This is a genomic window from Paenibacillus sp. J53TS2 (assembly GCF_018403305.1).
Taxonomy (GTDB): domain Bacteria; phylum Bacillota; class Bacilli; order Paenibacillales; family Paenibacillaceae; genus Fontibacillus; species Fontibacillus rhizolycopersici.
Genome location: NZ_BOSK01000014.1, coordinates 1 through 57,069 on the forward strand (window position 1 = coordinate 1; position 57,069 = coordinate 57,069).

The 57,069-nt window shown below is 49.3% G+C and carries 59 protein-coding genes, 1 riboswitch and 1 other annotated feature (1 of these 61 only partly in view); of the genes, 38 read left to right on the top strand and 21 right to left on the bottom strand.

The window, feature by feature from the left end; genetic code table 11:
• Positions 1–281: 281 nt before the first annotated feature.
• Positions 282–450: riboswitch (cyclic di-AMP (ydaO/yuaA leader) on the top strand.
• Positions 451–457: 7 nt separating this feature from the next.
• Entirely contained in the window at positions 458–1,159 is a 702-nt protein-coding gene (locus tag KJS42_RS20920) for a 3D domain-containing protein (protein WP_193416205.1), read from the top strand.
• Between the two features lie 50 nt (positions 1,160–1,209).
• Here the strand turns inward: KJS42_RS20920 and KJS42_RS20925 are convergent, their stop codons facing one another.
• Entirely contained in the window at positions 1,210–2,037 is an 828-nt protein-coding gene (locus KJS42_RS20925) for a polysaccharide deacetylase family protein (RefSeq protein ID WP_244868565.1), read from the bottom strand.
• 191 nt (positions 2,038–2,228) lie between these two features.
• On the opposite strand from KJS42_RS20925, the gene KJS42_RS20930 reads away from it, so the two are divergent.
• From KJS42_RS20930 to mobB, 5 genes are read left to right on the top strand one after another with little or no spacing between them, the layout of a single operon-like run.
• Positions 2,229–2,924: a dihydroorotate dehydrogenase electron transfer subunit gene (locus KJS42_RS20930; protein WP_213624023.1), complete on the top strand. Its 696-nt coding sequence runs from the start codon at positions 2,229–2,231 to the stop codon at positions 2,922–2,924.
• On the top strand, positions 2,921–3,853 hold the full coding sequence (locus KJS42_RS20935) for a dihydroorotate dehydrogenase (RefSeq protein ID WP_213624024.1): 933 nt from the start codon (positions 2,921–2,923) through the stop codon (positions 3,851–3,853). Before KJS42_RS20930 ends, KJS42_RS20935 begins: the two co-directional genes overlap by 4 nt.
• Before the next feature lie 37 nt (positions 3,854–3,890).
• Positions 3,891–4,235 (top strand): prenylated flavin chaperone LpdD, encoded by a 345-nt coding sequence (gene lpdD, locus KJS42_RS20940; RefSeq protein ID WP_213624025.1) that lies wholly within the window; start codon positions 3,891–3,893, stop codon positions 4,233–4,235.
• Positions 4,232–5,500, top strand: coding sequence for a molybdopterin molybdotransferase MoeA (locus KJS42_RS20945; protein ID WP_213624026.1), 1,269 nt, complete (start codon positions 4,232–4,234; stop codon positions 5,498–5,500). The genes lpdD and KJS42_RS20945 overlap by 4 nt, the downstream gene beginning before the upstream one ends.
• 44 nt (positions 5,501–5,544) lie before the next feature.
• The gene (mobB, locus tag KJS42_RS20950) at positions 5,545–6,033 is read left to right on the top strand and encodes a molybdopterin-guanine dinucleotide biosynthesis protein B (protein ID WP_213624027.1); all 489 of its coding nucleotides are present in this window, start codon (positions 5,545–5,547) and stop codon (positions 6,031–6,033) included.
• Between the two features lie 82 nt (positions 6,034–6,115).
• Here the strand turns inward: mobB and xerS (KJS42_RS20955) are convergent, their stop codons facing one another.
• The 3 genes from xerS (KJS42_RS20955) to KJS42_RS20965 are packed head-to-tail and all read right to left on the bottom strand — an operon-like array spanning position 6,116 to position 8,380.
• A complete protein-coding gene (gene xerS, locus KJS42_RS20955) occupies positions 6,116–7,198 on the bottom strand; it encodes a tyrosine recombinase XerS (protein ID WP_213624028.1) in 1,083 nt (360 codons plus the stop codon).
• Positions 7,199–7,228: 30 nt separating this feature from the next.
• A complete protein-coding gene (locus KJS42_RS20960; protein ID WP_213624029.1) occupies positions 7,229–7,885 on the bottom strand; it encodes a spermidine synthase in 657 nt (218 codons plus the stop codon).
• Positions 7,886–7,942: 57 nt separating this feature from the next.
• Positions 7,943–8,380, bottom strand: a complete 438-nt coding sequence (locus KJS42_RS20965; RefSeq protein WP_155605923.1) for a MarR family winged helix-turn-helix transcriptional regulator — start codon at positions 8,378–8,380, stop codon at positions 7,943–7,945.
• 164 nt (positions 8,381–8,544) lie between these two features.
• On the opposite strand from KJS42_RS20965, the gene KJS42_RS20970 reads away from it, so the two are divergent.
• Together KJS42_RS20970 and KJS42_RS20975 are read left to right on the top strand one after the other, a co-directional pair.
• A complete protein-coding gene (locus KJS42_RS20970) occupies positions 8,545–9,000 on the top strand; it encodes a CBS domain-containing protein (RefSeq protein WP_155605924.1) in 456 nt (151 codons plus the stop codon).
• Between the two features lie 18 nt (positions 9,001–9,018).
• A complete protein-coding gene (locus tag KJS42_RS20975) occupies positions 9,019–10,263 on the top strand; it encodes an MFS transporter (protein WP_213624030.1) in 1,245 nt (414 codons plus the stop codon).
• A 152-nt stretch (positions 10,264–10,415) separates the two neighbouring features.
• Here the strand turns inward: KJS42_RS20975 and KJS42_RS20980 are convergent, their stop codons facing one another.
• Positions 10,416–11,342 carry an L-lactate dehydrogenase gene (locus tag KJS42_RS20980; RefSeq protein WP_155605926.1) on the bottom strand — a complete coding sequence of 309 codons (927 nt, stop codon included), beginning with the start codon at positions 11,340–11,342 and terminating at the stop codon, positions 10,416–10,418.
• Positions 11,343–11,772: 430 nt separating this feature from the next.
• Between KJS42_RS20980 and KJS42_RS20985 the strand changes: the two genes are divergently transcribed.
• The 4 genes from KJS42_RS20985 (at position 11,773) to KJS42_RS21000 (ending at position 15,071) form a co-directional block, all read left to right on the top strand.
• Positions 11,773–12,687 carry a polysaccharide deacetylase family protein gene (locus tag KJS42_RS20985; protein WP_244868566.1) on the top strand — a complete coding sequence of 305 codons (915 nt, stop codon included), beginning with the start codon at positions 11,773–11,775 and terminating at the stop codon, positions 12,685–12,687.
• Between the two features lie 42 nt (positions 12,688–12,729).
• Positions 12,730–14,040 carry a WD40/YVTN/BNR-like repeat-containing protein gene (locus KJS42_RS20990; RefSeq protein ID WP_155605927.1) on the top strand — a complete coding sequence of 437 codons (1,311 nt, stop codon included), beginning with the start codon at positions 12,730–12,732 and terminating at the stop codon, positions 14,038–14,040.
• 206 nt (positions 14,041–14,246) lie between these two features.
• Positions 14,247–14,444: a hypothetical protein gene (locus KJS42_RS20995; protein WP_155605928.1), complete on the top strand. Its 198-nt coding sequence runs from the start codon at positions 14,247–14,249 to the stop codon at positions 14,442–14,444.
• A 207-nt stretch (positions 14,445–14,651) separates the two neighbouring features.
• Positions 14,652–15,071 (top strand): DUF2500 domain-containing protein, encoded by a 420-nt coding sequence (locus tag KJS42_RS21000; protein WP_155605929.1) that lies wholly within the window; start codon positions 14,652–14,654, stop codon positions 15,069–15,071.
• Positions 15,072–15,222: 151 nt separating this feature from the next.
• Here KJS42_RS21000 and KJS42_RS21005 read toward each other — a convergent pair whose 3' ends face one another.
• Positions 15,223–16,542: an FAD-dependent oxidoreductase gene (locus KJS42_RS21005; protein ID WP_213624031.1), complete on the bottom strand. Its 1,320-nt coding sequence runs from the start codon at positions 16,540–16,542 to the stop codon at positions 15,223–15,225.
• Positions 16,543–16,808: 266 nt separating this feature from the next.
• On the opposite strand from KJS42_RS21005, the gene KJS42_RS21010 reads away from it, so the two are divergent.
• The 3 genes from KJS42_RS21010 (at position 16,809) to KJS42_RS21020 (ending at position 19,315) form a co-directional block, all read left to right on the top strand.
• Positions 16,809–17,231 carry a cell wall hydrolase gene (locus KJS42_RS21010; protein WP_155605931.1) on the top strand — a complete coding sequence of 141 codons (423 nt, stop codon included), beginning with the start codon at positions 16,809–16,811 and terminating at the stop codon, positions 17,229–17,231.
• A gap of 43 nt (positions 17,232–17,274) precedes the next feature.
• Positions 17,275–17,721: a spore coat protein GerQ gene (gene gerQ, locus KJS42_RS21015; protein WP_155605932.1), complete on the top strand. Its 447-nt coding sequence runs from the start codon at positions 17,275–17,277 to the stop codon at positions 17,719–17,721.
• Between the two features lie 313 nt (positions 17,722–18,034).
• Positions 18,035–19,315, top strand: coding sequence for a hemolysin family protein (locus KJS42_RS21020; RefSeq protein WP_193416216.1), 1,281 nt, complete (start codon positions 18,035–18,037; stop codon positions 19,313–19,315).
• Between the two features lie 25 nt (positions 19,316–19,340).
• On the opposite strand, the gene KJS42_RS21025 is transcribed toward KJS42_RS21020, so the two are convergent.
• Positions 19,341–19,928, bottom strand: coding sequence for an RNA polymerase sigma factor (locus tag KJS42_RS21025; RefSeq protein ID WP_213624032.1), 588 nt, complete (start codon positions 19,926–19,928; stop codon positions 19,341–19,343).
• Between the two features lie 214 nt (positions 19,929–20,142).
• On the opposite strand from KJS42_RS21025, the gene KJS42_RS21030 reads away from it, so the two are divergent.
• Positions 20,143–21,351, top strand: a complete 1,209-nt coding sequence (locus KJS42_RS21030; RefSeq protein ID WP_213624033.1) for an MFS transporter — start codon at positions 20,143–20,145, stop codon at positions 21,349–21,351.
• A gap of 72 nt (positions 21,352–21,423) precedes the next feature.
• Here KJS42_RS21030 and KJS42_RS21035 read toward each other — a convergent pair whose 3' ends face one another.
• Together KJS42_RS21035 and KJS42_RS21040 are read right to left on the bottom strand one after the other, a co-directional pair.
• Positions 21,424–22,656, bottom strand: coding sequence for an aminopeptidase (locus KJS42_RS21035; protein ID WP_155605935.1), 1,233 nt, complete (start codon positions 22,654–22,656; stop codon positions 21,424–21,426).
• An 85-nt stretch (positions 22,657–22,741) separates the two neighbouring features.
• The gene (locus KJS42_RS21040; protein WP_213624074.1) at positions 22,742–24,031 is read right to left on the bottom strand and encodes a TrkH family potassium uptake protein; all 1,290 of its coding nucleotides are present in this window, start codon (positions 24,029–24,031) and stop codon (positions 22,742–22,744) included.
• 178 nt (positions 24,032–24,209) lie between these two features.
• Between KJS42_RS21040 and KJS42_RS21045 the strand changes: the two genes are divergently transcribed.
• From KJS42_RS21045 to KJS42_RS21065, 4 genes are all read left to right on the top strand, one after another.
• The gene (locus tag KJS42_RS21045) at positions 24,210–24,482 is read left to right on the top strand and encodes a hypothetical protein (RefSeq protein WP_193416220.1); all 273 of its coding nucleotides are present in this window, start codon (positions 24,210–24,212) and stop codon (positions 24,480–24,482) included.
• Between the two features lie 49 nt (positions 24,483–24,531).
• Entirely contained in the window at positions 24,532–25,617 is a 1,086-nt protein-coding gene (locus tag KJS42_RS21050; protein ID WP_213624034.1) for an AI-2E family transporter, read from the top strand.
• Between the two features lie 167 nt (positions 25,618–25,784).
• The gene (locus KJS42_RS21055) at positions 25,785–26,252 is read left to right on the top strand and encodes a hypothetical protein (protein WP_193416222.1); all 468 of its coding nucleotides are present in this window, start codon (positions 25,785–25,787) and stop codon (positions 26,250–26,252) included.
• 246 nt (positions 26,253–26,498) lie between these two features.
• A complete protein-coding gene (locus KJS42_RS21065; RefSeq protein ID WP_155605939.1) occupies positions 26,499–26,882 on the top strand; it encodes a MerR family transcriptional regulator in 384 nt (127 codons plus the stop codon).
• Positions 26,883–26,959: 77 nt separating this feature from the next.
• Here the strand turns inward: KJS42_RS21065 and KJS42_RS21070 are convergent, their stop codons facing one another.
• Together KJS42_RS21070 and KJS42_RS21075 are read right to left on the bottom strand one after the other, a co-directional pair.
• Entirely contained in the window at positions 26,960–27,277 is a 318-nt protein-coding gene (locus KJS42_RS21070; protein ID WP_213624036.1) for a thioredoxin family protein, read from the bottom strand.
• A complete protein-coding gene (locus KJS42_RS21075; RefSeq protein WP_213624037.1) occupies positions 27,258–27,647 on the bottom strand; it encodes a MerR family transcriptional regulator in 390 nt (129 codons plus the stop codon). The genes KJS42_RS21070 and KJS42_RS21075 overlap by 20 nt, the downstream gene beginning before the upstream one ends.
• Before the next feature lie 179 nt (positions 27,648–27,826).
• On the opposite strand from KJS42_RS21075, the gene KJS42_RS21080 reads away from it, so the two are divergent.
• The 5 genes from KJS42_RS21080 (at position 27,827) to KJS42_RS21100 (ending at position 31,409) form a co-directional block, all read left to right on the top strand.
• Positions 27,827–28,315, top strand: coding sequence for an isochorismatase family protein (locus KJS42_RS21080; RefSeq protein WP_213624038.1), 489 nt, complete (start codon positions 27,827–27,829; stop codon positions 28,313–28,315).
• 49 nt (positions 28,316–28,364) lie between these two features.
• Positions 28,365–29,153 (top strand): TIGR00266 family protein, encoded by a 789-nt coding sequence (locus KJS42_RS21085; protein WP_155605943.1) that lies wholly within the window; start codon positions 28,365–28,367, stop codon positions 29,151–29,153.
• Positions 29,154–29,260: 107 nt separating this feature from the next.
• On the top strand, positions 29,261–29,695 hold the full coding sequence (locus KJS42_RS21090; RefSeq protein ID WP_193416226.1) for an Rrf2 family transcriptional regulator: 435 nt from the start codon (positions 29,261–29,263) through the stop codon (positions 29,693–29,695).
• A gap of 179 nt (positions 29,696–29,874) precedes the next feature.
• The gene (locus tag KJS42_RS21095) at positions 29,875–30,741 is read left to right on the top strand and encodes a VOC family protein (protein WP_193416227.1); all 867 of its coding nucleotides are present in this window, start codon (positions 29,875–29,877) and stop codon (positions 30,739–30,741) included.
• Positions 30,742–30,839: 98 nt separating this feature from the next.
• Positions 30,840–31,409: a GNAT family N-acetyltransferase gene (locus tag KJS42_RS21100; RefSeq protein ID WP_155605946.1), complete on the top strand. Its 570-nt coding sequence runs from the start codon at positions 30,840–30,842 to the stop codon at positions 31,407–31,409.
• Positions 31,410–31,467: 58 nt separating this feature from the next.
• Here the strand turns inward: KJS42_RS21100 and KJS42_RS21105 are convergent, their stop codons facing one another.
• On the bottom strand, positions 31,468–32,319 hold the full coding sequence (locus tag KJS42_RS21105) for an SDR family NAD(P)-dependent oxidoreductase (protein ID WP_213624039.1): 852 nt from the start codon (positions 32,317–32,319) through the stop codon (positions 31,468–31,470).
• Positions 32,320–32,496: 177 nt separating this feature from the next.
• On the opposite strand from KJS42_RS21105, the gene KJS42_RS21110 reads away from it, so the two are divergent.
• From KJS42_RS21110 to KJS42_RS21130, 5 genes are all read left to right on the top strand, one after another.
• Positions 32,497–33,006, top strand: coding sequence for a MerR family transcriptional regulator (locus KJS42_RS21110; protein ID WP_213624040.1), 510 nt, complete (start codon positions 32,497–32,499; stop codon positions 33,004–33,006).
• A gap of 88 nt (positions 33,007–33,094) precedes the next feature.
• Positions 33,095–33,364, top strand: coding sequence for an ACT domain-containing protein (locus KJS42_RS21115; RefSeq protein ID WP_155605949.1), 270 nt, complete (start codon positions 33,095–33,097; stop codon positions 33,362–33,364).
• 19 nt (positions 33,365–33,383) lie between these two features.
• Positions 33,384–34,742 carry a PFL family protein gene (locus KJS42_RS21120; RefSeq protein ID WP_213624041.1) on the top strand — a complete coding sequence of 453 codons (1,359 nt, stop codon included), beginning with the start codon at positions 33,384–33,386 and terminating at the stop codon, positions 34,740–34,742.
• 18 nt (positions 34,743–34,760) lie between these two features.
• Positions 34,761–36,722: an elongation factor G gene (locus KJS42_RS21125; RefSeq protein WP_213624042.1), complete on the top strand. Its 1,962-nt coding sequence runs from the start codon at positions 34,761–34,763 to the stop codon at positions 36,720–36,722.
• Between the two features lie 73 nt (positions 36,723–36,795).
• Positions 36,796–37,027: a binding site (T-box leader), on the top strand.
• Positions 37,028–37,141: 114 nt separating this feature from the next.
• Positions 37,142–38,701 carry a 2-isopropylmalate synthase gene (locus KJS42_RS21130; protein WP_213624043.1) on the top strand — a complete coding sequence of 520 codons (1,560 nt, stop codon included), beginning with the start codon at positions 37,142–37,144 and terminating at the stop codon, positions 38,699–38,701.
• A gap of 65 nt (positions 38,702–38,766) precedes the next feature.
• Here the strand turns inward: KJS42_RS21130 and KJS42_RS21135 are convergent, their stop codons facing one another.
• Positions 38,767–38,946 carry a small acid-soluble spore protein H gene (locus tag KJS42_RS21135; protein ID WP_068785695.1) on the bottom strand — a complete coding sequence of 60 codons (180 nt, stop codon included), beginning with the start codon at positions 38,944–38,946 and terminating at the stop codon, positions 38,767–38,769.
• A 202-nt stretch (positions 38,947–39,148) separates the two neighbouring features.
• Between KJS42_RS21135 and KJS42_RS21140 the strand changes: the two genes are divergently transcribed.
• Positions 39,149–41,314: a 5'-nucleotidase C-terminal domain-containing protein gene (locus KJS42_RS21140; RefSeq protein ID WP_213624044.1), complete on the top strand. Its 2,166-nt coding sequence runs from the start codon at positions 39,149–39,151 to the stop codon at positions 41,312–41,314.
• A 126-nt stretch (positions 41,315–41,440) separates the two neighbouring features.
• On the opposite strand, the gene KJS42_RS23255 is transcribed toward KJS42_RS21140, so the two are convergent.
• A complete protein-coding gene (locus KJS42_RS23255; RefSeq protein ID WP_239483829.1) occupies positions 41,441–41,578 on the bottom strand; it encodes a DUF6254 family protein in 138 nt (45 codons plus the stop codon).
• Positions 41,579–41,757: 179 nt separating this feature from the next.
• On the opposite strand from KJS42_RS23255, the gene KJS42_RS21145 reads away from it, so the two are divergent.
• Entirely contained in the window at positions 41,758–42,411 is a 654-nt protein-coding gene (locus KJS42_RS21145; protein WP_213624045.1) for a hypothetical protein, read from the top strand.
• A gap of 184 nt (positions 42,412–42,595) precedes the next feature.
• The gene (locus KJS42_RS21150) at positions 42,596–44,791 is read left to right on the top strand and encodes a heavy metal translocating P-type ATPase (protein ID WP_213624046.1); all 2,196 of its coding nucleotides are present in this window, start codon (positions 42,596–42,598) and stop codon (positions 44,789–44,791) included.
• A gap of 59 nt (positions 44,792–44,850) precedes the next feature.
• Here the strand turns inward: KJS42_RS21150 and KJS42_RS21155 are convergent, their stop codons facing one another.
• Entirely contained in the window at positions 44,851–45,222 is a 372-nt protein-coding gene (locus tag KJS42_RS21155) for an ArsR/SmtB family transcription factor (RefSeq protein ID WP_193416235.1), read from the bottom strand.
• A gap of 378 nt (positions 45,223–45,600) precedes the next feature.
• Between KJS42_RS21155 and KJS42_RS21160 the strand changes: the two genes are divergently transcribed.
• From KJS42_RS21160 to xerS (KJS42_RS21180), 5 genes are all read left to right on the top strand, one after another.
• Positions 45,601–45,909: a rhodanese-like domain-containing protein gene (locus tag KJS42_RS21160; RefSeq protein ID WP_213624047.1), complete on the top strand. Its 309-nt coding sequence runs from the start codon at positions 45,601–45,603 to the stop codon at positions 45,907–45,909.
• Between the two features lie 21 nt (positions 45,910–45,930).
• The gene (locus tag KJS42_RS21165; protein WP_306433144.1) at positions 45,931–46,302 is read left to right on the top strand and encodes a rhodanese-like domain-containing protein; all 372 of its coding nucleotides are present in this window, start codon (positions 45,931–45,933) and stop codon (positions 46,300–46,302) included.
• Positions 46,303–46,588: 286 nt separating this feature from the next.
• The gene (locus tag KJS42_RS21170; RefSeq protein ID WP_213624048.1) at positions 46,589–47,110 is read left to right on the top strand and encodes a PadR family transcriptional regulator; all 522 of its coding nucleotides are present in this window, start codon (positions 46,589–46,591) and stop codon (positions 47,108–47,110) included.
• A gap of 42 nt (positions 47,111–47,152) precedes the next feature.
• Positions 47,153–48,550: a carotenoid oxygenase family protein gene (locus tag KJS42_RS21175; protein WP_213624049.1), complete on the top strand. Its 1,398-nt coding sequence runs from the start codon at positions 47,153–47,155 to the stop codon at positions 48,548–48,550.
• A 278-nt stretch (positions 48,551–48,828) separates the two neighbouring features.
• Entirely contained in the window at positions 48,829–49,899 is a 1,071-nt protein-coding gene (gene xerS, locus KJS42_RS21180; protein ID WP_193416248.1) for a tyrosine recombinase XerS, read from the top strand.
• A 608-nt stretch (positions 49,900–50,507) separates the two neighbouring features.
• Here the strand turns inward: xerS (KJS42_RS21180) and KJS42_RS21185 are convergent.
• The 6 genes from KJS42_RS21185 to KJS42_RS21210 form a co-directional block, all read right to left on the bottom strand.
• Positions 50,508–50,837, bottom strand: a complete 330-nt coding sequence (locus KJS42_RS21185) for an antibiotic biosynthesis monooxygenase family protein (protein WP_204801148.1) — start codon at positions 50,835–50,837, stop codon at positions 50,508–50,510.
• Positions 50,838–50,977: 140 nt separating this feature from the next.
• Positions 50,978–51,541 (bottom strand): TetR/AcrR family transcriptional regulator, encoded by a 564-nt coding sequence (locus tag KJS42_RS21190; RefSeq protein ID WP_213624050.1) that lies wholly within the window; start codon positions 51,539–51,541, stop codon positions 50,978–50,980.
• Between the two features lie 666 nt (positions 51,542–52,207).
• Positions 52,208–53,638, bottom strand: coding sequence for an aldehyde dehydrogenase family protein (locus KJS42_RS21195; protein WP_193416250.1), 1,431 nt, complete (start codon positions 53,636–53,638; stop codon positions 52,208–52,210).
• A gap of 29 nt (positions 53,639–53,667) precedes the next feature.
• Positions 53,668–54,834 (bottom strand): MFS transporter, encoded by a 1,167-nt coding sequence (locus KJS42_RS21200; RefSeq protein WP_213624051.1) that lies wholly within the window; start codon positions 54,832–54,834, stop codon positions 53,668–53,670.
• Between the two features lie 95 nt (positions 54,835–54,929).
• Complete coding sequence (locus KJS42_RS21205) at positions 54,930–55,754, bottom strand: oxidoreductase (protein WP_213624052.1); 825 nt, start codon at positions 55,752–55,754, stop codon at positions 54,930–54,932.
• A 297-nt stretch (positions 55,755–56,051) separates the two neighbouring features.
• Positions 56,052–57,069, bottom strand: partial view of an aldehyde dehydrogenase gene (locus tag KJS42_RS21210; RefSeq protein ID WP_213624053.1) — the 3' portion only. The gene runs 410 nt beyond the window's last position; the window shows 1,018 of its 1,428 coding nt (coding positions 411–1,428); its start codon lies beyond the right edge, outside the window — the gene reads right to left on this strand; its stop codon occupies positions 56,052–56,054.

Here is a 57,069-nt window from a genome sequence, read left to right on the forward strand (position 1 = left end):
CCTCGATTTCCTGTACAATGGCTAACTTCTCTACGTCGGTAAGCTTTTTATTTGGCATGAAAAATGCTCCCCCTCACGGTAAACAGGTTTTATTATTTCACCTGTCTACAGTAGGGGGAGCATATCAGATTCGGGCGGTCCTTTTTTTGCCTTTTTGCTGCCGAACATATGATCTTTTTTAACATTACGTTTACGATTGGACACAAAAATGTAACCCGTCCTATCAAGGTTTTGAGCCATTTGGTGAGAATTACCTGAGCTTCTGGTTACAAAATTGTGATATATTCAATAAGCCGAAACCTTACTTCAAGGTGCGGGGGACGAAAGCTGATAACGAACCAGGGTGAACCGAATTCGTTTCTTGGGGTGAAGCGCGTCAATGGATGCGCCGGGAACGTTCCTTTTTTCCGAATCCGACAACTAACTCCGCAGGCGTAGTAAAAAGGAGGGCAATTCATTGAAAAGTCGTATCTGGTCTAAAATAGCAGCATCGGCGTTGATCGCCGCAAGTTTGACGATTACCCTGCAGACGGCTTCCGTCCATGCAGACGCGGTACATAAAGCCGTGGAGGGAGACACCTTTTATCTTCTTGCCAAACAATACGGCGTGGAATTGAACAAGCTGATCGCTGCAAATCCAACCATTAATCCGCAGAATATATACGGTGGCTTGAACATCACCATTCCGGGGGGCGAAACCCGCGCATTGGCTTTGGCTTCCGCCGCACCGGCTAAACAGGAGGTTGCGCCGGCTGCAACTTCGACGACAGCTGTCGCATCCAAGCTGAAGGTGATGTCTAACGACAACGTCGTTGAGGCTTGGGGAAAAACGTTTACTTACTCGCAAACGATTAATGTGAAAGCCTCGGCATATACCGCGTCGGCAAGCGAAAATGGAAAATGGGGCGCGGTAGACTACTTTGGCAACCCGCTGAAGCTCGGCACCATCGCCGTCGACCCGAAGGTCATCCCGATGGGCACGAAAGTCCTGGTAACCGGACACAGCCATGATGGCTTGCCGGATCAAGCGTTTGTGGCTACAGCCAGCGATCAGGGCGGTGCGATTAAAGGGAACCGCATTGATATCTTTATTCCGGGGAGCACAACTGCCGCGAAAGCATTCGGCTATCAAGACGTTACCCTGTACGTATTGAAATAGGACACGATCACAAGCAAGAGAGCTCCCTCAGACGAGGGAGCTCTTTTGCGTTAGCGATATTTGGTTGTTTGCAGAAGCTCGGCCAGATCGACGAGATGATAACCTTGCGCCTGCAACGTGTCGATAATCTCCGGCAGAGCTTGAATCGTACCGTTCAGATTGGATCCGACACCGCCGCCCGAATGCTGAAGGATAATTGAGCCAGGACCCGCGGTATCAATCACGTTTGATTTAACCTTGTTTTTGTCGATACCTTTCCAATCTTGCGAATCTACATTCCAATTGACGAGGGTATAGCCGTTTTTCTTTGCCCACTGCACCTGTTCCTCCCTAATCTCCCCATAAGGCGGGCGGATGAGCTTGGGGCGGTAGCCTACGGAATTTTGGATAATTTTCTCCGTACGCAGGATTTCCGTTTGAAATTGTTTGACGGAGCGCTTGCGGAAATTCGGATGACTGAAGGAGTGATTGCCGATGAGATGCCCCTCTTGATGGATCCGTTGCATCAACTTGGGAAATTTCTTAGCCCGTACTCCGACCACGAAGAAGGTTGCCTTGATCCCTTTACGATGAAGCACATCGAGAATTTGCGGCGTAAATCGTGGATCAGGACCGTCATCGAAGGTCAGGGCGATCTGTTTCACTTCCGGACCTCGGAATTTGAAGGTCTCCGAATATTTGCGTCGCAGCTCGCTTAGATCTACTGGTTTGGCGTCCACAGGTGCCGCCTTGTTCTCTTTCAGATCTCCTTTATCCGACTGACTCCTTGTTTCATGAACAACTGAGGAGGCATGAACAGTCTGAAGCCCGGAGCCGCTGTACATAAACAGAGAAGCGGCCATGCACAAGAATAGTGCTCTCTTAAGCTGGATAAGCAAGGTTAGTCCTCCTTCATTCCCATACTGTACCTAAGATGTAGTATTCCCTAACTGTTGCAGAAAATGAATGAAAACGATAAAAAAACAGCGGTTATGGAAACCAATATGCGGTTGTGAGATAAATCACAGACGTTCTTGGCGAAAAATTGCATCCTTTGATGAAGCATAAATGAGAGGGATGTGATAGATTCGTGGCAACTGTAGTGGCCAACCAAGAAGTCGCGCATGGGGTGTTCAAGCTCACAGTGCAAGGGAAGTTCACGGGGAAAATGGGGCAATTTTATATGCTGCGCGCCGGGGATCAATATCCTTTGCTCTCCCGTCCGATTAGCATCTTTGATCTCAAAGAGGACCAAATCGAGTTCCTGGTTCTGGTTGCGGGGGAAGGAACCGCACGTTTATCCGGACTGAAGCCTGGGGATTCATTAAGACTGGACGGTCCGTTTGGCAACGGATTTCCGCCCTTGGAGGGAAAGACGGCTTTCGTAGGCGGCGGAATCGGCATCGCCCCATTTTATTACGCACTGCGTGAAGCGCCGGAGGCCGACGTATACCTCGGCTACAGCCGCGAGTCCTATATGGTCGAAGAGTTTCAAGCTGCATCCCGTGGCAGAGTGACGGTTGACGTGGGCGGCTCGATATTAGATCGGGTAGATTTTCGGAACTATGATACGGTGATCGCCTGCGGGCCTCATCCGATGCTGCATGCGGTCCAGCGCAAACAAGCACAAAGCGGTGGCCAAACCAAGGTCTACGTTTCCTTGGAGAATCGTATGGCCTGTGGCATCGGCGCTTGCCTTGTATGCAGCGTGCAATGCAAAGACGGACGGAAGAAGGCCTGTGCAGACGGGCCGGTATTTTTAGCGGAGGAGGTCGTGTTCGCATGACTCGATTAACGTGCAGCCTCGCGGGGGTTTCTTTTAAGAATCCGGTCGTCATGGCCTCCGGGACGTTTGGTTTTGGCAAAGAGTATGGGGCAATTTACGATATTAACAAGCTGGGCGGATTGTCTGGCAAAGGGCTAACGTTACATCCGAAGGCCGGGAATGACGGGATTCGCGTTGCGGAAACGGCGTCCGGGATGCTGAATAGCGTTGGCCTGGAGAATCCGGGAGTCGCCGCCTTCCTGCGCGAAGAATGCCCGCGGTGGGAGCAGCTTGATTTGGCACGAATCGTAAATTTGGGCGGGAATACGATTGAAGAGTACGTGGAAGGCGCCAGGCTGATTGATGAGGATGCGGCTAGGCGGAAGCAGGAAGGCAGAACCGCCGTCGACATGATCGAGCTAAACATTTCCTGCCCGAACGTTAAAGCCGGAGGGATGGCCTACGGGATCAAAACAGACATTGCCCGTCAGGTGGTCCGCGAGGTCCGGGCGGCAACGGCGCTGCCACTGGTCGTCAAGTTGTCCCCGAACGCTGAGGATATCGTCGGTATGGCCGTGATGTGCCAGGAAGAACAAGCGGACGGCGTATCGCTGATCAATACGTTCTCGGCGATGAAAATCGACATCTTCAAGCGGCGGAGCATCTTTGACAATTTATATGCCGGTCTGTCCGGTCCGGCTATCAAGCCGATCGCTTTGCGAATGGTACATCAAGTCAGTCATGCCGTGACAATCCCGGTGATGGGAATGGGCGGGATCAGCAGTGCAGAGGATATTGTCGAGTTTATCATGGCCGGCGCGACCGTCATTCAGGTGGGGACCCATAATTTCGTAAACCTGCGAGCGGGGGAGCGGTTGGTCAGCGATCTTGAGGCATGGATGAACCGGGAAGGCATCCAGGCCTTGGACGAAATCCGCGGAATCCTATAAAATAAAGGCATACTGTTTTGGAAGGGAGCTGCGGCAATTGTCATTCGAGGATATCAAGCTGGAAGCGATCCCGGTCGGACGTGATTTGCTGCTGCTAATCACGGGAGGCGTCTCGCACATTGGCGCGGCGTCAACCGCTTATCCGTCGGGTGAAGGCACTGAAGCGGTGACTTCCGCTGTGCCAGGGCACAAGGAGCATACCTTAAGCGAAGAGTATGCCCGCCGCGCCTCTGCGGCGCTAGGCCGAACCGTCACCGTCGTTATGGGCATTCATTACGACAATTTGAGCAAAGAAGAAATTAAAGAGATTTCAAAACGAACGACAGAGATGCTGGATCATTATTTGCTGGAACAGCAGGGGAATGGAGCGAATCCGCGATGAGAGAAGCCGATCAGGATAAATTTCGCCGTAAAGCGCTTCCGGTGGCCGAGGCACAGGCGAAAATCTTGCCTTATGCGAAGGCAACGGAAGCCGAGATGGTTTCGCTACCTGAGGCTTACGGTCGAATTCTTGCGAAGCAGGTCGTCGCACCGCACCCGTATCCGCATTTTCGCCGCTCGGGCATGGACGGGTTCGCGATCTTGAGCAGTGATACGTCAGATTGCCATGCAGGACATCCTGTCCTTCTGGAAGTGGTGGATGAGATACCTGCTGGATCGGTTCCCAAGGTGAAGTTAAAGCCGGGACAAGCGGCCCGAATTATGACCGGGGCCAAGGTTCCCGATGAAGCCGACGCCGTTGTCATGTTCGAAATGACCGAATCTGTGCTCCAAGAAGGTCAGACCTTTATCCGATTGATTCGCGAAATCGAATCGGGTAAGAATATTACACCGGTCGGGCTTGAGTTGTCCGAGGGAGATGTGATTCTGGAGGCTGGCCGCAAGCTGTCGGCTGGCGAGATTTCCGTGTTGGCCACATTCGGCATTCACCGTGTCCCGGTAATGAGACGCCCGAGAATCGCGGTTTTTTCCACGGGTTCGGAACTGCTGCGCATCGATGAACCTTTGCAAGACGGGCGAATCCGTAACAGTAATACGTATTTGCTGTATAGCCAAATTACCGAAGCAGGCGGCGAACCGTTCTTGTTCGAGGCGATCGAGGATGATTTAACCAAGGCGAAGGCGCAGGTTGAGGCGGCGTTCGCCAACTACGATGTTGTCGTCACTACCGGCGGCGTATCTGTCGGAGACTATGATATCATGGCTGATCTGGTGTCGGGCGGCAGCGTGGATATGCTGTTCAACAAAGTGACGATGCGACCGGGGAGCGTAACGACAGCCGCAGTGAAGGACGGAAAGCTGCTGTTTGCATTATCCGGTAACCCGGGGGCTTGCTTCGTTGGTTTCGAGCTGTTCGTCCGTCCGGCGATCGGAAAGATGATGGGAATCGTTCAGCCGTTTCTGCCTGAGTTGACGGCAGAGCTAGCCCGACCTTATCCCAAAATCAATAACTTTACCCGCTTCGTGCGCGGCCGGCTGGAGCTCCTCGAGGGCAAGCTTTACGCCATTCCGGCAGAGCTGGACGAATCAGGCGTAATGATCACGATCAAGGACAGCGATGCGTTGATCGTGATCCCTCCTTCCAGTACGGGGATGGAAGCGGGCGAGCGGGTAGCTGTACTGAAGCTGCCGGGAGGTAATCTCTGAATTTGATTCAATTATGGGTTTCGTAGGATGGAGGAGGGGCTGGCGTGGCACCGGTTTTACAAATCGTCGGTTATAAAAATAGCGGGAAAACGACGTTAATCACTCGATTGGCAAAGTTATTTAATGGCATGAATCTTCGCGTGGCCGTGATCAAGCATGACTTGCACGGGTTTGATGCCGATCGGGAAGGCACGGATTCATTTCGCCATCGGGAGGCTGGTGCTACAGCAGCAGCGATTACTTCGCCTTGGCGGACAGCGATTTTCGAAGAGCGAGAAACGCCGCTATCCGAGCTCATCGATCATTTCGCCGGCTATGATCTGATCTTGGTGGAAGGCTTCAAGCAGGAACCGTATCCGAAAATGGTGCTGCTGCGCTCCACGGAAGACGAGCCGTTAATCCATGAATTGAAACAGGTTTGCGCCATTGTTCAGAAAGAAGCGGACTTTCCCGTCAACGAGGCGGATCCACGCCGTTTCCAACGCGACGAGATCGCGCAAATCGCCGAATATATCCGGCAAAACTGGTTGTAGATGTTTGGACGCAAAGAGGACTTTCCCGCATAAACTGCAGGGAAGTCCTCTTTTCATAAAAGCGAAGGGTGTCCATGGACAATTAACTGCTGGCGCGACGCTCAATCGCCTCGGACATCGTTTTGTCAGTGAGGTGAGCATATACCTCTGTCGTCTCCGTTGAAGCGTGGCCGAGCTGCTCTTTGGTCTTGTAAATATCGTTCTGTAAATAATAGTCGGTGGCGAAGGAATGCCGTAGCTTATGGACCGTCAAATACGGCTTCCCGAACCGTTTAGCGTACTTGATGATCATCGCTTGAATGGCGCGCTTGGTCATTCGTTTCCCTTCTTTATGACCGTTCGGAATGGCCACGAATAACGCCTTTTCCCGTTTAGGGGTTTGATACCGTGTCTGGCGAAGCATCATATAGCCGGTCAAATCATCCTTGGATTGTTCCCGAAAATAAACGGGCGTTTTGAATGACTCGTCGTTATTGCCTTTTCGATAGACGTAAATGAGCTTATTTGTAAGATCCAAGTCATCCACGTTCAGGTTTACGACTTCGGAGACGCGTAATCCGGAGTTGAGAATCAGGCTCGCGATACAGGCGTCCCGTTCTTTATTCAGCCCATAGGCATACAATGCCTGCTTGTTATCCGCAACATCGTGGCCGTATCCCTCGGCAATGTAGGCGATGAATTCGGTCAGTTCGTCTTCTTCCAGAATTTTGCCCTTGAGCTTGGCTGCCGTATCCTTCGGTTTCTGAATGCGTTTGATTTCCACCTTGGCCATGATATTTCGTTTCAACAGCGGATAATAGTTTTCGTCCTCGGCGATTTGGCTTAGATAATGAAAAAGCGAGCGCAAGGACGACATTTTTCGCGACACAGTAATTTTGGAGTTCGTGCTCTCCGTTCGCGTAGTCAAGTGCAACCGGTAACCGACGATGCTCTCCATGTGCAGCGTCTCTAGATCCAGGAGCGTGATTTGGCCGTTCGCCGCCGCCGCCGATAATCCCTCCGCACGCAGCCATCCGAAAAACTGCTCATAGTCGCGCACATATTCGAGCAAGGTGGAGGGGGAGAGGTCCGGCAGCTTATAGTCGATAAACTGCTGCACGAACCAGGGCATCTGAACGACCTTCTCATCCAACCTTCGGCGATCGATGATTTTCTGAATATTCATGTTGGTCCCTCCTGAGATTTCTGGCTTCCGTTATCGTACGTAAAAAATGTAATCCGGCTCGCCGTGGGTTTGGGGGACTTCGCGGATCTCCACGTTCCCGAATACTTCCCTCAACCGCAGGACGAAATCTGGCGAGGGGGTCGCACTCCAAAACGACAAGCACCCGTTAGGCCGCAGCCGGTTTCGTAGGGCCGCAAGACCGGCCGCATCGTACAGGGAGGCGTTGCCGTCAAACACTTTCCAATCCGGTCCGTTGTCGATGTCAAGGCAGATCAAATCGAATGATTCCGCCGTTTCGCGAATCCAGGCAACCAAATCCGCATGGATCAACCGCGTTCTCGTTTGCTCGAGAGCATGACCATTGACATGAGCCAAGACAGAGCGGTTCCAATCGATCACTTTGGCTTCGATCTCCACAACGGTCGCTTCCTTCACGCGGGGGTCGAGAAGCGCTTCCTGCAGCGAAAAACCGACGCCTAAGCCGCCGATCAGCACCTTATCGGGCGAAGGGACCAACTCCAGCGCACGGCGGACTAGCAGGCGCTCCGACTCGCCGTTATACGTAGCCATCAGAAAGGTGCCGTTGCTGATGATTTCGAACGCCTCGCCGCGCCGTTGCAACTGGATTTCGCCTCTAGGCGTTACGGCATTTTCAATGATTTCAAGCGGCATATCGATATCATTCATCAGGATTACCTCCATTTGATTACCATAATATATATTATGTAAACTAATTGGACCATATCAGGATTTTGAATTCAGCAGAGCATGATTGAATTTTTGCAGCAAAGCGGCAAAGATTTCCGTTTCTTCCTCCGCCCAATCCGAGAGAAGCTCGCGAATACGCGTTAACCGACCTTCTTTATAAACGGCATACTCTTCAGCGCCCAGCTCTGTAATCTCCAAGAAAAAAGCGCGTCGATCCGCCGGATCCGGAATTCGCCGCACATAACCTTTTTGCTCGAGCGCAGCCGTTTGACGGCTGACGGTTGAAATGTCCAGCTGATACTCGTCGGCCAATGATTTGACACCCACCGCGCCGTGAGCACCAATACGATGCAGCAGCAGGTAGGCGGAACGGTCTAAATTACCGTATTTTCCGGAAGCCGTTGCTGTAGTTATCCGTCGGTATAATACAGCCATCTCTAATTCGATGGTTTCAAGCGATTTTTCATCGATCATTTCAAATACCTCACAGGCAAATAGGATAAGTTTATCGTATCATAGAATGGACATGAAATTAAATGAATGCAGGCCTCGAGTAGAGGGAAGCGCCTTTACGAAGGTCGAGCAATTGACAACAATTTGTGTAGTTGTATAATACAATTATATGAGGGGGATATTCCATGCAAGCGCATGAGATCATGATTAAGCAAGTTTACAAAGTCAAGGAGACCGATACGGTTCGCTCCGTCATCGAAAGATTCATGGAATATCGCATCAGCGGGCTTCCGGTGGTCAACGAACGGAATGAGATCGTCTCCTACATCAGTGACGGCGATATTATGCGGTACATCGGCAAACACCGCGACGTCGTGGTGGATTCGATTTATTATGTCGCTGTATTTAAAGGCGACCAGGAGGATTTTGAACAGCGCGCACAGCGGTTGCTTGACCTCAACGTCAAAGAAATCGGCAAGAAGAAAGTATATACCGTTTCATGGGATGAAGAAATTGAGAACATTGCGGCGATTCTAGGGAAGAAGCAGATTAAGAAGCTCCCAGTCGAACGCAACGGGGTGCTTGTCGGAATTATCAGCCGGGGAGATGTGATCAGGCATTCCTTTAAATCTTTCTTATAACCCGGGGAAGGAGTCTTTATGTCATCATCGTCAAAAACAGCAGTGTTATCTGAAACTACCGAACGTTTAGAACTCGAAAATAAGAGTCTATTAAAACAACCCAAAGCCGTTTGGGCTGTTTTTTTTGCCTCGATTATCGCCTTTATGGGCTTGGGGTTGGTAGACCCGATCCTGCCGGCCATCGCGGCCAGTCTGAACGCTTCGCCCAGCGAAGTGACCTTGCTGTTCACCAGCTATAATGCGGTGATGGCGGTTGCCATGTTGATTACCGGGGCGATCTCCTCCCGGATCGGCATCAAGTGGACGTTGCTTGCCGGCATCGTTGTGATCGCGGTGTTCTCCGCGCTGGGCGGAATGGCCGACGACGTGTGGACGATTATCGGTCTGCGCGGGGGTTGGGGCCTCGGCAACGCTTTGTTCGTCGCTACGGCCTTGTCGGCCATCGTTACGTTATCCGGCAGCGGGACCGCCAAAGCGGTTATTCTCTACGAAGCCGCGGTTGGCCTCGGCATCTCGGTCGGCCCGCTCGTCGGCGGCTGGCTGGGAGCTATCTCCTGGCGCGGGCCGTTTCTTGGTGTAGCCTCGCTTATGGTTATCGCATTCGTTGGTCTCAGCATCCTCATGCCTAAATCATCCGAGAAGGGCGGCTCAAAAGCTACGCGCACTTCCGTAATGGCCCCATTCCGGGCCATGCGCTACCGTTCCCTGGTTGTGTTGGGATTAACCGCCTGCTTCTATAACATCGGTTTCTTCACACTTATGGCTTATGCTCCGTTTGTGATGGGACTGGATGAACATGGTCTGGGTTACGTCTTCCTAGCGTGGGGCATTCTGTTGGCAATTACCTCTGTAGTGACAGCGCCTAAGCTGCAAGAAAAATTCGGTACGGTGAAATCGATGGGGGCCATGCTGTTTCTGTTTGCTCTCATGCTGCTGGCTATGGGAATTTGGACAGATACCCAATGGGTGATTATCGTCGCCGTCATTGCCGCAGGGGCACTGCTTGGAAACAACAATACACTGATTACTACGGCGGTGATGAACGCCGCGCCAGTCGAGCGCTCCACGGCTTCGGCCGCCTACAGCTTCCTGCGGTTTTTGGGCGGGGCGGTGGCTCCGTTTTTGGCCGGTAAACTAGCCGAGTGGTTTAACCCACATGTCCCGTTTCTCGTAGGCGCCGGTTTCGTACTGCTTGCCGTGCTGTTCATTGCCATCAATCATAAGCATGTCAAACATGTTGATGAGGTTCGCTCGGGGCATTAATTAAGGACGATAGCGGATGTAATTAATATCATTAATTAACGTTAGTTCATCACGTGAATTGATTGGGCAAAAAAACGTCCGGTGCCGCATACCCGCAGCAGACCGGACGCTTTTTTATTTTACGCTATCGATGAAAATAAGGGATGTTGTTATTACAAATCCAGGTTAGCGATCTCCGATTTGAGTTTATTCGCAGAGGCGTGGAATTGGGTCAACTCTTCATTGCTCAGCTTCAGGTCCAGCACTTCGCGAACGCCGGAGCGGTCCACAATACTCGGCACTCCGAGGTAAACGTCGGATACCCCGTTGTAATCGGTCAGCAGCGTCGAAACGTTCAGCACGGACGCTTCGTTTTGCAGGATGGAGACGATGATCCGGTCCAGCGCAAGCGCAATCGCGTACGACGTGGCGCCTTTGGCGTTAATGATCTCGTATGCGGCATTTTTCGTGCTGTTGAAAATCTCCTTACGATCTTCTTCGGAGAATTCCAAACCAATCCCCGCAACGTTGGCCAAGCTCCAAAGCGGAAGCTCCGAGTCCCCGTGTTCGCCGATAATATGCGCATGGATGCTGCGCGGGTTAATCTTCTTATTTTGACCGATCAAATAACGGAAACGTGCGCTGTCAAGCAGGGTCCCGGAACCGATCACGCGATTGGACGGGAATCCGCTCTTCTTCAAGGTGACATAAGATAAAATGTCAACCGGGTTCGTGGCCACAAGGATGATCCCGTGGTCATTATATTTAACGATATTCTGAATAATGTTATCGAAAATGCCGGCATTCCGTTTCAGCAAATCGATTCGGGTCTCCCCAGGACGTTGGGAAGCACCTGCAGCGATCACGATAACGTCGGCATCGGCGCAATCGCTGTAATCACCGGCCCAAAGCTTTACCCCGCCGGTAAAGGGAAGACCGTGATTCATGTCGAGCGCTTCGCCAAGTGCCTTTTCTTTATTGGCATCGATCAGCACCAACTCGGAAATCCGTTCTCTTAAGAGCAGCGTATAAGCGGTTGTTGCGCCAACCGCCCCCGTGCCGATGATAACAACCCGGCTGGAACGCAATTTGTTTTTCATTTTTTTCATCTCCTCGTCGTATTCTCCAAACCTTAGCTTGCGCCAAGGCTTGCATTCTTAACCTGTTGTTTTGCATGTGTTCAGGTCGCTTCGTCGCTTTCAAGGAGAAAGCGCGATATGTAGTTCGCCCAAATTCCATTGTACCTGAAATAAGCTCAAAATTTAAAGTAAAATGTGGAATATTCAGTTTTAATAGAATAATTACATAATAAATATTATGTAAACTAAATATCATTATCCAAAACATGTTATCACTTTGTAACCAACGATTAACGATTCTGTAAGGACGAAACTCTCGCTTTATATTATTCTAGTAATTAGAAAAAGAGAGAGGAAACCGGTGAACGATATGTCGCCTTACGGAAGACGAAGTGAAAAACATGGAGAGCGCACCGCACGTTCTGGTTCAACACGACCGGTGAAGCTCGTGATGACAGCAGCGATCGTCCTGGCAGCGTCATCTTTGGCACTGACTGCGATGGCGGTCGCCCCGCTGTTACATGAATCGCTCCCGTTTCAGAAGCCTACCCGCGTGGTTATACCGGCGAAATTGGCGGCTGTAGAAGAGGGGGAGCAAGAGCAGAGCATAGCGCCGTCTGGATCGGAGCCTTCTCAGCCTGCGGTAGAACCCGTTGTAACACCGGTAGAAGACAAGCCGACGCCTCCCGTTCAGCCAACGGTCGAGACGAAACCTCCGGCGGTACCCGATAAAAAACCTAAAACCACAGAGAAGCAGAAAGTCATCTATCTGACCTTTGATGACGGACCTAGCAAATACACGGAGCCGCTGCTTGATATTTTGGAGCGTTATCAGATCCACGGTACGTTCTTCATGATCGGAAATCAACTCAGCAGCCATAAAGAGGCCGTTAATCAGACGCTGGAGGCTGGTCATTATATTGGTTTACATAGCATGACGCACAACAAGAAGAAATTGTACGACGGGAATGGATCTGCTCATTTCGTGGAGGAATTTACGAAAGAACAGCAGTTGTTTGAGAAGCTGACCGGAACTACGCCGAAGCTGATTCGCGCTCCCTATGGCAGCAAGCCGGAAATCGGTGAGAAATTCCGCGGCGACATCGCCAAAGCCGGGTTTAAAATGTGGGATTGGACGGTTGATTCTAAGGATTGGAAATATCCGGATAGCCCCAGTTCGATCCTCAAAGAAGTGAAGCGTCAAACGCACCGCAACACAGAAGTGATTCTCCTGCATGAGAAAGCGCAAACCATAAAGGTTTTACCGCAAATTATCGAATACCTGCAAAGCAAGGGCTATGCCTTTGCCGTGTACAAACCTGATCAGCATGTCACGGTCAACTTCGGGAACGATCCGCGTCTATAACGGCGGAAAGCGCCTATGGTATAATGAGAGACGAACTAGATTATGCAGAAAGCGAGGTGGTTCGGGTTGAGCTTGTGGCACAAGTTGACCGGAACCGCCCTGGTGTTGGTCCTGCTTCTGACGGCTTGCACGTCTGAGATGCCTCCGGCTGCCGCTCCTGTTCAAGATGATCCTTCCGAGGAAGGGCAGACAATTACGGTGATCAATCCGGAATCTTCCGAAAACCAGGGAAATCCCGCCGCCACTTCGGCGGAGAACAAAAACAACCGCTACCAAATTCAGACCCGTCTAACCGACTTTCAGTTGCTCAGCGCTACGACGGGGTTAGCTTGGGGGAACACGCGAAACGAGCTTCGGCTCTACATTACGGAAGACAACGGCAAAACGTGGACCAATATTTCTCCCGCCGCATCCGTGCCGTTTTCAACCACGCCCGAGTATGGTAAAGATATCTTTTTTCTTGACCCGGATCATGGTTTTATCGTTCGTAATCCTGCGGGTTCCGGAGATACGATTGTCCTGCGTACGACGGACGGCGGAGTGACCTGGAAGGTCACTTCGTTCCCCGGAACCGGGGAGGTGAAGGCGATGGTATTCGCTGACTCGGCCAATGGATGGATCTTATCCGAAGGGTCCCCTAGGGAGGGAGGCCAAAAGTCACTCTATGCCACTGATGATGGAGCCCAATCCTTTGAAGCTTTGCTCGGGGGAACCGACCCCGTGAGCCTTCTGTCCTCAGATCACCCTGCAGGAACCTTAGGCACGGATCCATCCATGGCTTTTACGAGTCCACTCCGGGGGTTTGTTAGCGAGAAGATGGATGGGCTTCCGACGCTGTATATGACACAAAATGGCGGATTGACTTGGACGCAAAACAAACAGTTCTTCAGCTTGGACAAGTATAAAACCTGCGACAGCTTTACGATCGGAAATGTATCCTTCTTCTCGGGCAGTACCAAAGAGGGGTGGATTCCCGTTGGCTGCAGCCGTGGAAATTCTACGAAATTCAATGGTTATTTCACCGAAGATGCCGGTGACACATGGAAGTTAGCGCAGTTCAAATTGTCTTGGCAGACTGGATTAAACGAGAAGCTGACCCCAACCTTCTTGACCCGAAACGAAGGCTGGACGATACTCGATTCAACGGTCTATTATACGTCGGATCAAGGAACGAGCTGGGAGCCGCTGCCGGATAATGAGAAACTGATCGAGACGCTAAAAGGTTACCCCGTAATCGTGAAGCTTCAGTTCTTTACCTCCCGCGTGGGATGGCTGCTGGTTGCCAAAGAGGATCAACAACGCTCACTGCTTATGCAAACGAAAGACGGGGGACGAAGCTGGCAGGTGTTGTAGGTTCAACGATAATATCAAGCACGGCACGAGGTGTCGTGCTTTTTTACGCGCAGAAACAAAGAAAAATAGTGACGTTCATCATATTGTGAAATTTATCACGTGTGCAGCTTAGACTTTGTGATATATTTAACTTGTAAGAAAGATCAACAACAAAAGGGAAACAAAACGGAGCCAAAGCTCCCCAATACGATAGGAGTGGAACCCTAATGAAAACGATAGCTCAAGAGGAAACAGTAACTCGCAACTACCTTCAGTTTTGCTACAACTGCGACGACGCTCACCTGTGCACGACCGAAGAACAGTGTAAAGCTTGCTGGGCAGAGAAAGGGCTTGACGAGGCGTTCGAAATGGAAGCTGATGGCGCCGAAGAAACCCGTCAACTGTTGTTCGAGTACTATGCATAATTCTGATCCATCCGATTTGGTACCCAATTAACCTCCGGTTCGCAAGTGCGAATCGGGGGTTTTTGGTTTTTCTAGGGATATCTTGGACAAGAGTGGCATATTTTCTGGACACGTTGAATAACAAGTTTTATTTCGCGTCGGCATATACTTAGGGGGAAAGGGGAGAACAGCGGGTACGGAGCAACCTCTTGAAGGAGGGAAAACGTGATGCAGTCTTGGACGGAAATGTTTGGCGTAGTGGAAACGGCGTTGCCGATCCTGTTTGTGGTGATCATCGGGATTCTGGCAGCTATGGCAGCTAGAGGGCTTCTTCGCACCATTGGAAACAACCGGCAACCGGTGCTTAGCGTCCAGTCCGTCATCGTCAGCAAGCGGACCGAGGTTAGCCATCGCCATGACACCGACACCTCGGTGAATCGGTCCGACACGAAGTATTATGTGACCTTCGAGGTCGAAAGCGGCGACCGCTTGGAGTTTGCTGTATCCGGGACGGAATACGGGCAATGTGCGGAAGGAGACGAAGGAAAGCTGACGTTTCAGGGCCGCCGTTACCACGGCTTCGAGCGGGTTGGTCGAACCTACCGGACCGAGTTGCAGGAATACCGGAAGTCGCATAGCTCCGGGTAAGTCAAGGATCGAAGATCCGTCAAAATGACAAGAAAGGCAGGCAGGGTAAGGTTGAAACCGATCGAACAACAAAAAACAGAAGCGTAACGGATAGTCAGACCTCTTCGTCGACTCTTGCGAATACGCTTCTGTTTTTGTTTGTATAACCTCTTTAATAGGATAAGGCGTTGGTTTGCGCTTGCTCCAGAATCGACTGAGCGACAGCGCGGCCGCTGGAGAAGGCACGCTCGGCTAACTCGCCTTTGCCTTCGCAGCCGTCTCCACAGAAGAAGAAAGGTACGCCAGCTAAACGATTCGGCAGCAGCTTGTTGGTGTGAATATTCTTGACGCTGGCGACCATCGCTTTCTTGGACACCCGCTTCACTTCCACAAACTCGCGCCAGTTTGGATAGTACGTATCAAACAACGCTTCCATTTGTTGGGTCTTCTGCTCCAGGTATTGCTTCTTCTGCTCCTCGTCCGTGAAGTCATCGTTCAAGTAAGCAATCCCCTGCAGTAACTGTCCATGTACGGGGGCCACGGTATAGTCGGTGGCAGAGACATCGCTGATGAATATTTTATGATCCATATCGCTGATATAGTGGAATGGACGGGCTACAACTTTGGTAAATCCAACATCGTAAACGAGCACTTCGGTCGAAGTGTTATTCTTGTAGGGATCCAGAGTACTTGCCCAAGGTGTGTCTTCCAGCAGTTTGGTCACTTGTTGGACCGGCATTGCGAAGATCACTTGATCGTATACGAGTTGTTGCCGGGTCTTCGTATTTAACACGAATTTACCGTCTTCCATCGTAATCGATTCGACCGGTTCCTTGACGGCGATGTCCCAAGCGTCGTTGGCGCCAATTTTATCGATCAGTTGATCGGTAATCGTCGCCCAACTGCCAAGAATGTAGCTAACCGGTCGGCCGGAGAGGAATAGGTTGTGATAGTATTCGGCGATAACCTCGCCGGACACTTTGCGCGCTTCCTCCGGGGTAATGAAGAAGTTGGAACATACGAGATGTTCCCACAATTCTTTGACGTCCGCCGAAGCGTGCGAGTGGTCCAAGTAATCGCCGAGAGTCCGATGCTGTTTCAAATGATGGATGTTACCGATCACAGCGGCGATTTCGGCGACGAAGCGGACTTTCTCCCTTGGCGTTAGTACATCCGTTTTCATAATGTTGACGAAATCGAGCGGGGCAGGGGTTAAATGCCCGTGTTTGGCGTACACCACTTTACGCTTATCCACCTGTTTGCTCTGGAATTTCAAATGCAGCTCTTCTTCCATGGAATGGAGCGTATGTCTGTCGATGCCGTATACTGCGTGTGCTCCGTAGTTCAGAGTAAATCCCGATTTTTCATAAGTGAAGGCCCGTCCGCCGAGCTGCGGGCTCCGTTCAAACACTGTTCCGGACGTGTCACTGTCCGACAGGTATGCAGCAGCCGTAAGCCCGGCCAGACCGCCGCCAATAATCGCGATTCTCATGAGGTAACCTCCTAAAAGGTAAAATGAAGCAACCGTTTTATAACGAAACCAGCAAAAACGTATAAATAAACGTTATTCATCTACAGTATATGCTATTCGTGTAAGCGCGTCCATAGAAATAGTCACGAAATGTTCAATATTGTAACCGTATTCACATGCAAGCGGTTAGTCGGGTACTTGACACCGAATTTTTTCCAGTGCTAAGCACCAAGATAGGCGGATGCACATAGGATATATCGTTCAGCAGAGAGGGAGGGGGAGCCAAATTGGCCGTCATTAAAGCAAACTCCGAAGATGTTAGACTGCTGGCGCGCCTGATGCGCGCGGAAGCGGAAGGGGAAGGCGAGCAGGGCATGCTGATGGTCGGCAATGTCGGCGTGAACCGGATCTTGGGCAACTGCCTTGATTTTCAGGATATCCGTGACATGAACCGAATGGTGTTTCAAAATCCTGGCGGCTTCGAAGCTACGGTGAAGGGCTATTTCTACCAAAGGGCTCGCGACCGCGATATTCGATTGGCACAGCGCGTCATCAATGGTGAACGGATTTGGCCAGCATCCAACGCCTTGTGGTTTTTTCGGCCTGCGGGAGATTGCCCGGCTACCTGGTATAATCAGCAGAACACCGGCCGGTTTAAAGCGCACTGTTTCTTTTCTCCATCCGTGGAAGACTGCCCTTCCGTTTATTAACTTCAACCTTTCGTTTGACCAATCATGAGGAGGAATGGATTGCATGTTTACTCAGCAATTTCGGCCGGCAGCTTATCCCGCAGGCCATGGTACTTATCCGACAATGCCTGGATTAGGCGGATATCCGCAGCAAACGGGAGGGGCAATGCCGCCGCAAGTGCCTAGCGGAAGCCCGATGACGCCCGGGGGCACTGTTATGCCCATGCCGATTCAGAACTATGAGCAATCGTACATCGAGAACATTTTCCGTCTGAATTTAGGCAAAATCGGCACATTCTACATGACATACGAGAACAACAGCGAGTGGAACGCGAAGGTTTTCAAAGGCGTGCTGGAAGCCGCCGGTCGCGATCATATCATCATCAGTGATCCGGTTACCGGCGTGCGGACGGTCATGCTGATGGTTAATTTTGACTATGCGACGTTCGACGAGCCGCTCGTCTATCAATATCCCGGCGTAATCGGTTCGCCGCCGCCGACCAGACGATAAAATTCTTAAGCCCCTTCCAAGAGGGGCCTTTTTTTATTTTTCAAGCCTGCCACGCCTGTTCGTCAGGAATACCGCAGCGTTTGACTGTGTAGTGTATAATAATATAATTAAGAAGAATTCATCATACAGGATGCAATTGCATGGCAAAAGGAGATGGATCCCTTGGGAAATTAACGCTGCAGTTCTCATATGAAAAGCAATGGAAGTTCGATGATTTTAATCCACGAAGGAGGTGCACCTATTCGTCGCCAAACCGGCGGGAATAGGAAACGTATTGGGTGACCCTTTACCGAGTCTTTATTCTGTAGGATTTATGGTGTTATTGGTGTTGCTAAACGGATTTTTCGTATCGGCCGAATTTGCCATCGTGAAAGTGAAGAGCTCCCGGATCGAGGCTTTAGCCGATGAGGGGCGAAGGAATGCAAGGATCGCTAAAGAACAGTTAGGCCGATTAGAGGGGTACTTATCGGCTTGCCAGGTAGGGATTACCCTCAGTTCGCTTGGGCTCGGCTGGCTAGGAGAACCGGTGGTATCCCGTATGCTTGGGCCGCTGTTTGAAATGATGGGTTTGGGTGATAGGCCAGGGTTTATCGTTTCGTTAGCGGTTTCGTTTATTCTTATCGCTATTCTTCATATCGTGTTGGGGGAGCTAGCCCCAAAAACGATCGCCGTCCGCAAGGCTGAGGCCATCACGTTATGGTTCGCCTGGCCGATGCGAATATTTTACCGTCTGATGTACCCGTTCATCTGGCTGTTAAACGGATTGTCCGCCGGTCTCTTGCGATTGTTCGGCATCGCGCCGGTGTCGGAGCAGGACTCGTTGCATACAGAGGAAGAAATTCGAGTGATGATGAAAGAGAGCAGCGAAAGCGGATTGATCGACAGCACGGAAATGTCGTTAGTGGATAACATTTTTGAGTTTGCGGATACCACCGCCCGGGAAATCATGATTCCTCGGACCGAAATGATTTGTTTATATACTCAGCATTCGCTGGAAGAAAACCTGGAAATCGCCCTGGAAGGCACAAGAACCCGTTATCCCGTATGCAATCAGGACAAAGACCATATCATCGGATTTATTCATATTAAGGATTTGATTCGCTCTCAAACCCGCAATCTTCGCGATTTGATTCGTCCGATCATGGCTGTGCCGGAATCCATCCCGATCAGCGATTTGATGAAACGGATGCAGCGGGGGAGAACGCAAATCGCCATTTTAATCGACGAATACGGCGGAACCTCCGGTATGGTCACGTTGGAGGACATCGTCGAGGAAATCGTCGGCGAAATTCAGGATGAGTTCGACGAGGAACGTCCTGGCATCGAACAGTCGGATACCCATGAGTATTCGATCGATGGGTTGATGTTGATTGAGTCGATTAATGACCGATTCGGTCTGGAGCTGGATTCCGACGATTATGATACCATAGGCGGCTGGCTGTATTCACGGATCGATATCCTGCCACCGCAGGTGGGGCAAACGGTGGAATACGGCGAATATACGTACGTGGTGGAGGAAACCGACAACAAGCGAATCTCTCGCGTGAAGCTCATACGCCAACAGCTGTTGCCGTTGGAAGAAGCCGGCGCATAAAAGCAAATAGAACCGGATGTCTCTATTAGATCGAGGCATCCGGTTTTTGTTCTTCCCATTCCGTATTCAGCATTTTTCTAATCCCTTCCCGGGTACGAAATAACCGTTGACGGACGAGATTCTCGCATAACCCCATTCGATCGGCAATTTCTTTATAACTAAGGCCTTGCTTCCAGCGATATTCGAGCAGCATGCGGTATTCTGGTTTAATATGATGTAAATACGAACTGATGGCTTCTTCCAGCAGCTTGGTTTCCACGCACCCCTCGACAGAGTCCTCCGGCCATGCCGTGGCGGCGATCTCCTGTAGTGCACAATCTGTGTCAACAGTATTGTCGTGTTTCCGATTTTTACGCAAGTAGGTGATGGCCATATTCCGTGAGACCGTCCTTAACCATGCGCGTAAGCTGATTTCATTATCGAAAGTCGGTTTCTTGAGGACAACCATCAGGAACGCTTCCTGGATAATATCCTCGGTTGCTTGATGATCCTTGACCCTATAATAAACAGTACCGTATACCAAATCGAAATAGGCGTAGTAGACTTCTTCCTGGACATGTTCGGGGAGCTCCAAATAATTTGCGGTAAGTAAGCACTGTAACTGACTGGACATAAAGTTACCTCTCTATCTCGTATCCTTAATCCCATTCTAGCAATCCACTATCCCAATTTTACTCTACATTCACAATAAAAGGAATGTTTTACCATGAATATTACAAAATGCCGATCTATTTCGCCAGGTTTCTACAGATGACGTAACTGTAGTGATCTATTACAATAAAGGAAGTGTGTGTTCTGCAGCTGTGTAAGGCGAGAGGAGAGAATTCGTGAAGCGTTTGTTTTGGATGGGATGTTGGTCTTATCTACTGATCGGATTGGCGCATGTTGTGGTCGGTTCGTTGATGCCTAGTTTGCTGGAGCATTACGGTAGAACCTACGGTGACGGGGGGATGTTGATCTTCGCCCAGTTTTCCGGCTTCCTTGTGGGAGTATTGGTATCCCCCTTGTTGATAGCAAGACTCGGGAAGTTGAATGGTTTGCTTATCGCTACCGGAATGTTGTGTGCGGGGGAGTTCGTTTATACGCTGCTTCCGCCTTGGGAATGGATGTATGCTGTTGGAGCCGTAGCCGGCTTTGGATTTGGGATGATAGAAGCGGTGATCGGAACCATCATTATTGCTTCCTTCACGGAGAGAACTGCCGTAGCGATGAGCAGGTTAGAAGTCTTCTTCGGACTCGGGGCACTCCTGATGCCGCTGGCTGCAGGTGCCTTTATTCGATTGGAGTCTTGGCGGTATACCTTCCTGTTAGTCTCGGTTCTGGCATTCGTCCTCTTGTTCGCCTGGGGAAAAGGCCGCTTCGGTGATTTTAAAGAGACCCTTCAAGCTAGAGGTGTGAAGACGGCAGAGAAGGGGGATTGGCTGAAACCGTACCAGGGAACCCGAGGGCTGCTGCTCGTTGTCTTTATTGTTTTCTTCTTTGTGTACGTCGGCACGGAAATGAGCTTCGTTAATTTCTTGCCGTCTCTATTGATCGAGAAGCTCGGAATCACTAAGCCAACCGCTGCGTTCAGTGTGACTCTTTTCTGGGTGGCCATGACGATCGGTCGTTTATTTGCTGGTGTCATCGCGGAGCGAATTTCCTATAGCCGTTACGTGACCTTGGGCTGCCTGATCAGTTTCATCGTCATTGCTCTGTTTGCTTGGAGCGGAGGGATGGCTTTGCTGTTCACCTTCATCGTTCTGTTTGGTTTATTTATGTCGGGACTTTTCTCCATCGCGCTCGTCTTTGCCAACAAGCTGTTGCCGGGCTCTGAGGAAACGACCCCCAGCTTATTGATCGCTTCAGGCGGCGTGGGGGGCGCATTGTTGCCCCTGTTGGTGGGAGAGACGATGGACATTGGCGGCGCGGACACGACGGCATGGGTATTGGCCGGGTTCCTAGCGTTGCTGGTTCTCTTAAGTGTGGCCGCTGTGATGATCCAGCGCAGCCGGGCCCATGCGTCATTCATGATATCAGCGAATGTCGAATCCTAAATTAGGATTACATCCTAAAAAGCGCCCCTTGGCAGAATGGATCTGCCAGGGGCGCTTTTTGAATTTCTCAGGTTAGAATGCCCAGTTTCCTTTCGCGAAGATCTGTTCCTCTGTACCGTCCGCGGTAACGCCATAAATATCCATCTCGGCGGATCCGACCATAAAGTCTTCGTGCGCCAGGCTGGAATTTAATCCACGCTGCGACAGTTCGTCCTGGGACATCGATTTCCCGCCGTCTAGGTTAAAGGCGTAGGCATTGCCGATCGCCAGGTGGTTGGATGCATTCTCGTCAAATAACGTATTGTAGAACAGAATGCCTGATTGCGAGATCGGGGAGTTGTGCGGTACAAGCGCCACTTCGCCCAGGTAATGCGAGCCTTCGTCCAACTCGACAAGCTGCTTCAGAACGTCGGCGCCAACTTCAGCTTGATAATCGACGATACGCCCGTTTTCGAAAGTCAACGAGAAGCGGTCAATAATGGTGCCCCGGTAGCTAAGTGGCTTCGTAGCAGCTACTGTACCGTTAACCCCCGTTTTGTGCGGAGCGGTAAAGACTTCCTCTGTCGGCAGATTTGCCAGGAACGTATTTCCCTGCGCGTTGAGGCTTTCGGCTGCAACCCACAGGTGGCCTTCCGGCAACTCGATCGTGAGGTCAGTTCCTGGAGCTTTATAATGCAGCTTCTTATAGCGCTTTGCGTTCAAGTAGTCGGATTTCTGCGTTAAATTGTCGATGTGCTGCTGCCAAGCGGCGATCGGATCCGGCTGGTCCAGGCGAACCGTGCGGAAAATGGCTTCCCACAAGGCCTGAACACGTTGTTCTTCCGGAAGGTTAGGGAACACTTTATCCGCCCATACCTTGGATGGAACCGCAACGATCGACCAGCTGAATTTATCGGACATTTGCATCTCACGGTATTTGCTCATTGCTTTACCGTAAGTTTTCTGATGGTTGGTGAGACGTTCGGTGGAAACGCCTTTCAACAAGTCGGGATCGGATGAAATCACGTGCAGCACAGCCGCACCGTTCTCCACGAATTCCAGCATTTCGCCGGCATACCATTTGGGTTCATCCAGGAAGGAATCCTCCGCAGCCATATCATAGCGAAGACGAGTAACCACATCGTCGCTCCAGTTGACTTTGACGAATCTAGCACCGGCTTCATAAGCTTGCTTGACGATGAGACGGACGAGTTCCGCGCAATCAATGGTCGCGTTGATGATCAGGTTTTGGCCGGGCTGTACGTTCACGCCTATTTTGACGGCCAGTTCTGCATATTTTTCCAGTTTCGTTTGAAAATCGGACATTTACGGTCTCCTCCATACTTTGGAAATAGGTTATTGTCTTATCATACACCATCTCAAAACGAATTTGTAATGCGGGTCGAAGGGGTCAGCCAATAATAATTTTGCCTTCCGGGTACTTCAGCAATTCCTTCTTGGACCTCGAGGTAAATGCATAAGCCAACGTCAACGGTCCGATCCGTCCGAGGAACATGACCGCGCAGAGCAGCACCTTACTGATCTCAGTCAGCTTTGGCGTCACATCGAGGCTCAAACCGGCGGTGGCAAACGCGGAGGTCGTCTCAAAGAGCAGGTTCAGAAACGTAACGTCCTCGAGCGCGGATAATGCCATGGCGACGGAAATGACCAAGAACATCGCCAGCCATGTTTGCGTAATTGCATTTATGATCGAAGCCTTGGGTAGACGTTGGCGGAAGAAGACAATATCCTGCTTACCGCGCATCATCGCATAGATCGCCCCGAGCAAAATGGCGAACACCGTGACTTTGATTCCGCCGCCGGTCGATCCGGGGGCCGCACCGATGAACATGAGCAGAATCAATAAAAACTGGCTCGATTGCTCCATATCCGCTACCGATACGGTGCTGACTCCGCCGGACCGGGAGCTGACGGAATGAAACAAACTGGCGAAGATGCGGTCCATCCAATTCATTGGACCCAGGGTATGCGGATTATTCGCTTCGATCAACAATAAGATCACTGCGCCGACGACCGTCAGAATGCCGGACATCGTCAGGACAACCTTGGTATGTAGGGACAATCGCCGGTTTTGCTTATAACCAAGCAGGTCGGCAATAACGATGAAGCCGATCCCGCCAAGGAAAATCAAAAGCATGAAGACAAGGTTGACGAACGGGTCGCCAGCGTACTCGGCCAACCCGCTAAAAGGCCCGTGAATTCGGCCGAATAAATCGAAGCCGCCGTTATTGAAAATCGAAATGCTGTGAAAGATGCCAAAATACAACGCTTGTCCCAGCGGCATGTCGCGGGTGAACCGGGCGAACAACAGCAGTGCGCCGGCCGCTTCGATCGTTAAGGAATACGCCATGACACGCAGGATCAACGGCATCAAGCCGCCGATCTGATGATGGTTCAGCGATTCCTGCAGTACCAGCCGTTCACGCAGCGAAATCCGGCGGTTGAACGCCAGCGAGATCAAGGTGCCTACCGTCGTAAAACCGAGCCCCCCGATCTGTACTAGCAGCAGGACGACGATCTGTCCGAACACGGTGAAATGCGTGCCGGTATCCACGACAGCCAGTCCGGTTACGCAAGCGGCCGAAGTAGCGGTAAAAAACGCATCAATGAGATCAAGCCGATGGCCCTCCGCCGTTGCGGGAGCAAGCGATAGCAAAAATGCACCCAGCGTGATTACCATCGCAAAGCCGAAGGTTAATATTTTTGCGGGCGAAAGCGCCGTTTTTTTTCGTTTCGGCAAGGGAAGTCACCTCCGTACATGTTCTGCATATTGCTATTGACTTAAAACATGGTACGATATTGCAAGAAGACTGTCCAATATGAATATAAGTAATTGCCGGATAAAGGAGTTGTGATGCATGACCGAGTTGAGTATTGTTCACGCAGAAATGAAGCGAGAGGAGGACGGGTCTTACATAGGCAAAACCGTCTTTGATGTCAGTTCGCACAAAGCAAGCTACGAAATTACGTTTTTTAGCCAAAAGGGGAAGGATTGGGATTACAGCCTTCACTATGCGAACGAGCCCGGAGTGGAAGAACAATTCCTTGCGGTTGATGCGCGGCTCGAGGAGGACGACGATTGGTTTGATATCTTATTGGACGCCGCGCTGGATACACTTCCAGAGGTTTAATCCGTAACTCTTCCGGCGTACCGGGAGAGAGGGAGAGGAGGAACAAACCGTGTGGCAACACCCGTTTTACCGAACATCGCTGGGGATCATTTTGGTATTGACGATCATCTATTTGTTGTCCAAGGTCAGCTTTATCTTTAACCCGCTGGTAACGCTCGTGTCTATTTTGATTGTCCCGCTGACGATTTCCGGATTTCTCTATTACCTGCTTCGACCGATCGTTCAGTTTCTAGAGCGCAAGAAGCTGAACCGGATGCTTTCGATTCTGCTGATTTATCTGATGTTCGCGGGAGTGATCACGATTTTCCTGATCGTTGTTTGGCCGCCGCTGCAGAAGCAGATCATCGAATTCATGAACAACGTACCAAAGTTGATCGACGGCGTACAATCGCAGATGAACGACTTCCGCAATAACCGTTATCTCTCAATGGTGACGGACGAAACGAGTCCGGAGCTGATGAACAAAGTGACGGAATATCTGAACTCAGCCATGGAAGCCATCTCCGGTTATTTATCGCACGTGGTGACTTTTCTAAATGATTTCGTCATTGTGGTTGGTACGGTGCCCATCCTGCTTTATTACATGTTGAAAGAAGACGAGCGGGTCACGCCGTCACTGGTACGGATGCTTCCGGTTCGATATCGCCGGGACGGGGCAGGCGTCATTCATGAGATTGACAATATGCTGAAGGGGTTTATCGCCGGACGGATGATTAGCGCCGTGCTGCTCGCCTTTATGAGCTTCATTGGGTTTTGGCTGATCGGCTTACCGTACCCGTTACTTCTGGCAGTCGTTGGTGCGCTATTTAACTTCATCCCGTATTTTGGGGCATTGCTCGGAGCGATTCCTTGTGTCATTGTGGCGTTTACCGTCTCCCCATCCATGGTGGTATGGGTCATCCTTATCGTGGTGGTGGCGCAGCAAATCGAAGGCAATTTAATCTCCCCGTACATCTACGGCAAAACGATCAATATCCACCCTTTAACAACGATCGTCTTGTTGCTCGTGGCCAGTGACTTTGGCGGCATCCTGGGCATGATCTTGGCCATTCCTATCTATATGATGCTGAAGATCATCGTACTCAAGGCGCATAAGCTGTATTTTGCCGAGAAAATCGAAGAACTGACCGAATAGGTTTTGCCAATCTTATTTCAACAAGACATCCAAGGTGATCAAAATCATATCTCACGCCCCCGTGATTGGGCGATGATTATTCTAATAGGTAGACATTCATAAGTCAGATTGATGACTTGTTGAATTACCTCTAGATAGATAATCATTACGCTCGGGGGATGATAGACATGGCAGTGAATGCCAAAGGCGGGAAGTACTTTTACGCGTGGAGCAAAATTCTTCCCGACGGATCATTTTACCTTCCGGATCAAGCCCTGCATGAGTACCAGATTCGCCCGGATTCCAACATTATACTGATGACAGGTCGGAATACGGCCAAAGGCTTTAGCGTCGTTTGCAAAGAACTGATTGCAAACTCACCGCTTGCCACGATTTTCGCCAGCATTCCTCAGATTCAGCAATTCGCCATCCCGGAAGGGCAGGCCATTACCTTCAAAGAACGCTCGTTCTGCTGGGTTTATTTAAACAGCAAAGGGTATTTTACGCTGCCGCTAACGACGTGGCAAGAATTTGGACTCAAGCCCGGTGATCAACTGCTGAGTTTACGGGCTACCCATCTGGCATTTAACAACTTGTCGGAGGGGCCGTATATCGAGCAAGCCAAACAACTCCGCGATATTCATGTCTACGAATGAAACGAAGCGAACAGAGAACCAGCCAGTCGCCGATCCACAAATCGGCAGCTGGCTGGTTTATTTTTGTTAAGGCCTTAGTAACGATCTCCGCTTACGGAAGTAGGTGGCATCATCTCATCGATCTGGCGTAAATCTTCGGAAGAGAGTTCCACATCCAGCGAACCTATATTTTCCTCCAAATAAGATATCCGTTTCGTTCCAGGAATCGGCAAAGTTAACTTTAACGAATCGGAGGGGAGTATCCAGATGATGAACATTAAAGAAGTGACGCTCATGACAGGAATTACCGCTTCCACACTACGGTACTATGAAACTGAGGGATTGCTTCCCTTTGTTAAACGAGACGATAACGGAAAGCGTCTGTATGATCAGGAAGATTTAGAGTGGGTTCATTTTGTCACCGCGCTTCGATTAACCGGTATGCCCATTGTTCAAATCCAAAAGTATGTACGATTGTTTCACGAGGGTGATGAGACCATTGCGGAGCGTAAGAAAATGATGCTTGAACATAAAGGGGAGATCGAGAAGAAAATAAGCGAACTTTATCGAAACCTTGACAAGATCAATTATAAGTTAGCCCTATACGATGTTCTTGAAGCTCAAATCAACAACACCGATATAAAAATATAAATAAAACCTCCAAGTTTGCTCCCATTCCACTGAATAGGGCAGCATTTCCTGGAGGTTGTTCCCCGTTATCCTTTACTTTAATACTTCGCGATCAAACTCGTATAGGCTTCCTTCGGGCGCAGACCAATCAGCTTCTCTACAGGCTGGCCCTGATGGAAGAAAATCACGGTCGGCATGGACATCACGCTAAATTGTGCGGCCAGAGCCGGCAGCTCATCGCAATTGACCTTCAGTAGGTTAATGGCGCCGTCATAGCTTTCGTGCAGCTCATCCAATATAGGGGATAACACCTTACATGGTGGGCACCAGGGTGCGTCAAAGTCGACGAGGGTCAGACCCGGCGCTTGTAACGCCTGTACAAACTCATTTTCATGTTCAATCCGTTTCGTTGCCATTCTCATTCATCTCCATTTCGGGATTTTCGCTTAAAATATGGCGGATCCGCTCCTCCAGATTCACCTTGATTGCCTGCAGCAGCTCAATCTGTTCACTGACTTCCTTCAGCTTACTGCGGTAAACGGGCATAATCTGGCGGCAGAACGCCTCTTTGCTGGTCATGACGCAATGCAGGAAGCCAGCGATTTGCTCCGTCGTAAGCCCCAGGCTTAAATAGAACTGAATTGTCTTCACCTGTTCGGCGGAAAAGTTATGGTAATCACGGTATCCGTTAGCCAGCCGTTGCGAGGAGATCAAACCTTGCTCTTCGTAATAACGAAGCGAGCGGATGCTGACGCCGGTTGCCTTGGACAATTCACCGATTCTCATCGCCTACGAATCACCTGCCTTCTTGGATTCATTATAAACCCTAACATTAATGTGAGGGTCAACTGCTTTTGTAGAATGCAACTAAAAAACTTCAGCATTGAGTACGACGGCGGGTTCGCGGATCGTGTATAATGTAAGAAATTAGGCGCCTATAAGCGGGCGATAAAGGAGGATCACGCATGAAACCGGCTTTATTGATCATCGATATGCAGCAAGCCTTTTTGAACCATCCGCGAATCCAAAGCGAAGTTGCGGGAGCATGCGAGTACATTAATGCGGTCGCCGACATGTTCAGGGAGGCGGGGCGGCCGGTCGTTGTCGTCCAGGATAAGGATGGGGGCGAAGGGACTCCAGGGTACGAGGTGATTCCTGAGGTGAAGCTGGCTGAATCCGACCTGCGGATTTCTAAAGCATGGAACAACTCGTTTTGGAAAACCGATCTCGAGCAACTCCTCCGCGAACAGGGCACCGATTTCGTGGTGGTATGCGGTTTTGCCGCCGAACACTGCGTCACCTTTACGTTTAATGGGGCGGTGGAACGCGGATTTGGCGCAGCCATTTTGCAAAAAGGCATCCTCGGTGAGCATCCCGATTCGGTTGCGGCGGTCTATCGGGATCGCAGCTTGATCAGCTACTCCGTGATTCGAGCTATTTTGAAGCACTCCTAATTCATGACATTACATAATTAAAATTCATTCATTTGGAGGCGTTTATTTCATGAATGCACATGAAATCGATTATCGGATTATCGGCAATGAAATGCAGTGCGTGGAGGTTCACTTGGATCAAGGAGAAAGCGTGATCGCTGAAGCCGGGAGCTTTATGATGATGGATCCGGATATCCGAATGGAGACGATCTTTGGCGATGGCAGCAATCAAGGCGGCGGCGGACTCATGGGCAAACTGATGGGGGCGGGCAAACGGATGCTCACGGGTGAGGGTTTGTTTATGACCGTATTCACCAATGCCGGCTACAATCGTCAGGCCGTCACCTTCGCTTCCCCGTATCCCGGCAAAATCGTGCCGCTCGACCTGCAAATGCTTGGCGGCAAAATCATCTGCCAAAAAGACGCTTTCCTGTGTGCCGCTAAAGGGGTGTCGGTCGGGATCGAGTTCCAACGCAAACTCGGTACCGGCTTCTTCGGCGGAGAAGGCTTCATCATGCAGAAAATCGAAGGGGACGGTCTGGCTTTCGTGCATTCCGGTGGCTTGGTGATTGAAAGAGACTTGGCTCCCGGCGAAGTGCTGCGTCTGGACACCGGCTGTTTAGTGGCTATGACGTCTTCGGTCAACTATGACATCGAATTCGTGAAAGGCGTAAAGACGGCTCTGTTCGGCGGGGAAGGGCTCTTCTTCGCGACGCTGCGCGGCCCTGGCAAAGTATGGGTCCAATCGCTGCCGTTTAGCCGTTTGGCGGACCGCGTGTTGTCCGCATCCCGTTATTCGGGCCGCAAAGATGAAGGCAGCCTGTTAGGCGGTTTAGGCAACTTGCTGGACGGAAGATAGAAGTCGAGGTAGGATTCCCTCTTCCGCGGTGAGAAAGGCGGTTGACATTCCACTCCTCAAGTAACTAATATGGTTACAAGAAGATGGGAATGGGGGATAGGCTTATCATGACAATCAGTTCCAGATTTTCCGTGGCCATTCATATATTATCCCTACTTGAAATTAACAAGGACGGGATTAGCACTTCGGAGTATATCTCCGGCAGCGTAAATACGAACCCCGTTGTGATCCGCCGAATTATGGGCATGCTAAATAAAGCGGGCTTGGTTGAAGTGCGCACGGGGGTTGCCGGGTCGAAGCTGTCGCGGCCGCTAGATCAGATCACACTGCTTGACGTTTACCGCGCGGTGCATGTCGTGGAGGAAGATGGATTGTTTGCCGTACATGATCATCCCAACCCGGATTGTCCGGTCGGCAAGAATATTCAATCGACCATCGAGCCGATTTTCTCCCTGGCCCAAAAAGCGATGGAGAACACCTTGGCGGCCGTGACGTTGCAGGATGTGGTAAACGATATCTCGGCGAAAGCCCCTTCGGTTTAATCGCGGAGGCTGCAAACAAGCGGAAAGTGTAGAGCCCCCTAGAGCAGGGGGCTTTTTTGATGCAAAATTGACAAGATCACATCCTGTAACTATACTGATTACAACGATTCTTTTGTAACAACCGCAGTTACATTCAAGTGGATTATTGAAACGTTACGATCCGAAGGAGGAAATTGTTCATGGCTTATCCCTTGCCTATTCATCCCGCCGCACAAATCGGCGTTGTTCAACTAAAAGTCCGCGATCTCGATCGGTCTGTCGCATTTTACCAGGAGGTCATCGGCTTTCAGGTGCTGCACCAGAACGGCACGATCGCCGAATTAACCGCAGATGGCAAAACCCCTTTGCTCATTCTGGAAGCAGATCAACGCTATCGGGTGTTGCCCGAGCGGTCCGTATCCGGTTTATATCATTTTGCCATTTTAGTTCCGGACCAAGTGACGCTAGGACTTGCCTTGCGAAATCTCATCCGTCATCAAATCCCGGTTGGACAGGGCGATCATCTGGTCAGCGAGGCGTTATATTTAAACGATCCGGATCAAAACGGCATTGAGATTTACGCTGACCGTCCTCGTGATACCTGGCAAAAAAACGCTAGTGGCGAAGTGAAGATGACCACGGATCCTGTGGACGTGGAAAACTTGTTGAATCTGTCCGAGCAAGCCGAATGGAATGGATTGCCGGAAGGCACCCGTATGGGACACGTGCATTTCCACGTCGGCGATTTAACTCAAGCCGAACAGTTCTACTGTGGCATCCTCGGATTCGAGGTCACCGCCCATTATGGCGCGGCGGCGTTATTCGTCTCCGCTGGCGGCTACCATCACCATATCGGCCTGAACTTATGGGCCGGCAAAGGTGCGCCTCCAGCACCCGAGGATGCGGTCGGCATCCGCTACTTCACAACGGAGCTGCCGGATATTCCGGCACTGGAAGCCGTTGAGAGCCGGTTGGCTGAAGCGAAGGTGGCCTATAAGCGGGAGGGGAATGAACTCCGTTTAAGCGATCCGTTTGGCATCGGAATTAGACTTACCGTTGTTGCCTGAGTCGTAGAGGATCAACTCACGCGTTTTTGACTCTTCCTTTCGGCGTAGTCCTTCACCTATAATAGATTTACGTAAACTCTAGGAAAGGACCGGTCGTTATGAAATTGTTCCCTCAACTGGAAACGGAGCGTTTTGTACTGCGAAGGCTAACTTCGAAAGATGCCGCCGATTTGTTCCATTATCTCTCCAACGACGAAGTGACCAAATATTACGATCTGGATCGTTTCGTGGAGCTCCGGGAAGCCGAAGAGTTGATCCAAATGTGGAACAGCCGTTATTTGGAGAAGCAGGGCTTCCGTTGGGCAATCACGGTCAAAGCTGAAAGCGACCGGGTGATCGGCACCTGCGGATTTCATAACTGGTCGAAGAATCATTATAAAGCCGAGGTCGGCTATGAGCTCAACCCGGATTATTGGCGCCAAGGCGTTATGACCGAAGTACTGCAGGAAATTCTGCGTTTCGGGTTCGAGGATTTGGGGCTCAACCGGATTGAAGCCTTTATCGACCCGGACAATATTCGGTCCAGGTACTTGCTGGAGAAGACCGGCTTCCACGAGGAAGGTTATCTAAAGGAAACGTTTTTTGAGAAGAACCAGTTCGTTGACGCCATTCTATTTGCGCTACTGAAGAAGCAATACGAGGCCAAACGGAACCGGATATTTCGGTAAAAAAAGAGATTTGTTCCTGCTGATCGAACGGCGGAGCAAATCTCTTTTGTTTCTTGCGTTATCGACCGAGAAACTCGGTTTCATAGATTGTTCGTACCTGGTTCAGCACATGTTGGGCATGCTCCCGGAACTTCAGCTCTACAGGCTGATCCTTCATCAGAAAGACGCCGGTATGGCCTTGGTGCTTACCACGTGCGCCGGCATACAGCAAGCCAGCCCCGTGGGTCGGCGGGGAGAAGAAGAATTTCATGATCGGCTTTAACCAGATGGGGAGTCCCGAGCGTTTTCCCTTCCGCAGGGTATTGTTACCTCCCGGATCGACGCTGCGAATTTCGATGCCCTCAGCCGCAAGCTTGGGGGCGATGGATTTCGTCCATAAGGAGAGCGCCAGCTTGGATGTGGCGTAAGGACCTAATAGCTTGCGGAATGTTGTCGGTCGCGCTAGTTGGTCCGGATCAAAGGACTTGACCCTGCTTACCACAGCGGAAGAGGTATTGATTACGGTTTTTATCCGGCCGCTTTTTAGCAAATCCATCAATTCCATCGTGACGATATAGGGGACGACCGTCATTAACTCGTAGTGAAGCTCTCGTCCTTGCTTCGAATACTCCAATTCCGGAAAACTGCGGCCGGCATTGTTAAACAGCACGTCAATTCGCGCTTCGTTGGCTTTAATCAGCTCCAGCGCTTGCCGCAGGCTGTTAAAGTCGGACAAATCCGACGTCTTGTAGGTTCTTAGCTGCCCTTGGCGAGCGGCGGACTGGAGTCCCTGATCTTCCGCTGGCCAATCGGAACGGTTTAATCCGACGACTTGCCATCCTTCGTTCAGCAGCTTGCGGGTTAACTCGAGTCCGATCCCGGAGCTAGCCCCCGTTATGAAAGCGACATTTTCGTTATTGGTATGCACCATGATCATTCCTCCTGAAATCGTTTTGCAGACCCTATTGATGTCTTCTGGCCGATTCTAGATCTTGGAGTCGACTCCAAGTCAAGCTGTTTTTATGAACGAAAATGAAATTTGACTTGGAGCTGACTCCAAGTTGTATAATTCAGATTAGACACTTTGTTAGGAACAGGAGGATGAACCATGGCGATCGAATCGCTAGATAAACTCACCTTTACCATTAAGCAAGTCGCGGAGCTAACCGGGATAACCGAGGATACGATTCGATATTATGAGAAAATATCGCTCCTGCCTCGAGCCGAGCGAAAAGAGAATGGACACCGCGTTTATCGCAAGGAGGACCTGGATACGATCCGATTGGTGAATTGCCTCAAGAAAACCGGGATGCCGCTGGACGAAATGCGGCCCTTCCTGAAGGTGTCCATCGATGCTGATCCCGGAGAATATCCGGAGCTGGTCGAGCAGATGGTTCAACACCGGGCCAACATCGTTGAGCAAATCGCTTCACTGCAGCAGGTTGTCGATTTTATCGATTTGAAACTTGCGCAGGGCAAGTACCGTTCTTCGGACTGCGAGGTCGAGAGCGGCAATGGCAATCGCGCGGATGGCAAGAAAGACGCAACGCAATCGAAACCGTTGTCGACAGCCGAACTGCGTTATTTTTCCGCAGCACCGAGTGAAAGTGGTCATTGATGATTTGGTTTTCTTTTGCCATAATAAGCGGAGCAGATGACTCGTCCGAAGTCTTGGGGGAGTCTTTAAATTAAAGGGGGAACTTCGTTTGAAGGGGATTATCACCGTACTGGGCAAGGACAAAGTGGGCATTATCGCCAAGGTTTGCACCTATCTGGCCGATAATAACGTTAACATTCTCGATATTTCGCAAACGATCATTCAAGGCTATTTCAACATGATGATGATTGTCGATATTTCCGCGCCGGCCAAAGAATTCGAGAAGCTGGTCGAAGAGCTGCAGGAGCTGGGCCGTACCATTGGCGTGGAAATCAAGCTACAGCACGAGGATATTTTTAATACGATGCATCGGATCTAAGAAGAAGGGAGGGAATCGCATGATTTCACGCGTAGAAGTACAAGAAACCAACTCGATGATCCGTGAAATGAACCTCGACGTACGTACGATTACGATGGGGATCAGCCTGATGGACTGCGCTCATGAGGACATGAACGTATTTAACCGGAACATCTATGATAAAATCACTCGGTCGGCAGAGCATCTGGTCAAGACGGGGGAGGATTTAGAGAAGCAATTTGGCGTACCGATCGTCAACAAACGGATTTCGGTAACTCCCATTTCGATAGCTGCCGGGGGGCTGAAAACGGGTACGTTTGTGCCAGTGGCCGAGGCACTTGACCGAGCCGCCAAGGAAGTGGGCGTCAATTTTATCGGGGGGTTCTCGGCCCTTGTGCAGAAAGGCTTTACGAACGGCGATCGCGTACTGATCAACAGCATCCCTGAAGCACTGGCCGTCACGGACCGGGTCTGCTCCTCGGTGAACGTCGGCTCCTCGCGCAGCGGGATCAATATGGATGCCGTCAAACAGATGGGCGATATCATTATCCGTACGGCCGAGCGGACGGCGGATCGGGGTTCGATCGGCTGCGCCAAGCTGGTTGTATTCTGCAACGCGGTGGAGGACAACCCGTTTATGGCCGGGGCCTTCCACGGGGTTGGGGAGCAGGAATGCGTCATCAACGTGGGTGTCAGCGGACCTGGCGTAGTGAAGCGTGCGCTGGAGGAAGTGAAGGGCAAGGATTTCGAGACATTATGCGAAACCATCAAGCGGACGGCGTTTAAAGTGACCCGGGTAGGTCAGTTGGTTGCGCAAGAAGCCTCGAAGCGGCTGGGTGTGCCGTTTGGCATTATCGACTTGTCGCTTGCCCCAACGCCGGAGATCGGCGATTCGATCGCGGAGATCTTCCAGGTGATGGGCTTAGAGGAAGCGGGTGCACCGGGAACCACGGCCGCTCTGGCGATCTTGAACGACAACGTGAAAAAAGGCGGCGTCATGGCCTCCTCCTACGTCGGCGGCCTGAGCGGCGCCTTCATCCCGGTCAGCGAAGACCACGGGATGATCGAAGCGGTGCAGCGCGGCGCGCTGACGCTCGAGAAGCTGGAAGCGATGACGTGCGTCTGCTCCGTCGGGCTCGACATGATCGCGATTCCCGGCAGCACCCGTGCCGCGACAATATCCGGCATCATCGCCGACGAAGCGGCGATCGGCATGGTCAACAACAAGACGACCGCCGTCCGGATTATCCCGGTCATCGGTAAGGACGTCGGCGAAATCGTGGAATTCGGCGGCCTGTTGGGCTACGCGCCGATTATGCCGGTCAACGCCTTTAACTGCGCGCCGTTCATCGAGCGGGGCGGACGGATTCCGGCGCCGATTCATAGCTTTAAGAACTAGGCGGCGGGGGACGCAACCATGTATAAAACGATAGGATTGCTGGCGCATGTCGACGCCGGCAAAACGACCTTTGCCGAGGCTTTGCTGTACCATACGCAAACGATCCGCAATCGAGGCAGGGTCGACCACCGCGACGCTTTTCTCGACAGTCACGAAATTGAGAAAGCGCGTGGGATCACCGTTTTCGCTGATCAGGCCGAAATGAAATACGGCGAATCGACGTATTTTCTGTTGGACACGCCCGGTCACGTCGATTTCTCCGCAGAGATGGAAAGAGCGCTGCAGGTGCTCGATTACGCGATCATCATCGTCAGCGCGGTGGAAGGTGTCGAAGGACATACGGAGACGGTATGGGAGTTGCTTCGAACCTACGGGATTCCGACGTTTTTCTTTATCAACAAAATCGATCGCACCGGCGCTGATCCGGATCAGGTCTTGCAGGACATAGGCCGCGAGTTGAGTGGTGATGTGCTGGACGTATCCAGTTGGGCAGAAAGCGGGCGTATGGACGATACGCAAAAGGCTTGGCTAGCTGAGCGGGAAGAAGCACTGCTGGAGGCGTTTTTGGAAGGCTCCGGTACCGCGGAGACGTGGAACGTGCACCTGGCTCGGCTCTTTCAGAGCGGGCAAGTCTATCCTTGCTTGCGAGGTTCGGCGCTGCTTGATATCGGTATCGACGCTTTTCTCGGCGCGTTGGAACGGTTAACCCGAACCGCGTATGATCCGCAGCTTCCGTTTGCTGGTCGAGTCTACAAAATACGGCATGATGAGCAAGGAACTCGAATTACGTTTCTCAAAGCTCTGCAAGGAACATTGAAGGTCCGTGATGAACTTGCTCTTGGTCTAGAAGGAGACCGGCGAACGGAAAAAATCACCGGCATCCGCAAATACAACGGGCAGCGCTTCGTTCAGGCGGATTCCGTAACTGCCGGTGAATTGTTCGCGGTAACAGGATTAACCGAAGCTCATTCCGGTGAAGCCGTAGGCGTTTTGCATGATCCGATCCGACGTGAACTTGTGCCTACGCTACAATCCAAGGTGCTTTTTGAACCGCCTTTGCACTTAAAGGAAGTTCTTCGCGTTTTCCATCTGTTGGATGCGGAGGATCCTACCTTGGGGACCCGATGGGATGAAGCGTTGCAGGAGTTACATATCCATGTCATGGGTAAGATTCAGCTAGAAATTTTGGAGCAGGTGCTGCTGGAGCGTTTTCGGATGAAAATCGCGTTTGGGCCGCCGGAGATTTTGTATAAGGAAACGATAACCGCTCCGGTTGTGGGCTGCGGACATTTCGAGCCTTTAGGGCATTATGCGGAGGTTCATTTGCGGCTGGAACCGGGAGAACGGGGAAGTGGCGTAACCTTCGTTAACGCCTGTCATGCGGATGATTTAACCGTTGGTTATCAGAACCTGATCGGCCAGCATGTGCTGGAGCAGGAGCATCGCGGCTTGTTAACCGGTTCTCCTCTGACGGATGTGCGCGTGACGTTACGAACCGGACGGTCGCATAACAAACACACCAGCGGCGGGGATTTCCGCGAGGCCACCTACCGTGCACTGCGACAAGCGCTGGAGCAGGCGGAGAATGCGCTTCTGGAACCGGTATATCAGTTTAAAATCAAGGTAGGATTGGATCAACTCGGCAAGGTATTGACCGATATCCAGCAGGCTCACGGCCGATTCGATCCGCCAGAGACGGGTGCCGAGACGGCGATCATTACTGGCGTTGTTCCGGTAGCCACTTTTATGGATTATGGGGTAGAGCTTGCATCCATGTCGCACGGGAAAGGATCCATCATGCTGAAATCTGGCGGATATGAGCCATGTCATCAGACGGATAAAGTGATCGCCCGAAAGAATTACAACAAGGACGCTGATCCGGCGTACACCTCGTCTTCGATTTTTTGCGCGAAAGGACAAGCTTATTCCGTTTCCTGGGAAGAGGCTCCGAATAAAATGCATGCCTCAGTGGAACGTTAAAATACATCAGCCCCCGAAGCAAAATGTTGACAATCCACCGCCACGTGCATATAATAACCAATAATTCCATATGCCAAATGTGTTGATTAGAAATAGTAAAGATGACTTGACCTTTCAGAGAGCCGTTGGTTGGTGCGAAGCGGCAGTGTCCGTCATGTTGAACTCGTCTATGAACAGCTGCCTGAAATGTAGGGCTAGCCGGGATTCCGCCGTTACAAGGATAGATGGTGTTAGCCATCGAAGGAGATCATTTCATCACATGAAATGAATTAGAGTGGTACCGCGAGTTAAACCTCGTCTCTATAGCAGAGACGGGGTTTTTGTGTTGATTAAATTCCGGGTTTAATCAACCTCGCTTGACATAGATGCAAAGAAAGGTGACTTTAAACCACAATCACAAATCAAGGAGGAACGCACAGATGGACCGTTACCGCAACATTATCGTATTGGATACAACGTTACGCGATGGGGAGCAAGTTCCCGGCGCCAAATTGAATGTACGGCAAAAGCTGGAGTTTGCCCAGCAACTGAAGCGCCTCCGTGTAGATATTATCGAAGCGGGCTTTCCTGCCTCTTCGCAAGGAGACTTTGAGTCGGTGCAGCAAATCGCCCGAGGTGTAGGGGATAGCGTGGGAATTACGGCTTTGGCTCGAGCCGTGAAAGCCGACATCGACGCGGTATACGAGAGCATCCGTGAGGCGCAGCACCCGTTGATCCATATCGTTCTCGGCGCTTCCAACGTACATGTGGAGAAGAAATTCAACCGCTCGCAGGATGCCGTTCTGCAGATGGGCGTCGATGCCGTGAAATATGCAAAGACGCTGCTGCCCGATGTTCAATACTCCACGGAAGACGCATCTCGTGCGGACTTCGAATACTTATGGAAGACGATTGAGGCTGTCGTCAAGGCCGGAGCGACGATGATTAACGTCCCCGACACCGTTGGCTATGCGGAGCCGGAGGAATTCGGCCACCTTATCCGACGCATCCATGAGCGGTTGAAGAACTTAGACGAGCGGGTCATTCTTAGCGTGCATTGCCACAACGATCTGGGCTTGGCTACTGCGAATACGTTAAGCGCCATCAAGAATGGAGCAGAGAAAATCGAGTGTACCATCAATGGACTTGGCGAACGGGCCGGCAATGCTTCGCTTGAGGAGGCGGTGATGGCGTTAAAGGTACGCGAGGCGCTGTACGGCTGCCGCACGAATATCGATGCGAAGGAGCTGACTCGCACGTCGCGGCTGCTCACCCATTTGACGGGACTTGACGTGCAAGTAAACAAAGCGATTACCGGTGACAACGCATTTGCCCATTCCTCCGGCATCCATCAAGACGGTTTGCTGAAGGATAAACAGGTATACGAAATCATGTCCCCCGAGGATGTGGGGGCTGAAAGCATGGAGTTAATACTGACGGCCCGCTCCGGTCGCCATGCCGTCAAGCATGCGGTGGAGAAGCTGGGCTTCGATTCCTCCGATGCCGTGGGGTTCGAACGGCTGTTCCAGCAATTCTTGACATTGGCTGATGCGAAAAAAGAAGTCTACGACCACGATCTCTACTATCTGCTGAGCGAACAGCAAGTGCAGAACGAATCCAGCCATTCGCTGTTCGAACTGGTTTCATTCCAGGTCATTACCAATGAGATATGCCCGACCGCCACCGCCGTCTTGAAGATCAACGGGCAAGAACGAAAGGGCAGCGCCATCGGAGACGGTCCGATCGATGCGTTATACAGCGTGATCAAGTCGTTAACCGGCATCGACGCCAAGTTGACTTCCTATAAGATTAACAGCATCTCTCACGGCAAAGAAGCCATCGGCCGCGTGAATATTCAGCTTGAAGCGGGAGGAAGAACCTACACGGGACGTGCCATGGATACCGATATCATCAAAGCGAGCGGTCAGGCGTTCCTGGCAGGGATCAACGCGATGATCTTGGCTGGCACCCATGATATTGACATAACATATATTATGTAAACTAGAGAGGTTCGGAAATTAAAAAGGCAGGCGGGATGATCGAAATCATCTCTCCTGCCTGTCCTTTATTGCTCATTAAGCTGAGATAAAGCAACTTCTTTCTCATTCTCCGGTTGTCCGAGCGGAAAGATCCGCGCGGTTTCGTTCTTCTCGTCGACATGTTGAATGTAAATCGGTACACCGTCACAAGTCACGTCTACCATGGAAGGAGAAGCGACGATCTCTTTGGCCCGTTGGCTGTTCATAGTTAACCTCCTGAATTCATTCGATGTCATCCTGCTGATCATAAAGTACCCGGGCTCCACGGTTCTTATTCTTTAGACGGCTCAAACGCAAGGAAATGTAAATTTTAATCGCTTTTTGTGTTGGAGCGATTTACATTCAAATCTCTACTACTTATATTTAATAGAGTAGTATATCAAAATGTGGTAGAGGAGGAATGGATTGATGATTTGGGGAAATAAAGCTTTCGGTAAACTGCTGGTCATGAGTACCCTTGTTGCCGGACTTGCTTCCGGAGCCGTTCAATTCCCTGTGAACGCTGCTGATGCTGTGGGTTCGGGGGCGAAGGATTATCCGTTGCGCGTCTTACATACGAATGACACGCATGCGCACCTGGATAATATCGCCCGCAGGGTGACGGCTGTAAACGCAGCCAGGAACGATCACACATTGCTACTTGATGCGGGGGATGTTTTTTCCGGTACGTTGTATTTCAATCAGTTCAGCGGTTTAGCCGATTTATTCTTCATGAACGAGATGAAGTATGATGCCATGACGTTTGGCAACCATGAATTCGATAAAGGTCCTGGTACCTTGGCCGAGTTCATCAAGCAAGCTAAATTTCCGTTCGTCAGCGCCAACCTGGACTTTAGCGCGGATGCTAACCTCAGTCATACCGGGGTAGGAAAACCCGGAGAGCAAGGACAGATCTACCCGGCCGTGATTAAAGAAATCGCTGGCGAGAAAGTGGGGATCATCGGCTTAACCACACCTGAGACCTCCGTGTTGTCTTCTCCGGGTCCTGGCATTAAGTTCGCCGACGAAGTCCAAAGCACACAGAAGCAAGTCGATGCCTTGGAAGCGGAAGGCGTCAACAAGATCATTGTGTTGTCTCATCTCGGTTACACCGTTGACCAGGATCTGGCCGAGGCCGTCGACGGTATCGATATCATTGTAGGCGGACACTCTCATACCAAACTGACGGCGCCAGAGGTGCACCATGCGGACCAAGAGCCGACGCTGATCGTGCAAACGGGCGAATATAATCAAAATTTAGGCCAGTTGGATGCCACCTTTGATGCAACCGGGAAGCTGACCGCTTGGAAAGGCGAGTTGATCGCGCTGGACGCGAAAGACGATACAGGTAATTTCTTGATCAAAGGCGATGTCGCCGCGGAAGCTAAGCTAAAAGAATATGCCGCTCCCCTGGAAGAACTGAAGAAGACCGTCATTGGAGAATCAGACGTGAACCTGGACGGCGAGCGCGGCAGCGTTCGCAAACAAGAAACCAATCTGGGGAACCTGATCGCCGATGGCATGCGTTCGAAGGTCATGAGCATCGTAAAGGAAACCGGAATTAAAGGTTACGTTACGATTCAAAATGGCGGCGGTATCCGCGCCTCATTGAAGTCCGGAGATATCACTTTGGGCGATTTGCTGACAACGATGCCGTTTGGCAACAATTTGACGGCACTGAAGATGACCGGGGCAGAAATTCGCGCTGCGCTGGAAAACGGCGTCAGCGGCGTCGAAAATGGCGAAGGACGTTTCCCGCAAGTTTCGGGCCTGCGCTTCTATTACGATTCGACAAAACCAGGCGAAGTGATCGACGACGTTACCGGCGAGAAAACGCAAACCGGTCAACGCATCGTTCAAGTTCAAATCCAGAATGAAGATGGCACTTATACCGATATCGATCCTAAAGCGTATTACATTGTGGCAACGAATTCGTTTATGGCGGGGGGCGGAGATTTCTACGCTTCCATGAAGCAAGCGAAAGACGACGGTCGATTCTACGAACTGAATCTGGTGGACTATGAAGTGTTCCGTGAACACCTCGATAAAGTAGGTACCGTGAAGGCCACCCTTCAAGGTCGGATTACAGACCTGAATGGGGCCGCGCTTCCGGCGGAAGCCGGTGGAGCAACACCGGTGGACCAAGGATCGACTCCGGAGAAGGGGGCGTCCGGATTCAAGGATATTTCCTCTGACCTTCATGCTGCATTGATCGAAGAAGCGGCTGCAGCTGGAATCGTCCAGGGGTATGGCGACGGAACGTTCCGTCCCGCTGCCGAAGTGACTCGCGCTGAATTTGTGGTCATGGTTAGCCGGGCCTTCAAGGTGCCTGCAGCATCTACTGCAACCGGTTTTACCGATGAAGGCGATGTTCCAACTTGGGCTTTACCGGCAGTCAAAGCACTGAAGGGAGCAGGGGCTCTAGAGGGGCTCGGCGGTAAAACGTTCCTCCCGAAAAGTTCGCTAACGGTTAGTGAGGCTGCCACGGTCATCGCTAAAGCGTCGGGCAAAGAAGTCAACCTGGCGGACTTATCCGGCGAATCCAAAGTTACGCGCAGCGATCTGGTATTGCTGATAACGACCGCTCTTAAATAAGTTGAATAACACACCGCTTCGTCTATTTCTTAGAGGGGCGGTGTGTTTTCGATTTTCGGGAAACGACATGAACCTGAACCCGATGGAGAATAGCCAGTGCCTTCTTGTATGGGTCAAGAGGGTCAGTTACTTAGACTTGGATCCGTTAGATCCCTGATCGTATTCATTTGACAATTCTTCTAGGGACTTGATGGGACCATGCGGATGTTGAGCTTGTTTTCGGCTCTTCATTGCATTTTCTTTGCTTTTTGTGGATCGGGTCATTGTGGGATAACTCACTCCTTTCGTCAAAGATGGGAAGCATTTGCCCTCCATTTCGATAGGTTGTTTCGTGCGAGGGGCAAATATACAAAGTTGGATGATCAATGGCATGCTAGTTCGAATAAGGTAATGGGGAAGTGAAGTTGCGCATAAGGACTAAGAATAGGAAGGAGTGATCACCTGTGCTGCAAAAGTATACTATACTGATGAAATTCGCGTTGTTCGTCATTATTCTGTCGCTCACGGCATGTTCGGGAGGGGCAACTGAACCTTCTGCTGACTCTGATCATTCACCTCCAGTGAAAGAAGAGGTCCCGGCTCCTACACCGGGGAACGAAACGGATAACCATCCTGAGGAACCTCATTTGACACGCCCCGAGGTCGAAAGTTTCGAATTGTTGACAGGGGAGGGAAATCAGACGCTGGAGGCGAAATTGCACCAAGGCGAAGGTTTTAGCTTATATGTATTTGATAATTTCGCCTTTGACGCTGACGAAGGACGTCTGTACCTAAATAGCAACTCCAAATACGAGGTGAAAATCAAACCTCTATCCGCCAATTATGATCTAGAGCAGCTTCAAGTTGAGGGGAGAAAGGAATTAGAGGCACTCGGGAAGGTATCCGATTTTAGTGGAGAACTGGTCGAACATCCTTTGGGTTCAGCCGAAATTTATCTTCAAGCCTCAGGCGCAGACGGCATTAGCGATTATATCGTGTGGAAATCAGAAACCGGTGACGGTTTTCTGTTCCGCCTTCACAATCCAAAAGGCGAAGAGGCGTCGAATTTTGCCGGGCCGGTTCTAGTGTCGTTATCTACGGTTCAAGGCGATTCGTAAATCATTTGTGCTCCACTACAGGATTGGCGAATAGTACAAACAGAAACGGGAGAAACCATTGGATGGCTTCTCCCGTTTCTGTTACTCTGTTCTCCATTTTATTGACAACCGTGAGATCCGAGGAATATACTACATATGAACAAGTGCTCATATATGGTTTTGGATGAAGGGATGAGACTAGAATATGGAGACCGGTAGTCCTGCGGTTAAACGAAGATTGGTGCTGGAAGGCCTGGATTGTGCGAATTGTGCTTTAAAAATCGAGAACGGCGTCCAGAAGATTGACGGGGTTTCGGCTTGTTCGGTGAATTTTGCAAACCAAACGTTGACCCTGGAGATGTCGTCGGACCGTTCGGATGACATTCTCGAGCAGACGAAGATGAAAATTCGTACACTCGAACATGGAATAAAAGTGTTGGATTACGAAGCAGCCTCCAAACCTAATCACGCTCATCATCAGGATCACAGCCATGATCACAGTACCGAAGCGGCAGAAGACGGACATGGACATACCCATGACCATGCCGCGGAGAGTATCAAAGTCATGGTTGCCCGACTGATTGCGGGTCTTGCCATTGGCGCGGCGGCGTTCGCCTTATCTCTGAGCGAGGAGCTTGAATGGATCCTGTTTCTGGTCGCCTATCTGATCGTGGGCGGGGATATCGTTTTCAAGGCGCTGAAGAATATCGTAAGAGGCCAAGTGTTCGACGAATACTTCCTTATGTCGATCGCGACGGTTGGCGCTTTTATGATCGGAGAGTACCCCGAGGGCGTAGCCGTCATGCTTTTTTACCAGGTTGGCGAACTGTTCCAAAGCATTGCCGTTAACCGTTCGCGGAAATCGATCGGTGCGTTGATGGACATAAGACCGGATTTTGCCAACTTGAAGTCAGGTGACGAGATTCGACGGGTGAGTCCGGAGGAAGTGCGGATCGGCGACTTCATCGTCGTGCGGCCCGGTGAAAAGGTGCCTCTAGACGGTAAAGTCATTGAGGGGCTTTCGGCCATGGATACTTCAGCGTTAACTGGTGAGTCCTTACCGCGCGAGGTAGCAGCCGGCGATGACGTGCTGAGCGGATTTATGAATAAGAACGGAGTTCTGACGATTGAAGTCACGAAGGAATTTGGGGAGTCTACAGTTGCCAAAATCCTCGATCTTGTAGAGAACGCAAGCAGCAAAAAAGCCCCGACGGAAAACTTCATTACAAAGTTTGCACGTTATTATACCCCGTTTGTCGTCATTGTTGCCGTATTGCTGGCCATTCTGCCGCCGCTGCTCTTCAGCGGCGAAACTTTCGCAGATTGGGTGTACCGGGCACTGGTGTTCCTGGTCATTTCCTGTCCTTGCGCCTTGGTGGTTTCCATCCCGCTGGGCTTCTTCGGGGGCATCGGCGCTTCCTCCAAAAACGGCGTGCTGGTCAAAGGTAGCAATTACCTGGAAGCGTTAAATGACGTCAAATACGTCGTGTTTGATAAAACGGGAACACTGACCAAAGGCGCATTTAAAGTTAACGGGATCTATCCGCAGAACGGTTGGACCGAGCAAGAGCTCTTGCGCCATGCTGCTTTTGCCGAAATGCACTCCACCCACCCGATTGCCCAGTCCATCAGGGAAGCTTACGGTCAGGAATTGAATGAAGAATGGGTAGCGAGTTATAACGAAATATCAGGACACGGCATTCAGGTTAGGTTCGAAGGCAGGGAGGTACTGGCCGGGAACGCGAAGCTTATGAATCAGGAAAATATTAAATTCACCGCACCTTCCGAGCTGGGAACCATCGTGCATGTGGCGATCGACAAACAATATGCCGGTTACCTGGTGATTGCCGACGAGGTGAAAGCGGACTCGGCGCAAGCGATTCGTTTACTGAAAAATCTCGGCATAAAGAAGATCGTCATGCTGACGGGCGATATCAAGGCAGTGGGCGAGGCAGTCGGTAAAAAGTTGGGCGTGGACGAGGTCCGGTCCGAACTGCTGCCGCAGCATAAGGTCGAAGAACTGGAGAAGATCGACCGTCAAAAGTCGAGCAAAGAGAAAATCGCATTCGTCGGCGACGGGATCAACGACACCCCGGTGTTAGCCAGAGCCGATGTTGGCGTGGCCATGGGCGGTCTCGGGTCCGATGCAGCCATTGAAGCCGCGGATATCGTCATCATGACCGACGAACCTTCCAAGCTGGCTTCCGCGATCAAGATTGCAAAGAGGACCCGGCGGATTGTATGGCAAAACATCATTTTTGCCATGCTGGTTAAAGCGGTTTTCCTGCTTCTGGGCGCGTTCGGAGTTGCCACGATGTGGGAAGCGGTATTCTCGGATGTGGGCGTGACGCTGCTCGCTGTATTGAACGCGATGCGCGTATTGAAGATCAAACCGAATTGAATGGAAATGAACACAAGGACTGTCCCACACGGGGCAGTCCTTGTTATTTGCGGCACACTTTATCCATGGTTCGTGTGCTGGAGGGTTTGTAGAAAAATCTGCTCGATATGCCCGTCGTCGAGTGAATAATAGACGGTTTTCCCAACCTTACGCCGTTTAACGATTCGGAGATTACGCAAATATCGCAGTTGGTGAGAAACGGCGGATTGACCCATTTTGAGGAGTACTGTCAGGTCATGTACGCATAGCTCATGTTTTAACAGGGCGCTGATGATTTTGACACGCGTCGGATCACTGAAGGCCTTAAACCAGTCCGCAAATTGAACGGCTGCTTGGTCATCGATCAGCTCTTCCTTGATTACGTCCAAATCCGCAGTTGTGCCCACGCAGTTCGTTTCGCATTCTTCCACCGTATTTATAGGCTGTGTCATTCATGATCACCCTTCTATTAGGCGTTTGCATCATTATATCAAAAAGGATGGGCTAAACGAAATTATTACAATTAAGCGGCTATTGTCATCACAATAACATATAAGGATATAACGAACAAGACAGCAAATCAGGATGCCACATGTGTGACATTCCGGAACTGATCTGAATGGAAATCAATTCAATTGATCTGATATTGACAAGGGACTCCCAAGTCTTTATTATACCTATAGGGGTATAGGTAGGTGATCTTTCCGAAGAAGATGCATTCCAGGCTAATGGCAGTCATGACCCTAGTAGAGAGGCCGTGGAACTGCTTGTTAAAAGTAGATAGTAGATAAATTGAAACAGAAGAAGATATCAGGAGGCTGGAATATAAAATGGCATTTAAAGCAACAACTCCAAACGAAGTGGCAGAGCGTCTTAACAAAGGGGAAACCTTGTCTTTACTCGATGTCCGTGAACAGGACGAATGGATGGAAGGTCATGTAGCCGGAGCTAAACACATTCCTCTGGGTGAACTGGATTTAAGACTCAACGAACTCGACCCGAACCATGAAATGATCGTCATTTGCCGCAGCGGAAATCGCAGCGGAATGGCGTGTGAGTTTCTAAGTGAAAGAGGATTTCATGTTGTTAACATGACGGGTGGGTTAAACGCGTGGACCAGCAATCTGGTTCGAGATTAATGGCAGGCAGGTGAAGAACAAGTGAATTATCTATTTTATGCAATCCTATTCCTATTCGTTCTCTGGATGCTCTATAGACAGTTTGCCCCCGTAAAGGGATTGCGAACTTTATCTGCCGAGCAGTTCCAAAGCGAATCCAAAGGCAAGAAAGTGATAGACGTTCGGGAGATTCATGAATATAACCGCGGGCATATTAAAGGAGCAATCAATATTCCTTTAAGTCAGCTCCAGCAGCGAATGGGTGAGATTACTAAAGATCAAGCGGTTTATGTTTATTGTCAGAGCGGAATGCGGAGCAAACAAGCCGCCAAGTTGCTCGGACGTCATGGAATCAAGGAAGTCGCGGATCTTCGCGGCGGAATCATGTCATGGAGCGGACCCACCCAAAAATAATGATTCAACAGAGTAGTTAGTCAACCAGAACTAAGGTAGATAAGAGAGAACGAAAGGGAGTCCTTTCGTTCTGTTTTTTTATCATTTCTTAACCTAGGAACGAGAAGATGACCGTAAAAGCGAGGAAGGGTTAGAGGAGCTTTAGATTGTGTAGAAGTTGAAGTCGTTGGTAGCGATGCAGCGGAAGAGGGTACGATGACTTGCGAAATATATATCAATCTGATATATTAACATCAGATATATATCATTTTGATATATAGATGTTTGGTGAAAGGAGCGAAATCCATTGAAAATTCAAGGAGTCATTCTCGGTATTTTAAACTCAGGTCCTCATTCAGGGTACGAAATCAAACGCCAATTCGAAGAACGTTTCTCATTCTTTTTCAATGCCAGTTATGGCTCGATCTACCCAACCTTGAGTAAACTTGAGAAGGATAAGTTGATCACCAAAATAACCGTGAGACAAGATGGAAAACCGAATAAACATGTTTATACAATATCTGAATCCGGAATCGACCTCTTTAACGAGTACTTAAACGCACCCATGGAACTGGATATGTTTCTTTCAGACTTTTTAACTCATTTATATTTTGGGGATATGGCCAGCCAAGAATCAATGGAGACTTTACTTCGCCAGGGCTTGAAGGGAATTCAAGAACTACGTGATAAGTTAAATGAACAATACAAGCATTTTGAAAATTCACCGTTAACATTCCAGAAATCGTGTATAGAGTTAGGATTAACTCATTATGATTCGTTTATAAAAAAAATAGACAGCATGCTGACCGCTGTTGAACGGAAGGAATAATTGCCTGAATCCTTAAAAAAGCGATTAAAGGAGAGAACAAACATGAGCGAACAATTTTTCAAACTTGGATTCTCGAATTTAGATAAAGAATTGAGCGCCGTTCCACTAAAAACAAAAGGTCAAATTCCTACTTGGTTAAATGGTACATTGTTCCGCAATGGCCCTGCCAAATTTACTGCAAATGATAACTCAAGTTGGCATACGCATTGGTTTGACGGACTTGCCATGCTGCATAAATTTTCATTTTATGAGGGGAATGTTTTATACTCTAACCGCTATTTGCGTTCGAATGCTTATTATTCGACATTAGAAAATGGACAATTTAATATCGGATTTGGTTCCAAGGGAGGGACCAAAATCAAGAACGCCAATAATACGAATATTAATGTGACTATTCTTGATGACCGATTTGTTGCTCTAGCAGAAAGTCCCGCGATCATAGAGTTTAACCCGGTAAATTTAGAAACCGTAGAGGTTTTCAATTTTGACGACAGCCTAGGCGGTCAATTGACGACGGCACACCCTCATTACGACCTTCAAACGAAACGCTATATCAATTTCACAACCGAATTTGGACAAGCACATCAATATCATTTATATTCAGTGGCTGCACATCGTCGCAAAAGAGAGCTGATCGCATCGGTTCCAACAGACCGACCGGCTTACATGCACAGCTTCGCAAACACGGAAAACTACGCTATCATCACAGAATTCCCGCTTGTGATTGATCCTCGCGACATGGGGAATGAACACAAAGCTTTGATCGAAAACTTCACCTGGAAGCCGGATCAAGGAACATTATTCCGAGTTGTACGCAAGTCGGATGGGGTGATTTTAAAATCGTTCGAGGCCGAAGCTTTCTTCTCGTTTCATCATGTGAACGCATTCGAAATCAATGGCGGTTTAATATTAGATATTTGCGCACTAGAAGACGATAGAACAGTCAATCATTTACAAGTCAGCAATTTGAAGGGGGAAACAGGTGAACCTATATTCGTTCAATTGAGAAGATATACGGTAAAGTTCAATTCTCAGAATGTTTCCTACGAAGTGTTGTCTCCAGAGTCCATTGATCTTCCGACAATCCATTATTCCCGGTACAGTGGGCGATCTTACCGTTACATGTATGGGATTAGCACCAACAGACATCATTACGAAAATTACCCGAATCAATTAGTTAAAGCGGATGTACAAAAGGGGACAACAACGATTTGGCGACAAGACGGTTGCTATCCAGGTGAAGCGCTATTCGTCCAAAGACCGAATGCAACTAATGAAGATGATGGTGTTATCTTGTCGGTTATTATGGACGGTCACAATTCACACTCTTTTTTGCTCGTTTTAGACGCGCAAACTTTTGAAGAGCTTGGAAGAGCGGACGTAGTTAACCATATTCCTTTTGGTTTTCATGGTATGTTTACTGGAGAGCAATATATGTAAGTGAAAAAAGTGCAGTCTTCAAGAATGAAGAACACCGCAAAACCCGAAGCAGCAGCAAAAATGTATAAGAATAGCCTTATCAACTAAATCAATATTACAATAATCGATCAAAATATGAGATGAAACAAAAAGGCCGAAGTTCAGGCTTTTTTTGTTTGGAATATATAATATATGAGGTATGGTTTTTCAATTCATACTCAGATTTAATATTACGTAAATTAATAATTTGACGAAATTATATATATGGATTATTCTAGAATCAGGAGGTGCGTGTTCAAATGGATAAAATTACGAAATCGCATTATATGAGCCGCATCGATGAGAAATTAACGGATTTACCCTGGTATGTTGCTGAATACATAGACACACGCAAACGCAAGCTCTCGCACACTACGCTATTAAATTACTGCCACGATTATATTATCTTTTTTGATTGGCTCGTGGCTGAACGTTTTGCCGCTTCCAGCCGCAAAGAAGTTGAATTGTCTGTCCTTGAGAAACTGACTGTTCGTGAAATCGAAAGTTTTTTGACGTTCCTGGAATATCAACTAAGCAACTCGAAGTTGACGATCAACCGGAAGCTGTCTGCGCTTAAGTCGTTATTCGATTATTTGCAAAACAAAGCCGAAACCGTTGAGCTCAAGCCTTATCTCGAACGTAATGTGATGGCCAAGATAGAATTTAATGCCATGAAAGAAACCCAGGAAACGATCGCTAATCGGATTGAAGGCAAAATCCTGCGGGCGGACGATTTTGAACTATTCCGGCAGTTTGTGGCTTACGATTTCGGGGCGCAAAACCGCGACAACAAGCGGCTATATCAGTTTCACGAATTTAATCGCGAGCGTGATACGGCGATAGTTTCATTGATTCTTGGATCCGGATTACGTTTATCGGAAGTCGCCGGCATCAACCTGGAAGATCTCGACATGAACAAAGGTTTGGTACGGGTCATCCGCAAAGGCAACAAAGAACAATACGTGTATTTTAGCGAACAAGCAAAAGCGGATTTGGATAATTATATCAAAGTTCGCGAAGCTCGGTATAAACCGGAGAAGTCAGAAACGTACTTGTTTTTGGCAGCGCCAATCGGACGCAAAGGCAAAAACCGGCGGTTAACGCCTAGATCAATCGAGAAACTAATCGAGAAATACGCAACGGCTTACGGTAAACCGGCCTTAACGGTTCACTCGCTACGGCATTCCTTCGCAACGCGTTATCATCAGGAGAACAATGACGTGCCGCGTCTGAGGAATCAATTGGGCCATTCGTCCATTCAGACGACGATGATCTACACGCACTTAACCGATGAGGAAATGCGCAAAGCAGTTAATAACATGGACAAGTAGAACAGAAGCAACAGACCGCCGGAAGCAACCAAAAGTGGTTCCAGCGGTCTTTCAGCATCGACTTTTTCACAAAACCCGTATTTTGTACATATGTAATCAAACCGATTTTCAGCCCTAGTTGTTCTTGAATTACTTGTCTAACGACACAAATGTCCAGACATAAATGACACAATTGTCGGGACATTCTCCCCATAACCCTCTGCTTGCTCCGCTGCTAATTAAAGAACAAATAAGCGTTTCATATCGAGGAACTTGCCGACCATGTTGAGAAGCAGTAACTCTACCCACGTTGGGCATGGATTTATCCCATTCCATTACTCCATTGATTCGCGGCCTGTTAAGAGATAATATTCTTGCCATCCGACAAGTTTAGTGTCAAACACCATATAGCTCAATTTTTGCTTAGTTTTTTATAAGTTCCCTTTCTGTTCCCTTTCTTGCAGTAAAAAAGCAATTAATCTGCGTTTCGCACTGCCCACACAACCCTCAGTATCCTTCTATTACGCATAATATCTTTAAATCCTCTCCAAATATGTTTATGGTCACGGTCAAGTATTAGTAAATTTGCTCATACTTGACCCATAACCGGCCTCAAGGTCCTTACTGAATTAAGCTTCTGTAAAATCGAACGTTTTTACTACTTCGTACATGCCTGGGTCAAATGTTGCGATTGTCAAAGCTTCTTTAAAAAATGGCAACGGTCTTGGATCGTTACGCATCGCTTCGTAATGCTCCAAGCTTTTCCATTGCGCGTACATCGTGACTTTCGTGCCGTCAATGCTTTTGTGTAATGCACAAGAAATAAATCCAGGCGCAGAGTTAACGGAACCTTCTGTTGCCGCAGTCAACAGCTCGATAACACGCTGTTGGTTTTCTGGCTCTACTTTGAATACATTAATGAAAGTCAGAATTGATTCATTTGCATTAATTTGTGTCATGTTTATTTCCCTCCTACATCACAAAGATAATATAGGTTGATCCTTTAAGGATTGAAATATGCATGAACAACATTCGTCCAAGAGTCTGTGGCCAACTAACAAAAGAGACCACTGTACACAAATATGTACAGTGGTCTCTTTTAAATGAGGATTGCTTTCCATGATGCCTCGATTATTTGTTGAATTTGCAGTTCGTTTAATGGGTATTTATTTACAAAGTATCCTTTCAAAATCGAAGAAATGATACCGTGGATCAGCTGATGGCAAAGATGTGAATCCATTTCTTTGATTATGCCCTGTCTTTGACCATCGACGATCAAATCCTGAATGATTTTACTGGAATGATAATCATCATCCTGATTGCGCAGTTTAGGTGATATATAAGGAGAAAAGGAATAACTGTCGATAAATAAAAAATTCTTTGGAAAATGCATACCGAATTTCAATCGATTCATTTGAAGACACTTAAATCGTTCGTAAAGGCTTGCATTAGGATCATAACCTTGAATAAGAAATTCACCCATTTTTAAACGTGAATCTCTGTATACCTCATTTACTAAGTCTTCTTTGTTTGTGAAATAGTTATAGATCGTGCCCGATCCGACGTTCGCACGTTTGAATAATTTAGAAAAAGTTACAGACTGCAGCCCCTCTTCGTGAATCAAGTCGAGTGTGGCCGTCATAATATCTTGCTTTTTGCTCATATCCCCACCTCTTAAACTTTATTGTAAACTCATTTCCTCGATTTCGTACAGTGTCGATTCGCGATTTCGGATCATTTTTCGTAAATAAGAAGCAAATTCGCGGTTAATATCCCCATTTTCAAATAACTTCTGTACTGCATCACGTTCGGCTTGCACTGCAATCCAGTGAAGCTCCCTTCTGTGTTGAACATAATTTTTGTCTTTTCGTTGTGCACCTATGGCAAATTTGCGTAACTCTTCTAAAAGAGTCCTATAATAATCCAATACGGTTTCTGTCGCGTCATCGCTTTTTCGCTTACACTGCACTGAAAGCTCGCTGACAACTGCTTGGGAACATTGAATTTTCAGACCCCATATCTCGGGATTTTCGCTGAGATACCAATATTAAGATGACGATATCCAAAGCCGAGTCCCAACTTTCGATTTTTTAAATGTCCTCTGTTTCCATTTTATTATGAGTTAGGTTCTTCCTCTTTATGACAAAGAATGAGATATATCTGCTTTATACTTTAGGGCTACCACCTCATGTCTATCCCTCCCTTCCGCTGTAACACCATAAAAATATCCCCTCCAAGATTCACTCTAACCCCCAAGTAACAGGACAGTTTGTTGAGTGTTTAGTTGAAGGGGATCATGTATGGCTTTTTTATAGCTAGCAAATGGACATTACGCCAGCAAATCGAATCCAGTTATTGTTTTTGTCTCCAAGCAATCTTTCATACCGTGTATGCCATATTCACGACCGATCCCGGAATGCTTGAAGCCGCCAAATGGAGCTTTCATTTCGAATCCGGCGCCGTTAATAAGCACAACGCCTGCTTGAATGAGGGAGGCCAATTCGTTAGCTCTCTCCAGATTGCCCGAACTAATATAAGCGCCAAGGCCGTAGTCTGTGTTATTTGCCATTTCGATCGCTTCTTCTTCGGTTTTGAACGTCAATATCGAAAGAACTGGTCCGAAAATTTCTTCTTTAGCGATCGTCATATCTGGAGTTACGTTAGCAAAGATCGTGGGTTTAACAAAGTTTCCTTGCTCTAATCCTACAGGGTGGCCTTCTCCGCCCGTTACCAGCTCAGCACCCTCTTGAATGCCGGCTTTAATAAAGTACTGGACTTGATTATATTGTTTCTCTGTCACGATTGGTCCAAGCACGGTGTCGGATTCGGATGGCAAACCGACTTTCATCGATTCCGCGGTTGCGCGGGCAAGCTGCTTCACTTCTTCCAAACGATGCTCCGGAACGAACAATCTTGTACCTGCAACGCAAGCTTGACCGTTATTCGAAAAACACGATTTAACAGCAGCTGGAATGGCTTTGGAGAAATCCGCGTCATCAAGAATAATGTTAGGCGATTTCCCGCCCAACTCCAACGTTACACGTTTCATTGAATCTACTGTCGCTCTGCGGATTTCTTTACCGACGCGAGTCGAGCCGGTAAAGTTGACCATTGCGACGTCTTTATTGCGAGTCAATTCTCCTCCTACTGTCGAACCAAGTCCATTAACGACGTTAATTACGCCAGCCGGAATGCCAGCAGCATCGATACATTCCGTCAGCAATTGCGTTTGCAATCCACTAAGTTCACTTGGCTTGATTACAACCGTACATCCGGCAGCGATCGCCGCACCAAGCTTGGCCGTAATCTGTGAATAGCTTGCGTTCCATGGTGTGATGATACCCATAACGCCTACAGGTTCGGACACGATTTTGGCTTTACCGATATAGTGAACAAATTCGTATTGCTCAAGTGCTTCTTTGCTAATTATTAAATTCATTGCTGCCAATTGAACACGTCCGGTAGCCGCCATCCGAGGTGCGCCATATTCAAGAATGTTAGCTTCTGCAAGCTCGTCGATTTTCGACAATATTGCATCGTTCAGACGTTGCAGCATATCTGCTCTTTCTTGTACCGTTGTTTTTGAAAACGCCGGGAATGCGGCTTTCGCTGCCGTAATTGCAAGCTTAGCGTCTTCTTCGTTGCCAAGGACTACACTTCCGATAACTTCGCGTGTTGTAGGGTCTACCAGTTTTTGACGCTCAGTGCCTTGAGGAGTGACAAACTTTCCTTTAATGTAAATTTGGGTTATATTTCTCATATTTTTAGACCACCTATTGTCAGTTTAGTTTACGAAACGTCTGTCACTGTTTGATGCATACTGTTTCGAGAAAAAAGTAGGAATCCGACAGCGACAGCAACCAAGGCAACAGCCACTGCCATGAACACGTCTCGCGTAGAATTTGAGTATAAGAGCAGTTCGATCCCTCTGACGAACAACGGGCTCAGGAACTGACATGTGTAGACGCAAGCCAGCAATAAGGATATCCCTGTTGTCAAAATTAATTTTGGAACAACTTCCGAGGTCTTAATGAATGACAGCGGGAATAGCACTCCTTCGGATAGGCCAATCATGAATACCCCCAAGGCGACTGTCCACACCGCATGTGCGGAAGAAATAAGCAGGAATCCCCCAGCCATTAATACCAGCTCCAGTGGAACGAGTCTTTTCTTCAATGCACCTGTTAACCTCGTAACAGAAAGTCCACCTATAAAAACACCGATTAATGAGAATGCTATCAAATAGCCAGCTGAAGAAATGCTGCCGATACCGTTATTCGCAAGAAATAACGAAAGGTTCGTCGGAATCAGAGCAAACATCATCGTATGCAATCCTCCCGCAAGCGCTACTGCGTAGAAAAACTTCGGTATCTTTATGGATGACTTCGCCGATTGACTCACCTGAAGCGGCGGGAATTTAGGAAGAAATGCAACGACCATTACTAATAAAATGACCGCGTAGAAATACGTCATAAAGACGTCTCTCCACCCAAGCGTCGCGATAAATCCACCGATAGAGAGGAAGATAGCCCCGCCTATCCCGTTGATAGACGTTTGAATGCCGTTCATGCGCGAACGTGCTTCTCCTTGAAAGTTCTCCGCAATTAATGAGTTGAATGTCGGCGAAATTAAGCCAATACTTAGGCCTAAGAGCGCCCTACAAGCCAAGATGAACGGAAATGAGTTCATAAAGGCTGGTCCGACGCCTCCAAATAAATATAAGACTAGACCCGTGATCAAGATGGATCTCCGATTAAACTTTCTGTTAAGAATTCCTGACAAGAACAATGTCGGCAAAATGAATAAGGAAGATAACGTTACGACCCACTGTACTAACAGAGCGTCCGTATTCGGAAATGCCACGGCAAGCGGTTTAAGAGCCGGCGCTGCCATCATTGTTCCGAAGGTAGTCGTTACAGCCATCGACAATAATGCGATTCTAGCACTTACTTTCAATGTGACACCCTCTTTCTGCTATATTACGACTGTTCGGAGAACGGCATAGATTACCGCTTCCGACAGTCGATACAATAGGACAAATATGCAATGGCTTAGAAATCTGTCGAGCGACTAAGTTTTTCCCAACGCTTCGTTTCTTCTAATTTTCCGTTATCCATCGCATTTGCGAGCTCGACGGCATCGCTCCCAAGCAGTAAGCGAAGCGGCGGGTTTTCTTCCTTAACGATAGTGAGGATTGCTTGTGCAGCTTTCGCCGGATCTCCACTCTCTTTTCCAGTGTTTTCACGGAAATAGGTCATCATATAGCCGACAGTGTTTTTGTATTCGTCACGCGGCTGGATTTGTTGCATCGAAGAGCCTGCCCAATCAGTACGGAAACCGCCTGGTTCGATTAATGTAACCTTAATTCCCAACGGCTGTACTTCTTTCACAAGCACTTCAGAGAAGCCCTCTACCGCCCATTTCGCAGCTTGATAAGGTGCAAGGCCTGGAGCGCCGATACGACCGCCAATGGAAGAGAACTGAATGATATGGCCGTGACCCTGCTCTCTGAGCAAAGGCAGCGCGGCTTTTGTTACGTTGACTACACCCCAAAAGTTTGTTTCAACTTGTGCGCGGAAGTCTTCCATCGCTGTTTCCTCAATGGAGGAAATATTTCCGTAACCTGCGTTATTAACAAGAACATCCAGTTTTCCGAATGTTTCGAATGCGGCCTTAATGGCTGCTTCAGCTTGGTCGTAATTATTCACATCCAATTGCACGAGGCGAACTTGGTCTCCGTAACGGTCCGCTAAATCTGCAAGCTGTTCTGTATTGCGAGCTGTTGCGACAAGTCGATCTCCATTAGCGAGTACCGCTTCCGCAAGACTACGACCAAACCCTCGGGAACTACCAGTAATCAGCCAAACTTTATTCATAAGAATATTCTCCTTATCAATGTGTATTGGAATATTCATTCCACAGTTGATATAGCTCTAAGATCCAACTTGGTCAAGAATAAATGGAATGTATATTCGGGTAAATTTCAATAAAATAGACCATATATCTTGAATTATTGAAGTTATCACGACTAAATCGGAATAATAATTCCAACTATTATATTTTTCCATATTATTATCGTTGTGTCACAAAGCTTGAGACCGCCTTTATTTATGCCCTTAATCACCTTAAATTTGGTAATTAAGGGCACTAAAAGGTCAAGTTGTCAGATACTATTAGATATTGATTGCTTTATGCTCAACATAGGCACCAAGACCGACAACGCCAAACTCACGTCCGATCCCGCTGGCTTTGTATCCGCCGAATGGGCCCTCGTAAGAAGCCATTGCTCCATTAACAATAAAGTAGCCTGTGCGGATTTGACGAGCGATTTCGAGTCCATGCTCAAGTGTGCCAGACCAAACGCCACCACCGAGGCCAAATGGCGAATCGTTGGCGATGCGTACGGCATCTGCTTCGTCATCGTAAGGGATAACGACAAGAACTGGTCCAAAAATTTCTTCTTGGGCTATACGCATGCTGTTGTTCACATCCGCGAATACCGTTGGTTTGACGTAGAATCCACCTTCCAATCCTGCAGGAACATCCGCTCCGCCAGTAACCAGGCGCGCGCCTTCTTGAATACCCAGTTCAATATAAGATTGAACACGTTTCTGTTGGTCTGCTCTCACCATAGGTCCGATGAAAGTCCCCGGGTCGGCAGGGTTACCAACGACGAGGCTTTCCGTCATTGTCTTAATAAGCTCGACTGCTTCTTCATAACGTTTTTTCGAAACAAGAATGCGGGTATGCGCTACACAGCTCTCCCCGTTGTTAACGAAAGATGAATACTTCAAGCCTTGAACTGCCGCTTCTAAATCCGCGTCATCCAAAATGATTGCTGCGGATTTGCCTCCGAGCTCCAAGCTTACGCGTTTTAGTTGTTCACCTGCGATCGATGCTATACGGCGCCCAGCTCCGGTCGAACCCGTAAATGCGATTTTATCGACTCCTGGATGGGATACGAGGTATTCACTTGTTTCGCGACCAGCCGGCACAATACTAATAACGCCTTCAGGGAATCCTGTTTCAGCGAAGATCTCGCCTAACAATAAGGCGTTAAGGGAAGTTTCTGGCGATGCCTTTAAGATAACTGTATTACCTGCCAGTAATGCAGGGATCATTTTAGCAAGAGCCGATTGATGTGGTGCGTTCCAAGGTATGATCGCTGCGACAACGCCAACCGCCTCACGA

What these genes read in the sequence shown, in the direction of transcription:
- KJS42_RS20935 (WP_213624024.1), top strand. Translation starts at nt 2,921, where the DNA reads ATGACTCGATTAACGTGCAGCCTCGCGGGGGTTTCTTTTAAGAATCCG.
- KJS42_RS20945 (WP_213624026.1), top strand. Translation starts at nt 4,232, where the DNA reads ATGAGAGAAGCCGATCAGGATAAATTTCGCCGTAAAGCGCTTCCGGTG.
- xerS (WP_213624028.1), bottom strand. Translation starts at nt 7,198, where the DNA reads ATGAATATTCAGAAAATCATCGATCGCCGAAGGTTGGATGAGAAGGTC.
- KJS42_RS20960 (WP_213624029.1), bottom strand. Translation starts at nt 7,885, where the DNA reads ATGAATGATATCGATATGCCGCTTGAAATCATTGAAAATGCCGTAACG.
- KJS42_RS20965 (WP_155605923.1), bottom strand. Translation starts at nt 8,380, where the DNA reads ATGATCGATGAAAAATCGCTTGAAACCATCGAATTAGAGATGGCTGTA.
- KJS42_RS20970 (WP_155605924.1), top strand. Translation starts at nt 8,545, where the DNA reads ATGCAAGCGCATGAGATCATGATTAAGCAAGTTTACAAAGTCAAGGAG.
- KJS42_RS20975 (WP_213624030.1), top strand. Translation starts at nt 9,019, where the DNA reads ATGTCATCATCGTCAAAAACAGCAGTGTTATCTGAAACTACCGAACGT.
- KJS42_RS20980 (WP_155605926.1), bottom strand. Translation starts at nt 11,342, where the DNA reads ATGAAAAACAAATTGCGTTCCAGCCGGGTTGTTATCATCGGCACGGGG.
- KJS42_RS20985 (WP_244868566.1), top strand. Translation starts at nt 11,773, where the DNA reads ATGACAGCAGCGATCGTCCTGGCAGCGTCATCTTTGGCACTGACTGCG.
- KJS42_RS20990 (WP_155605927.1), top strand. Translation starts at nt 12,730, where the DNA reads ATGCAGAAAGCGAGGTGGTTCGGGTTGAGCTTGTGGCACAAGTTGACC.
- KJS42_RS20995 (WP_155605928.1), top strand. Translation starts at nt 14,247, where the DNA reads ATGAAAACGATAGCTCAAGAGGAAACAGTAACTCGCAACTACCTTCAG.
- KJS42_RS21000 (WP_155605929.1), top strand. Translation starts at nt 14,652, where the DNA reads ATGCAGTCTTGGACGGAAATGTTTGGCGTAGTGGAAACGGCGTTGCCG.
- KJS42_RS21005 (WP_213624031.1), bottom strand. Translation starts at nt 16,542, where the DNA reads ATGAGAATCGCGATTATTGGCGGCGGTCTGGCCGGGCTTACGGCTGCT.
- gerQ (WP_155605932.1), top strand. Translation starts at nt 17,275, where the DNA reads ATGTTTACTCAGCAATTTCGGCCGGCAGCTTATCCCGCAGGCCATGGT.
- KJS42_RS21020 (WP_193416216.1), top strand. Translation starts at nt 18,035, where the DNA reads ATGGTGTTATTGGTGTTGCTAAACGGATTTTTCGTATCGGCCGAATTT.
- KJS42_RS21025 (WP_213624032.1), bottom strand. Translation starts at nt 19,928, where the DNA reads ATGTCCAGTCAGTTACAGTGCTTACTTACCGCAAATTATTTGGAGCTC.
- KJS42_RS21035 (WP_155605935.1), bottom strand. Translation starts at nt 22,656, where the DNA reads ATGTCCGATTTTCAAACGAAACTGGAAAAATATGCAGAACTGGCCGTC.
- KJS42_RS21040 (WP_213624074.1), bottom strand. Translation starts at nt 24,031, where the DNA reads ATGGTAATCACGCTGGGTGCATTTTTGCTATCGCTTGCTCCCGCAACG.
- KJS42_RS21045 (WP_193416220.1), top strand. Translation starts at nt 24,210, where the DNA reads ATGACCGAGTTGAGTATTGTTCACGCAGAAATGAAGCGAGAGGAGGAC.
- KJS42_RS21055 (WP_193416222.1), top strand. Translation starts at nt 25,785, where the DNA reads ATGGCAGTGAATGCCAAAGGCGGGAAGTACTTTTACGCGTGGAGCAAA.
- KJS42_RS21065 (WP_155605939.1), top strand. Translation starts at nt 26,499, where the DNA reads ATGATGAACATTAAAGAAGTGACGCTCATGACAGGAATTACCGCTTCC.
- KJS42_RS21070 (WP_213624036.1), bottom strand. Translation starts at nt 27,277, where the DNA reads ATGGCAACGAAACGGATTGAACATGAAAATGAGTTTGTACAGGCGTTA.
- KJS42_RS21075 (WP_213624037.1), bottom strand. Translation starts at nt 27,647, where the DNA reads ATGAGAATCGGTGAATTGTCCAAGGCAACCGGCGTCAGCATCCGCTCG.
- KJS42_RS21080 (WP_213624038.1), top strand. Translation starts at nt 27,827, where the DNA reads ATGAAACCGGCTTTATTGATCATCGATATGCAGCAAGCCTTTTTGAAC.
- KJS42_RS21085 (WP_155605943.1), top strand. Translation starts at nt 28,365, where the DNA reads ATGAATGCACATGAAATCGATTATCGGATTATCGGCAATGAAATGCAG.
- KJS42_RS21090 (WP_193416226.1), top strand. Translation starts at nt 29,261, where the DNA reads ATGACAATCAGTTCCAGATTTTCCGTGGCCATTCATATATTATCCCTA.
- KJS42_RS21095 (WP_193416227.1), top strand. Translation starts at nt 29,875, where the DNA reads ATGGCTTATCCCTTGCCTATTCATCCCGCCGCACAAATCGGCGTTGTT.
- KJS42_RS21100 (WP_155605946.1), top strand. Translation starts at nt 30,840, where the DNA reads ATGAAATTGTTCCCTCAACTGGAAACGGAGCGTTTTGTACTGCGAAGG.
- KJS42_RS21105 (WP_213624039.1), bottom strand. Translation starts at nt 32,319, where the DNA reads ATGGTGCATACCAATAACGAAAATGTCGCTTTCATAACGGGGGCTAGC.
- KJS42_RS21110 (WP_213624040.1), top strand. Translation starts at nt 32,497, where the DNA reads ATGGCGATCGAATCGCTAGATAAACTCACCTTTACCATTAAGCAAGTC.
- KJS42_RS21120 (WP_213624041.1), top strand. Translation starts at nt 33,384, where the DNA reads ATGATTTCACGCGTAGAAGTACAAGAAACCAACTCGATGATCCGTGAA.
- KJS42_RS21125 (WP_213624042.1), top strand. Translation starts at nt 34,761, where the DNA reads ATGTATAAAACGATAGGATTGCTGGCGCATGTCGACGCCGGCAAAACG.
- KJS42_RS21130 (WP_213624043.1), top strand. Translation starts at nt 37,142, where the DNA reads ATGGACCGTTACCGCAACATTATCGTATTGGATACAACGTTACGCGAT.
- KJS42_RS21135 (WP_068785695.1), bottom strand. Translation starts at nt 38,946, where the DNA reads ATGAACAGCCAACGGGCCAAAGAGATCGTCGCTTCTCCTTCCATGGTA.
- KJS42_RS21140 (WP_213624044.1), top strand. Translation starts at nt 39,149, where the DNA reads ATGATTTGGGGAAATAAAGCTTTCGGTAAACTGCTGGTCATGAGTACC.
- KJS42_RS23255 (WP_239483829.1), bottom strand. Translation starts at nt 41,578, where the DNA reads ATGACCCGATCCACAAAAAGCAAAGAAAATGCAATGAAGAGCCGAAAA.
- KJS42_RS21150 (WP_213624046.1), top strand. Translation starts at nt 42,596, where the DNA reads ATGGAGACCGGTAGTCCTGCGGTTAAACGAAGATTGGTGCTGGAAGGC.
- KJS42_RS21155 (WP_193416235.1), bottom strand. Translation starts at nt 45,222, where the DNA reads ATGACACAGCCTATAAATACGGTGGAAGAATGCGAAACGAACTGCGTG.
- KJS42_RS21160 (WP_213624047.1), top strand. Translation starts at nt 45,601, where the DNA reads ATGGCATTTAAAGCAACAACTCCAAACGAAGTGGCAGAGCGTCTTAAC.
- KJS42_RS21175 (WP_213624049.1), top strand. Translation starts at nt 47,153, where the DNA reads ATGAGCGAACAATTTTTCAAACTTGGATTCTCGAATTTAGATAAAGAA.
- xerS (WP_193416248.1), top strand. Translation starts at nt 48,829, where the DNA reads ATGGATAAAATTACGAAATCGCATTATATGAGCCGCATCGATGAGAAA.
- KJS42_RS21185 (WP_204801148.1), bottom strand. Translation starts at nt 50,837, where the DNA reads ATGACACAAATTAATGCAAATGAATCAATTCTGACTTTCATTAATGTA.
- KJS42_RS21190 (WP_213624050.1), bottom strand. Translation starts at nt 51,541, where the DNA reads ATGAGCAAAAAGCAAGATATTATGACGGCCACACTCGACTTGATTCAC.
- KJS42_RS21195 (WP_193416250.1), bottom strand. Translation starts at nt 53,638, where the DNA reads ATGAGAAATATAACCCAAATTTACATTAAAGGAAAGTTTGTCACTCCT.
- KJS42_RS21205 (WP_213624052.1), bottom strand. Translation starts at nt 55,754, where the DNA reads ATGAATAAAGTTTGGCTGATTACTGGTAGTTCCCGAGGGTTTGGTCGT.